Origin of the sequence: Bifidobacterium breve DSM 20213 = JCM 1192 (assembly GCF_001025175.1) — a bacterium.
Classification (GTDB): Bacteria; Actinomycetota; Actinomycetes; order Actinomycetales; family Bifidobacteriaceae; genus Bifidobacterium; species Bifidobacterium breve.
Genome location: NZ_AP012324.1, coordinates 1,265,260 through 1,322,034 on the forward strand (window position 1 = coordinate 1,265,260; position 56,775 = coordinate 1,322,034).

The window sequence follows — 56,775 nt, forward strand, 5'->3', positions numbered from 1 at the left end:
CGTTGACCTTGGCGATGGCGTCGTCCACGCGCAGGCCGTCGAGGGAGAGAGCGTCGCCCTTGGCCGCGGTGGCTTCGACGAAAGAATTGATCACGATGCCGTCATGGGAGACGAACGGCGCTTTGCCCTCATAGTTGGCTAGGTCGTCGCCGGATTCAGGCAGAGGCTTGACGGTGTAGATGACCGGCAGTCCGAACTTCACGGCGAAGTCGTAATCGCGCTGGTCGCCGCCAGGCACGGCCATGATGGCACCGGTGCCGTAGTCCATCAGGACGTAATCAGCGGTGAACAGCGGAAGCTTAGCACCAGTAATCGGATTGGTGGCGTACAGGCCCGTGAACAGACCGGTCTTCTCGCCGGCCTCGTCAACGCGGTCCTTGGCGGTCTTGGCCTCAGCAGCCAAACGATAGGCCTTCACTGCCTCGACCGGGTTGGCATAGCCGCCCTTCCAATCCTCGGGCACATCAGCCGGCCATTCGGCAGGTACGTTCTCCAGCAGGTGGTGTTCCGGGGAAACGACGGCGAACGTGGTGCCGAACAGCGTGTCGGGACGGGTGGTGTAGATTTCCATGTCCTTGCTGCCATCGGCGGTGGCCACGGTGAAGTGCACGGAAGCGCCGTGGGATTCGCCGATCCAGTTGCGCTGCATGAGCTTGACCTTCTCAGGCCAATTGATGCCATCGAGATCCTCGATCAGGCGGTGGCCGTACTTGGTGATGCGCATGGACCACTGGCGCAGCTCACGCTGGAAAACCGGGAAGTTGCCTCGCTCGGACTTGCCTTCGGCGGTGACCTCCTCGTTGGCCAGCACGGTGCCCAGACCCGGGCACCAGTTGACCGGGGACTTGGAGATATAGGCCAGGCGGAAGTCGTTCAAAATGTCCTGCTGTTCGGCCTGGTCGAGGTCGGCCCACTTCTTGCCGTCGGACTCGTGACCTGGAATGGCCTTCTCGCCGGATTCAAACTTGGCAACGAGTTCGGCGATGGGGCGTGCGGAGCCCTTGGAACCAGAGGGGTTGGTGGCGTCCTCGTCATACCAGGAATCGTAGATGCGCGAGAAGATCCATTGGGTCCAGCGCACATAACCGGGGTCGATGGTGGCGAAGGTACGGCGGTTGTCGAAGCTCAGGCCCATGCGGTGCAGCTGGCGGCTCATGTTGGCGATGTTCGCCTCTGTGGTCACGCGCGGGTGCTGGCCGGTCTGGACGGCGTACTGCTCGGCAGGCAGACCGAAAGCGTCATAGCCCATGGCGTGCAGGACGTTCTCGCCCTTCATGCGGTGGTAACGGCTCACCACATCGGAGGCCAGATAGCCCAGCGGATGACCTACGTGCAGGCCCTTGCCGGACGGGTATGGGAACATGTCCATGGCAAAGTAGGCGGTGCGGCCTTCGGCGTTGCGACCTTTACCGTCCTTCAGATCGCCATTGACGTTGGCGGCCCAGAAGGTGCCTTTCTCATCCCAGATCTTCTGCCATCTGTTCTCGATATCCTGCGCCAGCGCGGCGTTGTAGCGGAAGTTGGGCTCTTCGGTTTGCGTGCTCTTCTCGTTGTCACTCATAAATCAGCAAGGTAGCCGCGCAACTGGACACGTCGTCAATCGTTATTCAGCATCCGAGACGATGGCCTGCGGGTCGACTTCCCGTGTGACCGTAAGCCGAGTTTGCCGCTTCAATTCAGCCCGCGCGGACTCCCAGCTGCCATCTGCGATCATGTCCTTGAGCGCTTCCGAGATTTTCTGCGCCAACTGTGGAGTCCCTTGGCTTACGGCGATACCGTATTCGACCGAGCCCTCATCCTGCAGCACGGTCATATATTGCGGGCCATTGGCCTGTCGCAGACCGGACAGCACCGCCATGTCGGAGGCGATGGCATCTGCTGATCCGACCTGCACCGCGGTGACGCATTGCGCGTAGCTGTCCCGTTCCTGGAATTGGGCCTTGGGATGGTTCGCGCGGAACAGGTCGGCGGTATCATCGCCTTTCACTATGCACACCATGCGGTCGGTGATGTCACCGATGCCGTCACCCGCCTGCGCAAAATCAGCTCGGTCGTCAGTCCTGATCAACAGACCCACACCAGTGCGCAAGTAGGGTCCGGCAAAATCCGCTTCTGCCTTGGAACCATCGGTAATCGCCCAGGATGCGACGACCATATCCACTTGCCCGTTGTTCAGCATCGACGCCCGGTTTGCGGGCCGTACCTGCTTGAACACGATTTGCTTGTTCGCATAGCCGAGTTTGGCCGCCACATATTTGGCGACGCTAATGTCAAATCCCTCATAGGTGCCGTCATGCCACGCGCCTATTGCCGGCTCATCCGCAGCAACGCCAATTGCAAGCGTTGGTCCTTCCGGCGAACCGTTGACCGTGGTCACCTGAATCTGACCACATCCAGACAGCATCAGCGCGAAGCCCAAAGCAGCAGCAATCCCCGCAACCAGACGGGTGCGGATGCGGCGGCGCAAACGGAACCAGTTGGTCATGGATGAACCGGCTTATTTGAACATGCGCGAACGGGTGAGGAACCAAGTGACCAGAATCGAGAGCGCCACCGAAATGACGACAATCGTGATGAATCCCCACGGCTTATCGCTGAACGGCATGCCGAGCATGCCTCCTTGGAAGTTCATGCCGTACATCGAGAAAATCAGGGTCGGAATGGACAACGTGATGGAGATGATGGTGAAGATGCGCATCACATTGTTCAGGTTATTGGACACGATCGAGGCGAATGCATCGGTCATGTTCGCAAGAACGCCGCTGTAGATGTTGGCCATCTCGATAGCCTGTTTGTTTTCGGTGATGACGTCGTCAAGCAGATCCTCATCGTCCGGATACTGCTTGATTCGGCTTAACGTGGTGAGCTTCTCCATCACGATTTCATTCGATTTCAGTGACGTGGTGAAGTACACCAAGGTCTTGCTCAGCTCCATGAGCATCACGATTTCACGGTTCTGCATGGAGTGGCGAAGCTTCAATTCGAGCTTGTCGCTTTCGCGGTCGATGATACGCAGGTAACGCAGGTACATGGTGGCGTTGCGGTACAGAATCTGCAGGATGAACCGCGAGCGCATAAAGGTGTTGAAGCCGCGGATGGTGCCTTCCATGAACGGATGAAGCACGGGGGTGTCCTGCATGCAGACGGTGATGATGAGATTCTCGGTCACGATAATCGACAACGGGATGGTCTCATACCAGTCACGGCCACCGCGTTCTTCCACGGTGGGAATATCGACGATGATCATCGTGTATTCGTCTTCGACATCCACACGTGAACGTTCCTCGTCATCCAGGGGGGCGCGCAGGTCAGCCAGATCGATGCCGGTTTGCGAGGCGACGGTGGCAAGTTCCACATCAGTGGGTTCACTGAGACACAGCCAAGAGCCGTTCTCCGGTTTCTCGATCTGCTCCACTTGGCCATTGATTGAGCTGAAGATTCTCAGCATGTCGTCTCACCCGCCTTTCGCGCTTTCCTACTGTTCTATCGCTGTACGGTTCCAAACCGAGAATAGTCTAAACCTACCGTTTGAATTTGCGGCGAACGCGTTCATACTGTGTTCCATGTCCCCACGCCAACAGCCGATATGCGGTTGTGCCATGCGGATATGGCGACTAACGTATCCGCTCACCACACAATCGGCTGCCAGCCTGGCATGTGCGGTCCGCGCAGGTCGGCGGGCCCGTTCTCCCAGTCTGCGCAATCGGCAATGGCGGGCGCCTTGTTGTATTCTTCCAGCTCCCACAGTGGCTGCTCCGTCGATTGGCCATTGACGCTGTGACGCACTTTCAGTCGGCACCAACAGGCGTTGCGCATGGCACCAAGCGCGTTCATACCGTCAGGATCCAGATCAAGCAGATTGGCAATGGTGGCGGTAATCCATGAGCCATGGGTGACCAGCATAAGCGTGGTGGGCGTGTCATCCGCATAAGCCGAATCACAGACCAATGCGCGCACTGCGTCGGCTCCGCGCTTGCCGACTTCGGCGCGACTTTCCACCCCGTGTTTGGTTTCCCCGCCAGTGTGGTGCTTCCAGGAGGCGTAGTCCTCAGCGGCCACGGCTTTGATCTCAGCGCGGGTCAGGCCTTCCCATTCACCAAAGCTGCGTTCGCGAAGACGGCGATCGCAGACCACCGGCAATCCCAGCACATCTGCAAAGGCGTGAGCGGTCTGTTGCGCGCGAAACAGATCGCTGGTCAATACCACCATGCGCCGGCCGGCTGCCGGAGCTTCCTCATATTGATGAATATCGGTACGTTCCGCGGCATCCGGTCCGGGCTGAGCGATGGCTTCGGGATGAGAGGCCAGACGGTTTACCTTGGCCCAGTAATAGCGTGAGGCGAGCGCGAATCCGGTTTGGTCGACCTGCCATTGGCCTACGATGTCGAGCGGCACATCGATTTGGCCTTGCAAACGATGTTCGAGATTGTATTGGGTGCGGCCGTGGCGCAGCATCATCACTTCATCAATCATTGGCCTGTCACCTCGTTTGTTGCGGATGTCTGACGTATTCATCTCACCATGACCCCTAGAATGGCCGCATGGAGATTTCTGAGTCGACCTGGGCGTTTATCGCCAAGCATCGCTGTGAGGATGTGCGCGATGTGGCTTTGCATGCCAAACGTGGCGATGGCATTGATCTGTCGTTTGCCTTGGAGCAAATAGCTGGCTGGCAACGCGCTTCGGTGAAATTGCCTGATTGGGCGGCTTGCGATGGCCTGATTTTCCCTCCGCAAGTGCCTATGGAACAGTGTTCTTCACAGTTCACTGCCCAGTACAAGGCTCGGCTCGCCCAACATTTGCTGGAAAACCAGCTCGCTGATGCTGATGCATCCGACTCGACTTCTCTGGTTGACCTTACCGGTGGGTTCGGCGTTGATTTCTCGTATATGGCTCGGGTGTTCGACCATGCCACCTATGTGGAGCGGCAATCCAATCTTTGCGATATCGCCCGTCATAATTTTCCGCTGCTTGCGCTTGCTCACGCCGAGGTCATCAATGACGATTCCACGGCGGTGTTGAGGCATCTTGCCCCGGTTTCCATGATTTTTCTAGATCCGGCGCGCCGTGACGATCACGGCTCACGCACGTATGCGATTGCCGACTGCACGCCTGATGTACTGGCCTTGCAGGACTTGTTGCTTGTCAAGGCTCCCCTCGTCATGGTCAAGCTCTCCCCCATGCTTGATTGGCATAAGACCGTCAATGATTTTGCGGGCGCGGTGCACGAGGTGCATATCATCTCCACCGGCAACGAATGCAAGGAACTGCTGCTCGTGATGGAGCGCGAACGCTGCGCGGCGCCTCGCGTGGTATGCGTCAACGATGAGCAAATATTGGAATATGAGGCGAACCATGGTAGTACCGAGGATGCCGACGGTATTGCGCATGCCAGCAGTGATGGCGAAGAGCCATTGGCCGGCACTCGCACAGGTGCTATCGGAGCCGACCGTTGGCAGTATCTTTATGAGCCCAATGCCTCCATCATGAAGGCCGGTTGTTTCGCTGTGATCAGCCAACGATTCGACGTTCACCCGATTGGACCGAACAGTCATCTCTTCGTATCAGCAAAACCCGTTGATGGATTCCCCGGACGATCGTTCGCCATCGAATCAATCGCCACGATGAACAAACGGGAGCTGAAGCAGGCTTTGGCCGGACTTACGCATGCGAATATCGCCGTGCGCAACTTCCCGCTTTCCGTGACGCAATTGCGCAACAAACTCAAACTCAAGGACGGCGGCCACACCTATCTGTTTGCCACCACGGATGCGCAAGGCCGGCACCTCGTCCTACGCACCCAGAAACAATAAAGCTCCCTCTGATGAGGGAGCTAGCTCGCGAAGCGAGACTGAGAGAGAACAGGTGTAGTCTGCCCCAGCGGAAGGAACCAATCAGTCCTTGGCGATGGTCTTGCCGGCGGTCGGACCGGAAGCCAGGTTCTGAATTTCGGTGACTTCGAGCACCGGAATCACGGCCGGCTTCTTGGTGCCCTTTTCTTCGGCGACCTTGACCTGCTCGTTGTAGATATCGTCGTCAACGTGCAGCACCACGTTGCCACGGAAGCGGTAGCCCTGCTTCTTCTCGAGGTTGGCGAAGGCGATGACCAGCGGGGAGCCGTTCTTGAGGTTCTCGTAGTGCTGGCCGGCGGTGCGCTCGTGGTAGGCAATGTGGGTGTCGTCCAGCACGAACAGGGACATCTTCGGGCCGAGATCTAGTTCGCCGTCCTTGGAGATGGTGGTGATCCAACCGAGGTTGTTCTTGATGAATTCCTGGATTTCCGGAGTGATAACTGCCATGTCGAATCCTTTCATGGGTATGAGTACGACGTGTTGTTCCACTCTTAAGGATAGTGGTTTTCTTCGCTGCCGGCACGGATGTTCGCTGTGAGCAACCTCACCTTCGCACTGCTTTCATTCGCCGTTCACCGCCGGAGCGCAAGGCTCGCAGAATCCTCTTTTCTGACTGGTAGTTCCCGTAATCTGAGAGTCGAGAGAGCCACAAGTTTTCCGTTTTTCTAAGGTGAGTGTGTGATGGGTTTGGTCGAGCGCTGCAACCGGCTGCGTAGTCGTTGGTCACGTAGTTTTCCGCCGAATCTCGCCCGTCTGATGTTGCTGGCCTGCGCTGCGCTGTGGGGAGGCAGCTATCTGCTCGCCAAATTCGCCATGACGGCGATCCCGGCGCAATGGCTGATGGCCCTTCGCATGTTCGGCGCCTGCATGTGCATGCTGGCTTTATTCCACAAGCACATCGTGCCATACCTGACGCCAAAGATCATCGTGCCGGCGCTGGTGGTCGGGCTGACCTATTGGGGCACGATGATCACGCAGACCATTGGATTGCAGACCATAGAACCGGGTCGCAGCGCTTTTCTGACGGCTGCCTATTGCGTCATTACCCCATTCGCCACATGGATTATCTCCAAAACCAAGCCGAGAGCCATCAATCTGGTCGCCGGCGTGATCTGCCTGACCGGCGTTGGTTTCGTGTCGTTGAAGCCGGGAGGCTCGCTCTCCTTGAGTTCCGGCGACTGGCTTACCATCGCCACGGCGGTTATTTTCTCCTTCAACCTGACCTGTCTGGGCGTCTATACCAAGCGTTTTGATCCGATTGCCGTCACCTTCGTGCAATTTAGCGTGGCCGGAATCCTGTTCTTTATCGGCGCGTTGGCCACCGAACCCGCGCCTGATGCAGGATGGCTGGCACCTCCGGTGGTGGCCAGCGTGTTGTATCTGTTCCTTGGTGCCACGATGAGCGCGCAAATCATGCAAAATATCGGCCTGGCCCACGTGCCGGCATCGCAAGCGTCAATCATCATGTGCACGGAGAGCCTGTTTGCCGTATCGTTCTCCGCACTGTTCTGGGGCGAGCGCATCCTATGGAGTTCGTTGGTCGGTTTTGCGCTGATTTTCGCCGCCGTGCTGATGTCGGTCATCAAACCGACCAAATATTCGCTGCATCGTAACTAATTGCCCAATGCCGTCACTATCATGGTGACGTTTGCGGCGTGTTGTGTCGCCGTCATCATGAGGAGGAAATCAGCATGAATCTGCTTGAGTCCATGCAGAAACGCCATGCCGTGCGCGATTACAACGACGAACCGCTCACCGCGGAACAGGTAAATACCCTTGATGAGGCCATTGCCGCCGCCAACGCCAAGCAAGGACTCGATATTCAACTCATCCATGATGTCGATGACGCATTCGGGGGCTGCCCGACCCACTATGGCCGGTTCAAGAATGTCCACAATCTTATTGCGCTGATTGGTACTGACTCGCCTAGCAATGAGGCCATACTGGACGAGAAGGTCGGGCATGCCGGGCAATTGCTGGCATTGACTGCCGTCTCTCTTGGACTCGACACCTCATGGGTGGTACTGCATGAGACCGCTGATCATGACGGCGCGTGGACGCTCGCCGAAGGGGAACGTATGCCCGCCGCCATTGCGCTCGGGCATGGCAACCGCCCCGGCCGGCCGCATCGCAGCAAACCGGCTAAGGAACTGGGAGCCGTAGAAACCGGCGATTACGCGAATGCACCCGACTGGTTCAAGCGGGGCGTTGAGGCTTCGATGCTCGCGCCCAGCGCGTTGGGCAAGCAGCCGTTCCGTTTCACGCTGCTCGCGGACGGCCGCACGGTAAGGGCCGAAGCATTGGAAGGCGTACAGCCGGAAATCGGACTGGGTATCGCCAAGCTGCATTTCGAATTGGCGGCCGGCACCGATAGCTTCGTGTGGGCATAGTCGTTCAATCGTGTTGTGCCGGTTGAGCCTATGACGAAACCGGCCATATAGCGCCACAATACGCAACGCGTATAGGCTCTATGTGAAGGTTTTGCAGGGCACTTGTAAGCATTTCGTCACTTTCAGAGGGCCTTCAGCAACCTTCAAGCACAGACATCTACCGTCGTATGCGTGAAGAAGTTTTTCGAAGGTCTTTCCATTTCCTCGATCGTGGCCGGAGCCCTTGCTGCCGTCACCTCATTCCTGTTGGCGTCGAAGATCGGCATCGCAGGTTCGGTGATTGGCGCCGCGGCCAGCTACATCGTGTCCGCAGTCGCCACCAACATCTACCAAAACGTGTTGCAGGCTTCTGGGGAAAAGCTTCAGAGCGTCGGTTCCACGGATGATGACGCCGCCGAGCACGGCGAATCGGATGCCGGTAGCAATGATTCCTCACCCACATCTGAAACGAAACTTCCTGCAGCCTCCGGCGATGCGGCGGATGCCCAACAGAGCGACGATATCGATCGACCCGCGCGGGTTGAAGCGGCAGCCAGCGAAAATCCCGAAAACACCATGGTTGCTGCAGCCGCGGCAGGTGAAACTACTACCAGCCTCGGCACCGCTTCCACACCCGCTACACGTGAAGCGACCACCGGCCTCGGCACCGCCTCTGCACCAGCTGCAGGCCGTCGCACACCTCGCGAGGTTGTTTCTCGCCCGACTGCACAGCGTTCGCGCCACACGTATTCCGTCAAGGAACTGCGCGCATCACGCCGCAATCCCAAGCGCACAGCTGTTATCGTAACCGCGGTATCCGGCCTGTTGGCCGTTGCCGTAACAGCCGGCATCGTGCTGCTCATCACCCAAGGCAACGGCACGGACAGCGTGGTGCGCGACTGGATCTCCCCCACAGTCACCACGCCTTCGCCCGAGCAAACCGAGTCCCCATCGACTCCCCAGCACACGCCAACGGACAACACCAATACACCGAAGAGCAACGGCACCACGACCGAGAACGACTCCGCTCCCTCAGGGTCGTCCAACTCCGATAGTTCGTCTGGTTCCACCGATTCGTCCGGCTCCACCGGTACTGGCTCCGGCAACACGAATACCGAATCCGGCACCAACAGCGGCACGGAGACCAACGGCAACACCAATTCAGGAACCGGCGGAAACTCCGGCTCGAACTCGACCGGCTCAGATGCCTCCCACGGATCGGGGTCTTCAACGAATTCGGGCACTACCGGTTCCAGCTCAACGGGTTCCGGCAACAGTTCGACAGGCTCCAACAGCTCATCCGGCAACAGCACCGGCAGTTCCAAGTCCAAATCCTCCAGCTCGAGCACAAGCAGCAGCGCCGGCACTGATATCAACGCCATCGGCGAATGACGTGGGGCAATGCGAAACTTGGACGTATGACTACAGTTATCATGCGCACCTCCGAAGGTGACATGCGCATGATGCTTCTTCTTTGGGATGTGACATCAGGAAACAGATCACTGAAGATTGTTGAAATTCCAGTCAAAACCACTCCAAGAGCCCTGAACAATCCCGATTTTCCCGAAAGATAGAATCCCCGCGGCCGAAGGATAGCACCTTATTCAAAATCTCCGGCATAAGTAATCATGCTTTCTTCTAATGGTTTTCAAGAAATAGAGAAAGACAAAATGACCGATGGCCAATGGAGACAGGAAAAGACGGGAATGGGGATGCGTCGTCGCCTGCAAGGACGCGGACGGAAGCATCGTCTCCTGGTGCACTCAGAACCACGCTCTTCACATCCTTTCGCGTGTCTTCAACTAAAGCGGTTTAGAATAATGCTGTTCCCTTGATATGTATACCCCTCAAACAAAGAAGTTGAATTATGACGACCACCGCGATACCGAAGTCGGTCTCGGATTTCATGCAGCACATCACGGACCTGTGCGGCACCGAACACGCCGCCTGGGCCGAGAACTTCAACGCCTGCTTTGCCAACACCCTGACCACCACGGTCAAACGGCATGACGACGGCACCACATTCCTGCTCACCGGCGATATCCCGGCCATGTGGCTGCGTGATTCGACCGCACAATTGCGCCCATATCTGGCCCTTGCCGCCGAAGACGGCGACATTGCGAGCCTGATCGCCGGTCTGGTGCGGCAGCAGTTCCGCTACATCACCATCGACCCGTATGCGAACGCCTTCAACGAGGAGCCGAACGGCGCTTCCTGGGACAAGGATGATCAGTCCGACTTCTCCAGTCCCTGGCTTTGGGAGCGCAAGTACGAGGTGGACTCGCTGTGCTACCCCATTCAGCTGGCTTGGATGCTGTATGCGAACACCGGCAACACCGATCATTTCAATGACGAATTCATTGCCGGCGTCAAGAAGATTCTTGACGTCTTCGAGACCGAACAGCATCACGAGAACTCCCCGTATTTCTTCATCCGCGACACGGACATTCCCACCGAATCGTTGAGCAACGATGGCAAGGGGTTGCCGGTGGCGTACACTGGCATGACCTGGTCCGGCTTCCGCCCCAGCGACGACGCCTGCACCTACCACTATTTGGTGCCCTCGAACATGTTCGCCGCCGTGGTGATGGGCTATCTGGAACGCATCTTCGGCGGTGAGATTCTGGATGATGCCGATATCGCCGCACGCGCCGGCGAGCTGCGCCGCACCATCACCGAAGGCATCGAAAACCACGCCAAGACGACGAACCGCAATGGAGAGACGATTTACGCGTTCGAGACCGACGGCCTGGGTCACGTCAATGTCATGGACGACAGCAATGTGCCCTCCTTGATGGCGGCCCCTTACTTGGGATACTGTGCACCGGACGATCCGACCTATCTGGCGACCCGACGCACGCTGCTCAGCGACGAAAACCCGTACTATTACGAGGGCGAGTATCTCAAGGGCATCGGCTCACCGCACACCCCGCCGCACTATGTGTGGCCCATCGCCCTGTCTATCGAGGCGATGACCAGTGACAACAAGGACTTCAAGGCGCATATCCTCGACCGTCTTGTAACCACCGACGCCGGTACACATCTCATGCACGAAGGCATCGACGTGGACGATCCGACCAAGTACACGCGCGAATGGTTCAGCTGGTCGAATATGATGTTCTGCGAACTGGTCATGGACTATTTCGACATTCACGTGAAGCACTAAGACGTGTCCGCCGCATGCTCATCGCGCACCCACCGCATGTTCTCATTAAGGAAAGGAACAATCATTATGACCAATAACCCACGTTATACGCTCGGCACCGAAGCCAACCGCATTTTCATGGCTTCCGAAACCTACGAGCTGCTGAAGTTCGGCAAAGGCTTCCCAGCGCCGGATGGCGGTTCCGGCTGGCTGAACGCCGACGGCACCCTCGACCCCTCACACGGCGTCGAAACGTGGATCACCAGCCGTATGGCCCATGTGTACTCGATTGGCGCCATGCTCGGATACCCGGGTGCGGGCGAGCTGGCCGACGCGGCGCTCAGGGGATTGACCGGCATTCTGCACGATGACGAGCACGGCGGCTGGTATCCGCAGGTGTTCGCGGACGGCACCCATGCTCCGGGCAAGGTCTGCTATGCGCATGCCTTCGTGATACTCGCCGCATCCTCTGCCCTGCTGGCCGGACGTCCGGGTGCCAAGGAACTGCTTGACGAGGCGCTTGCCACGTATGACAAGCATTTCTGGGATGACGAAATCGGTTTGGCCGTCGATACCTGGAACACGGCATTCACCGCACTCGACCCCTATCGGGGCCTGAACGCCAACATGCACACCACCGAGGCGTTCCTGGCCGTGGCCGACGCCACCGGGAACAACACCTATCGCGTCCGCGCCGGCCGCATCATCGACCACGTCATCGAATGGGCGGCACACAACCGGTGGCGCATCCCCGAGCATTTCAAATCCGACTGGTCGTTGGACCTCGAATGCAACGCCGACAAGAAGGACGACCAGTTCAAACCGTATGGCGCCACGCCGGGCCATGGCATCGAATGGGCGCGCCTCATCGTGCAGTGGGCGCTGAGCTCCTTCGCCAACCGAGACGGCGCGCGGCCCTACATCGACGCCGCCGAGCACCTGTTTGCGCGGGCGGTGGACGATGCGTGGAATGCGGACGGCGCGGAGGGGCTCGTCTATACGACCGACTGGAACGGCACACCGGTGGTCACCGACCGCATGCATTGGACGGCCGCCGAATCGTTGAACACCGCCGCCACGCTGCACGCTGCCACCGGCGAGGAACGATACGCCGACTGGTACGCCACATTCGCCCGCTACGTCGACGAGCACGTCATCGACCACGAAGGCGGATCATGGTTCCACCAGCTTGACGGCGACAATCGCGTGATCGGCACGGTCTGGCCGGGCAAGTCCGATCTCTACCATGCGTTCCAGTCCACGTTGATTCCGTTCCTTGACCCGGCTGTGTCCATTGCGACGGCCGTGAAGAACGCAGAATAATCGGCGATAAGTGATAAGGGGCTGCGGACATTTTCTTGGAGATAATCACGCAGCCATTCCTTGGCTTTGACGGTATTGTACCGGGCTCATCCAACCAAGCGACTGTTTGATGCGCTCGTGGTTGTACCAGCGTATGTACTCATCGACCAAGGCGAGCACCTCGTTGCGGGTGTGTTCCTCCCACTTCTCGGGGTAGACCGCCTCGGTCTTCATCCTGCCGAAGAATCCCTCCGCGGCCGCGTTGTCCGGCGAACAGCCCTTCGCGCTCATGGAGCGCGTCAGCCCGAAGCGTTCCATGAGCCCGAGCCATCCGGGCCACCGGTAATGGCATCCACGGTCGGAATGCACCAGGGGACGCGCGTTCCCTGGCAGCGTCGAGGCCGCTTTCTCCAGCATCCGGTTGGCCAGCTCCGCGTTGGGGCTGAAGCCGGCGGTGTATGCGACGATCTTGCCATCGAAGCAGTCGATCATCGGCGAGAGGTACACCTTCCCGTCCCTGGCCTTGATCTCGCTGATGTCCGTCAGCCACTTCTCGTTCGGACGCTCGGCCGTGAAGTCCCGGTCGACGAGATTGGCGGGAGCCGGCGTCGTCTCGCCCTCGTAGGAACTATACCTGCGTCGCTTGGGCGCGTGCGCCACGAGCCCTTCCTCCGCCATGATCCTGCGGACCACCTTCTCCGATACGCCGGTCTTGAGCACCGCCTTGATCCTGCGGTACCCGTACCTGCCCTTGGAATCGGCGAACGCCCCGGCCACCTCTGCCCTGAGTCCGGCGTACTTGTCAACGCCGAGCCGGGCGTGGTGGTAGTGGTAGCTGCTGGGCGCGATGGCGAGCAAGCATGTCATCGAGCCGGGCGAATACGCCGGCCTCAACCGGTCGATCAACAGGGTCTTCTCCCTGTTCGACAGGCGCCGCAGGTCGGCGCCGGGGTCTTTTTCTGCGAGCCTCCACCACCTCCCGCATCAACGCGTTCTCCAGCTCCGGTTCCTCGACCCTGCGGCGCAAAGCCTCCGCGTCATCATCATCGGCTGCGGACGGCCAGCGACGGGAGTCCGCGGGCTTATTGCCCTGCGCGGAGTTCCTGTTTTTGGGCTGCAACGCGGCCATGCCGCCCTTGCGGTACGCCCTGACCCAGCCATGCACCGCGCCGACGCTCACGCCGAGCTGTTTGGCGGCCTGCTTCTGCTGCATGCCGCCCAGCACCAGCTCGACTGCCCTTCGCCTGGTCTCCAGTGGGATGATGGGTTTGGCCATATGGCCAGCATACCGGGAATCCATCGCCAGCCAACGCTCCAGACACTGCCTGGTCGGATAACCCAGATGCTCCACCACCTGGGCCGTCGTCATCGGCGTGGTGAAATACAACTCCACCGCACGCTCTCGTTCCTCAAGACCGGACATACGAAAATCTTTCCGTTCGGTCTCCAAGAAAACGTCCGCAGCCCCTTATCCATCATCTCGGATAGTCGAATATGATGCAACACCTCGCCTGTGAAACTCATCTTTCAGCTGGGCAACGATGATATTGCGGCGTGACTCGGTGCACAACATAGAGCAATCTCGACCTCATGCAATCGCAGTACACGACCTTCCATCGCATCCAACCTAATTGGGGTCGGAATAATTGTCAGACCATGCTGTCCTGGAATATCGTAAATTTCGTTTCCGGGCATGCGAACGCACCTTAATGATTACGCTGATTGACGGATTGGACAAGTCAAACGTCCTTCGTCCCACTCAACAGGACGAAGGACATAGCCGGCTCACGCCAAACTGGTGCTGTCACGTACAATCAATTTCGGGGTAAGTATCTTACGATTTCCGCTCACCGGCTCCCCAGCAAGCACCTTGAGCAGCAGGTTAGCCACTTTAGTGCCATATACGCCAGCATCACGATGCACGGATGTAATCGAGGGGTAAACCGCCTCGCATACAAAACTGTCTTCGAAACTCACGATTGCGGGAATACTATATGGATATAGACGTTTATCTCCATCACTACCTTTACGATCGCGGTTCAAACAGTCCGCAGCAAGCGCATGTAGACTGGCGGCCGCAAGAATTTCATTCTCGTAGATGAACGCTGTGGGCGCAGCAAGCTCCCCCAACAATCGCAATGTCTCGCCCACCGCCGCATTCGGATCAAAATTCGTGAACGACACGGATGAGAATTCAAGGTTGTTAATCTCGGCAAATTTCCGAAATGACATTTCTCGATCACGAGAATAATCCAACATCGGATCGCCGGATATATATGCGATTCGCCTATATCCCCGTGACAACAGATGATCAAGAATCGTTCCCATGGTCTTCGAATCATCAATCGACAAAGACGGTACCAGATTGCTTGGGTCGGGACCGCCAGCGAGTACAGCAGGCAAGCCTAATTCAGCAAGCAATTTCGGTCTAGGATCATCAGCCTTGAGATCCACCAGAATTACGCCATCCACCCGTTTCCGAGACGCCCAATCACGGTATACATCCAGCTCCTCTTTAGTGGAAGAGCAAGGACGATACAGCAAGCCATACCGTTGGCGACTTAATGACTCATGAGCGCCTGCCATGAAATGCAGCATGAACGTCTCTTCTTTAAGCCCCTGCACAGAACGAGATGGAGCGAATCCCACAGTCATGGTTTTCGAGGAGCCCAATGCCTGCGCTGCATATATCGGACGCCACCCCATTTTCGCCGCAGCCTCCTTGACCCTGCGCTTGGTCTCAGCGGATACTCCGGGACGATCATTGATTGCAAAGGAAACAGCAGTCTGGGAAATTCCCAACTCATCGGCTATATCTTTGAGACTGACCCGCTGCATACTGGAAGTTGCTCCACTAGAGGTGGATTTCATGACATTCCTCCATTCTGTGAAGCTTGACATCGAACATCGGACATCCGGTATGGCTTATTCGTATAATTCTGTCACATCAATGAACTGATAACATACATTTCATCATATTGCGACAGCGAAATGGACGCCAACTGTTGGCACACTCATCCGGCCAACAAAAATGAACCAACGACCGATTTAGTCTACAGACTCGAATGCAGGGTCGGAGACAGCGGAATAGAAACGCGCTGCATGAGGAGACGTATCCCAATGCAATTCGGTAATTCCCCGTCGTCTGAGTTCACCGTTATCGGCTGCAACAGTCGACGTGACAACAGTCGGTCGCTTGCCTGCGATTTCCAGCTTCATCCACAGGTCACAGACCGACCCTCCCGGCCCCAGCGTGCTACGGTTAATCGGGTTACCGGTTCCATTCACGTCCACTACAATAGCCACCGATTTCGCCTCGGCAGGCCTTGCATCACGGTATTGTGTCGCGAGCTCACCATATACGCGGCCAATCGGCTTGACTTTACCGTTCTCATCGAACAAACCCAATGAATATTCAAGGGACGGAAAATCGGCCAAATATGATGGCACATCATGCGAGCACCACCAAGTGATGCCCCACAGATTCGGGCAATCAAGAGCTTTGGTAACCACACGGCGACAGAACTCCGGTGTGTCTTCAGCGGACAATACATTCTCCGGTGCACCAATCTCCTGCAGCCAAACTGGACGGTTGACCGGCCCGAAGGCTTTGGCGAGTTCAGCCAAGTACAATGCGTACGCGTAGCATTCTTCACTCCGCGCCCCATATCCTTGTCCAACACCATTGAATACCCACGAGTGAATGGTGGTCAAATCACCTTTTGTGGCAGACTGTACCGGTGTGAACGGATGCCCGTCCAGGAACCAAACGCCATCGTTGACGCTGTACAAAGAAAGCACGCCATCCCGTTTGGCAGCCGATAGCAACTCATCGAGCCACGTATCAATCTGCTCGGATGAGGCAGACATCTTGGCCGGATGAGGCCGGTCGGACAACTGGTTGACTTCATTGCCGAGCGTCAATCCCTTGAAGGCATCCTCTTCGGACAGTTCATCGGTCATAATCGAGACCAACTCACGTTCCGATTCCACAGCACTCGGATCAGTGAACATATTCCCTTTATGCCATGTGACGAGCCAACTGGGAATGAAGTCAAAGCTCGACAAATGCCCCTGGAACACATCCACATAGGCATCGAGCCCATGCTCACCGGCTATATGTACCATGCGGCGCACGTCAGCCACACCCTTACGATTAATCCATGTCCGGTTCGGCTGCAGGTACGGCCACACAGGAAAGATGCGCACGTGATCCATACCTAAATCCTTGATCTGCCGTAGATCGTTGTCGATACTGGTCCAGTCGGGATCAAGCCACGAATGAAACCATCCATGGGACGGAGTGTAATCTACTCCAAACTTCATAAGAATACCTTTCGGTCAGCCCTTGATGCCGCCCTCTTCTACACCACGGAAGAAGTAGCGTTGGAAAATTAGGAAGAATACGATAATGGGAACAAGTGCGATAACCGTGCCGGCCGCAATCAAACGGGGATCAGAAACAAACTGGTTCTTGAGCCTGTTAAGGCCTACAGTCAACGTATAAACCGAATCATCACCAAGGATGATCAATGGCCACAGGAAATCGTTCCATGCACCGACGAACGCAAAAATAATGACGACGGTCATAGTGCCTTTCACCTGAGGCAGACATACATTAAAGAAACGCTGCCAGATGCTGGCACCATCGACTTTGGCGGCTTCCTCCAACTCAACTGGAATACCAGAGAACGCATTCATCATAAGCAGCACATTCATAGCACTGCAAAGGCCAGGAAGAGCTGCACCCAAAAGGGTATTCTGCAAACCTACGGTCTTGACAATGAGGAACTGGGAAATCAATAGGGTCTCTCCAGGAATCAACATTGCGCTGAAAATCAGCAGTACGACGATCGTCTTGCCCTTGAACTTCAGGCGAGCCAGTGAATAGCCAGCGAGTGTGGCTCCGATGACATTGCCACACACCGAAATGGCGGCGACAATCAAAGAATTCTTGAAATAGGACAACACCGGAATCGTGTTGAACGCCTGGATAAAGTTGTCGATAGTCGGATCCTTGGGCACCAGATACGGAGGGATGGCATAGATATCATCACCTTTCCCCTTAAACGCTAGAGTCAGTTGCCATAGCAGAGGCCCGATCAGAATGAGAAAGAACAGGGTCAACAGCACATATTGCACGACCTTGTTGAACTTTTTACCTCTCATCGCTATCGACCTTTCGCTGCACGAAGAACTCAACAGCCACCAGACTGCCGACGATTATGAATACCAACATGCTGACCGCGCCGGCATAACCGTACTTGGCATTCAAACCAGTGCCATAGTTCTTAATCAGCATCGTCATGGTCACGTCCTTACCGCCGACGCCGCCAGTGCCTCCTGTCAAGACATAAATCTCATTGAACACTCGGAACGCGGCAGCGGAAGACAGCAACATGATCAACACCATGGTGGAGCGCACTCCCGGAACGGTGACATGCAGGAAACGACGAACCACGCCAGCTCCATCCAATTCGGCAGCCTCATACAGACTGGGATCGATATTGGCCAATGCAGACAAGTAGATAATCATGTAATAGCCGAGACCTGTCCAGACCGTGATAAGCATGGCGCTAAATAACAGCAGCCAACGATCCGTGAGGAACGGGACAGCGGCTTTGATGAAGCCGGCACCTTGTAGCAAAGCATTCACCAAGCCTTTCTGACTCAGAAGGTTGGTCCAGACCAGGCCGACGATGACGGTGGACACTACGACCGGCAAGTAGAAGGATGCACGGAAAAAGGCAAGAATCTTGGAATTCCCGGAAACCAGTGCTGCAAGAATCAATGGCAGTATCACCATGCATGGAACCACGCACACCACATACAGAGAGGAATTCAGCAAGCCTATATGCACAGACTCATCCGAAAACATCTTCTGGTATTGTTCCAGCCCGACAAAATGACCGGGATTGGAGAAAGTAGCATCGGTGAACGACAGACGGACCGTATTGATAAAGGGGGCAATGACAAACGTCAACGCGATGAGCAACGCAGGAACCACAAACAGCCAGCCCGCTATGCCATTGCCTTCTTTGATACGATGAGCGTCATCCACCTCCCATGCCGTTTCATGGGAAGCGCCGCCACGGCGGCCGGCCTTGCCGGCCGCCAGCGACTTCTTGCCGGTAATCGACAAAGTCATTACTTCAAATCCTCATTGGCAACCTTGACTGCGGCATCAAGAGCTTCCTGCGCAGTCTGCTCTCCTTGGATGGCACGGGCAATCTGCTCACGAAGAACAGTCTTGGCATTCTCGGAGAACGGCCCAGGAGCAATGAACCAGTTATCGTCTTTCACCGCCTTGGAGGCAAGGGCAACCGCCTGATCCTGCAAGGAATCACCAGTTGGGCTGAATGCTTCGTCGTCGATAGCACCCGCAACAGACGGGAAAGTGTGGGACTTAGTGCAGAATTCGGTCTGATTCTCCTTATTGGTAACGAACTTAGCGAATTTCATGGCCATTCCCTTGTTCTTAGTGGTCTTACTGACCACCAGCGTTTCCATGGCAACATTCATCTTGCCGCCTTCACCAAGCAATCGCTCGGTAACGCCAAGATTCTTATACAGCTCCGGGGCATTAGCCTCAAAATCTGCAACCGAATAGGCGGAACCCGCCAGAGATGCCACGCTGCCCTGCTTAAATGCGTCGCCCTCACCAGTCCAAGTATTATTCAGCGCTTCGGCGGACAGTGCTTTCTGGTTGTACATATCGATAAAGTGCTGAACAAGTTCAACACCCTTTTTGTCGTTAAAAGTGAACTCGGTTTGGTCATCATTCATCAATTGCACGCCATACTGTCCAAAAGACTCCAATGTGGGCACAGAAGCCACCATGCTCACGGAACCGTTGCAGTTCTCGCCCATGGTCTTGGCCGAATCGAACCATTCATCCATGTCAGTAGGCAGATCAGCAACTCCACACCGCTCAAGAACGGCTTTGTTGTAGTACTGAACACCAGAATTGAGATACCAAGGATAGGCATAAGCGCCTTCCTCGATATTATCGCCCTCAAAAGTCACATTACCCCACGATGAAGCAGTGAACTGGGATTCTGCATCTGGATCCTCCCGCGACAGGTTCAGAGTCACTCCAGCTTTGGCCAGGCTATAGGCACCAGTCGGGCTCATATCCACAACGTCAGGCAGCGTTCCAGCGGCTGCGTCAGCATTGATTTTATCGGTATAGCCGTCGGCAGGCTGATCAATCCACTTGACCGTGACGCCTGGATTCTCTTTCTGGAAAGCGGCAATAAGATCGTTGAAGTACGGGGTATATGTATCATTTTTCAGATTCCAAGTCTGAAAAGAAATTTCATTGCTATTGGAGGAAGTCGAATTACCGCAAGCAGCCACTGCGAACAGCATAGAACCTGCTCCAACGACAGCAATAGTCTTTCTCATGGAAAACATACCGTTTCCTTCTTTCTTTTCGTAGAAAACCCTTCGCCCTTTTGCGAACGAGAGGCCCTTGCACGCCATGCCTCAACAAATCAACATGAAGCTAGTCTGTTGAGAGTCACAATTATTGAGGTCTCATCGCTGAGACTAAACCGTTTTAGTTTCCAGCCAACCGCATATCTGTTAACTAAATCGGTTTAGTGAAACTATAACACAATCGAAACATGCACGCAACGAATTCATCCGCGCGTGTCGCATTGATATCTGCCCAACGGGATCACCCCCCTCTTCTCATACAACAATGGGCCACGCCCAACCGTATGGCAGAGCCGGACTGCTCCGGTTCCGTTACGGTTGGGCGCGACCCAAAATATCGAGCCTAGGCCCAATATCCCTTATCAGCGAATACGCAGCGTGGCGAGCTGGAACGGCGCCAACGAGACGACCGCACCGTCGGCAGGCATCGGCTCGTCGCCGGCGAGCGCGCGCGGCAATTCGGTGTCCAGTTCCGGCTCCTCCATGAGATTCACCTCCTGCACGCTGGCCTTGGCATCGGCGAGAGCGGCGTCAAGGCGTAGTGCGGCCGCGGCATTGCCACCGGCGGCCTCGTACAGGCGCACAATCAGATCGTCGGAACCGTCATCGGCGAGCTTGACCCAGTCCAATACGATGGCGCCGGTGACGTCGGCGAGCGAGACCAGCGGGGCCAAGTCAGGCAACTCCCCTATTACAGGGCTGTTGAGTCGCGCCGCCTCGTCCAGCACTGCGTTCATATCGGCGTCAGCGACCAGAGACCATGCGAAGGAGTGCGTGCCTTGGTCGGTGTGTGGATCGGGGTACAGCGGTGCGGACAGCAGCGACAGTCGCACCATGGTGCCGCGGCCGGCGCCGTGCGCCGCGTCGGCGTGGGTGGGGCTGACATCGGAGCCGTAGGTGGAGGCGTTGACCACAGCGGCGGCATAGTCGGCATCGGCGATACGTACGAAGCGGTGTGTGCAGCTTTCGAATTTGGCATCATCGCTGCGCGTGTTCTTATTGATCGGGCGTTCGACCAGGCCGTACTGGCATTCATATTGCGCGTTCACCGCTTGCACGGTGACCGGCATATCCACTTTGAGGAACTGTTCGACGGCATGCCAGTCCACATCGGCGGTGAAGTCCAGTGTAGCGGAGCCCGGCCTTAAGGCAATGCCCGTACGAATTTCAACGCCCTTCGCGCGAGTGACAGCATGCACGACGGCCCCACCGTTGGCGGTTTCATCCACGCTTGTAATCGATGCCTCGCTGAGCGCGTTGGCGGTGAGGAACGCATCGCGTTGAATATCCCAGGCGTCCCAGTGGAAGGGTTCGTCTTTGAGCATTTCGTAGCGGCCCAGTCGGGTGCCGGCTGGCACCAGTTCACGATTGGCTCGCTGATCGACGATTGACGAAACGGTGCCGTCGGCTTCAATGCGCACGTGCAGTTGGCCGTTGTCGAGCACAATCGCATCGCCGTCATGGGTAACGGCGACCCGAGCCATGGATGCGGTTCCCGCTTCGGCTCGGCTCGAAGCCGGGCGTACCACCCACGCCTCACAGGCTTGGCGGGAATATGGGGCGATTACGGCGTCGGTTATGGTTGCGTCATCGGGTTCCACGGCTGCGATCGCGCGCCCGGCTTCAAGGGCGATCTCGTTCAGCCGAGCGACGTCACGCGCGTATTCGACCCGCGCCTGACGGTGTACCCATGCGATGGCCGAACCGGGCAGAATGTCGTGGAACTGGTTCAGGAGCAGCGTTTTCCAAATACGGTCCAGCTCTTCGCGCGGATAGACATAGTCCGGGTTCTTGATGCGGGCCGCGGCGCACAGGTATTCAGCGACGCGCAGCATCGACTCCTCCTGGCGGCAGCCACGCTTCATGTCCTGCTGGGCGGTGAGGGTGGCACGGTGCAGTTCAAGGTACAGTTCGCCCTTGAACACCGGGGTCTCTCCTTGCGCATCGTCGACGATATCCTTACGCACGCGGTCGAACAGTTGGTCGGGAGTACCGAATTCGATCTTCGGCACGCCGGCGAGATCATGGTCGCGGCGGATGCGCGCGGTCATCTCACGGGTGGGACCGCCACCGCCATCGCCGAAGCCGTACAGCAGAATCGCGTTACGGGAGAGGTCCTTGTCCAGGAAGTTGCGCTGCGAATACATCAGCTCATGCATGCTCATCCACGAGCAGTAGGTATCCGAGGGCGGGAAGTGCGTGAGAATACGCGTGCCATCGATGCCCTCCCACATGAACGAATGGTGCGGGAACTTGGTGGTGTCGTTCCACGAGATCTTCTGCGTGAGGAACCAGTCGAATCCTGCACGACGGGCGATCTGCGGCCAAGAGCCGGTGTAGCCGAAACTGTCCGGTAGCCAGATGCCACGCGGCGTGACGCCGAGATGCTCCTTGAAATATCGGCGGCCGAACGTGATCTGCCGCACCAATGATTCGCCGGAAGGAATCATGTTGTCAGATTCCACCCACATGCCGCCGACCGGGATGAACCGGCCTTCTTCGATGCGCCGCTTCATTCGTGCGAACAGGTCGGGATGTTCCTCTTCCAGCCATGCGTACTGTTGGGCGGAACTCATCGCATACGTGAAGTCCGGGTCTTCGTCCATTAAAGCCAGCACGTTGGATACGGTACGGGCCACTTTGCGGCGGGTCTCGCGCACCGGCCATAGCCATGCGGAGTCGATATGCGCATGGCCGATGGCAATGTGGTTGATTGCGCTGGATGCAGCCGGTTCGGCGAGCACGCCGGCGAGCGCCGCACGGGCTGCCGGCACGGTTTCCAAGTCGCGTTCATCGTAGATGTTCAAGGAGCGTTGCAGCGCTTTGGCGAGCTGCCAGTAGCGCGGGTCGTCGTCTTTGAGTTCGCGAATCAGGGAAGATACGGTTTCCAAGTCCATGTCATAGGCGAACACGTCTTCGTTGAAGATGGTGATATCCATGCGACTCAGTGTGTATGGGAAGTCACAGGTGCCGGTGGCCTCTTCGCCGAGTTCGGTGGGTGAGAACGGGGTGGGGCCTTCGACGAATGGGTTGGAGGCGGCTTCGATATAGACGGTGAAGTCGCCATGTTCATCGAGTTCTACGGTGCTGCTGCCGTCCGCGTAGACGAGTGGAATCCAGTGGTTGCGTGGGTTCGCGGATTTGATGGCGGTGCCGTCGGCACGATAGACAAGTCCCTCGGATTGGAATCCGGGGCCGCGGTGATCGAGCCAGCCGAAGTCTACCATGAGTTCGACTTTTCGTCCTTTGACCGCCGCCATGTCGATGTGGCCGTTCACCTCGAACCATGTGGTGCCCCATGTGGTGCCCCAGACGCCGGGAACGCGGAAAGGTTCGAAGGGCACTTGGCCGTTGCGCACTTTGGCTAGAAATTCGCTGGAGGGCACCGGTTCACCAGGATTGTGGAACGAACGCAAGGTGCATGCGGCAAGTGTGGTGTGGATATGCGGTTTGACGCGCTGCTGCATGACGCGGTCGCAGCGCTCCAACTGCTGATTGGGCAGAAGAAACATGGAGGGTTCTCCTTTGCTGTGTCTGGTGGGAATGATGGAAATGATGGGTGTGGTGGTAATTTGGAAAACCGTAATACGACATGTTTCTGCCTCCTCATGGTTCGAGGAGGCAGAAGCATCAGATGGGAATTCAGCGCGTGATGCGCAGGGTGGCGAGCTGGAACGGGCCAAAGTGCAGCGTGGCACCTTCGGCGTTCTGCCTACCGTCTTGCAGCGCGACTGGAAGGTCGGCGGCCAAATCGTCGCCTTCCAGCACATTGGTCTCATGCACCGAAGCGCCTGCAAGCGCCGGGCAGACGTGCAGCATGGCATCGGCCTGGCCGCCGGCCGCCTCATAGGCACGTACGATCAGGTCGCCGGAACCATCATCGGCCAGCTTCATCCAGTCCAGCACCACGGTACCATTGACGGACTCGATCGAGGCGAGCGGCGTGATATCGGGCACATCATGGAGTACCGGTGCGTTGAGCACACCGGCGGCGTCAAGCGCACGGTCCACCGTGGCGTCGGCCACCACGGACCAGTCGAACTCGTGCGAGCCGATATCGGTGCGCGGGTCGGGGAAGGTCGGTGCGGAGAGCAATGACAGTCGGAACATAGTGCCCGAGTCACGACCTTCGGCAACGTTCCCGGCGATCGGTGAGGCATCGGACCCGTATACCGATCCGTTGATGACGGCCACGGCGTAACCGGCATCACCGATAATGGCGAAACGGTTCGTGCTGCTCTCATACTTGGCTTCGTCGGATGCGGTGTTTTTGACAATTGGGCGGCGGACCAGACCATACTGGCAGTCGTAGGTCGCCTGATCGGCCACAATGCCCAGAGGCAGATCGACCTTGAGGAAGCGCTCGCGTTCGTGCCAATCGATATCGGCATGGAAGTCGAGCGTGTGCGAGCCGGGGCGTAGCGTGATGGTGGTGGTAATGACGGTGTCACCGTCGGCGGTATGCATGTGGACCTGTGCCGCACCGTTTTCGGTATTCACCGACTCGATTGATCCGGTCACGGCATTCGCCATGAGCAGGGATTCGCGTTCGATCTCCCACGCATCCCAAACGGCGGGCTCGTCCTTCAACAGCTCGTATCGGCCCAGTCGGGTGCCGGCCGGGACCAGTTCATGGTTATGCTCCTCATCAAACAGCGAAGAAATCGTACCGTCGGCCTCGATGGTGACGGACAGTACGCCGTTGGCCAGAAGTACACGGCCGTTGTCCAGCGTCTGAGTCAGCACGGAAAGCGCGTCGGTCGGTTCGTTGATGCGGTTGGCACGCCAAGACGCGCCGTCATTGCGGAACTGGCTGATGCGGGCCTCGGCGAGCAAGTCGGCCTGCGGGTTGGCCTTGCGCAGCACGGCGCACATGTCTTGGGCAATTTCAGCGAGACGCTTCAGGTCACGGCGATAGTCCTCGCGGGCTTCGCGGTGCACCCATGCGATGGATGACCCCGGCAGCACGTCATGGAACTGGTTAAGCATCAGGGTCTTCCAGATACGGTCCAGTTCTTCGCGCGGATAGTCATAGTTCGGGTCGGCCAACGTGGCGGCCGCGCCCAGGTATTCGACCGTGCGCAACAGCGATTCCTCTTGGCGGCAGCCGCGTTTCATGTCCTGTTGCGAGGTCAAGGTGCCACGGTGCAGTTCGAGGTACAGCTCGCCCTTCCAGACGGGCATTTCCGGGCCGGCGTTCTTTGCAAGCTGCCGATGCGCCTTGTCGAAGAAGTCGTTCGGCTCTTCGATGCTCACCTTGGAGACGCCTTCGAGGTTCTCGTAGCGGTGCAGGTGCTCCATCATGTTGCGCGTGGGGCCGCCACCGCCATCACCGAAACCGAAGAGCAGAAGCGAGCGGTCGGCGAGATCCTTGTCTTGGAAGTTCTTCTCGGCGTAGTCGAGTTCCTGAACCTTGCACCAAGCAGCATAAGTATCCGCCGGCGGGAAGTGGGTGAAGATGCGCGAGCCGTCGATGCCTTCCCACATGAACGAGTGGTGCGGGAACTTGGTGGTATCGTTCCACGAGATCTTCTGCGTGAGGAACCATTCGTACCCGGCCCGGCGGGCGATCTGCGGCCATGCGCCGGTGTAGCCGAAGCTGTCCGGCAGCCATACGCCCTTGGGCTCCACACCGAGATGTTCCTTGAAGTATTTGCGGCCATATGCAATCTGGCGAATCAGCGATTCGCCGGCGGGCAGCATGCCATCGGCTTCCACCCACATGCCGCCGACCGGGATGAACCGACCTCCTTCGATGCGCTGTTTCATGCGATTGAAGATGTCCGGATGATCCTCTTCCAGCCAGACGTACTGCTGGGCGGAGCTCATCGCGTATTTGAAGTCGGGGTCGGCGTCCATCAGAGCCAATGCGTTGGATACGGTGCGGGCCACCTTGCGGCGTGTCTCGCGCACCGGCCACAGCCATGCGGAGTCGATATGTGCGTGGCCGATGGCGCTGACGTTCATGGCCGAGGCGTTGGCCGGCTTGGCCAGTACGCCGGCGAGTGCTGCGCGCGCGGCTTCCACGGATTCGGGGTTGCGCTCGTCGTAGGCGTTGAGCGAACGCTGCAACGCCTTCGCGAGCTGCCAGTAGCGCGGCGACTGCTTGTCGGCGAGTTCCATCAGGGAGCTGACCACGTCAAGATCCACGGAGTAGTTCTCGTAGCGTTCATCGAATTCGGTCAGATCGGCGGACTTGAATACGTACGGCTCATCCGGCTTGCCGGTGGCATGGTCGCCCAGTTCAGTCTCAACGAACGGAGGTACACCGAGCAGGAGCGGGTTGCTGGCGGCTTCGAGGTACAGGGTGAAGCTGCCGTCTTCGGCGACCGACACTTGCGCGTTGCCTTCAGCATCCATGAACGGCACCCAATAGTTGAGCGGGTGTACAGCTTTGATGGCGGTGCCGTCGGCACGGTAGACGAGGCCCTCGATATGGCCGCCGCAGGAGTGCGGGTACCAGCCAAGGTCGAGGATGAGCTCCAGCGGTTTGCCTTTCGGGTAGCCGGCCGGCACAGTACCGGTCAGGCGGAACCAGACCGTGCCCCATGTGGTGCCCCATTCGCTGCCGAGCGTAAACGGCTTGAAGTCGATGTCCCCTCGATTGAGCTTCGCGAAGAACTCGTCAGTGGGCATTGGCTCTCCGGGAATGTCAAAGGACTCCACCGCAAGCTGTGCGATCGATGGGTGGATATGAGGGTCCACGCGCTGACGCACTATGCGCTTGCACCGCTCCAGTTGCTGTTCAGGTTTCAGGAACATCTGCTGTTCACTCCCCTTATCTCTGCCGCTTGTGCGGCCACATCATTGTGCTGCCCGTTCATGGGAAACATATCGACATGCGCCATCGCCCGCAGAAGACTAAAGCGCTTTAGTAACATATTGGAAGGAACAGGATATGATGTCAAATCATTATCGCAATTCAGCGTGTTCCGTCAGGCATGTCATGCTCGGTATCGATGATGATGGTCACCGGCCCGTCATTGACCAGTCCGACCCGCATATGCGCGCCGAAACGACCTTCCTTCACCGGCACTCCCCCGGAGCGCAACGCCTCGTTGAACTTGATCCACATGAGATCGGCATGCTCGGGCTTGCCGGCCTTGATGAAGCTCGGGCGATTGCCCTTGTGCACGTCGGCGAACAGCGTGAACTGCGAGATGGAGAGAATCTCGCCGCCGATGTCCTGAATCGAACGGTTCATCTTGCCCTGCGCATCCTCGAACACCCTGAGATTCAGAATCTTATGAGCCAACCAGGCGATCTGCTTGTCGCCGTCCTCATCGGTGACGCCCACCAGAATCAGGAATCCCGGGGCAATCTGCTGCGGCTCGAACGTGGGATCCAGCGCGCCCAATTCATTGACCACGCCCACGGACGCTTCGGATACTCGTTGCAATACGACTTTCATGGTTCCCTACAGTACAACGTGTACAGTCACCAGCCGATAACGTACGCAACCGACTGGTGACTGGCAATACCTGCACTGCAGTTCATCGTTTACCACTTCATTCGACGACGAGACCGATAGTCATCACGAACACCACCAAGAAAGTCCGGCGCGTTGAGGTCATCAAAGGTCAGCACCTCCGCACGCGGCGGTCGCGGCACAGGCAACGGCCTCAAACGAGGCTTTGATTCCCTGTCCAACGGCATGAAAATCAGTAGCGCATCGCGGTGAGATACCAAAATCACCAGCCGTCTGTTCGGCGTCGATGTTCGCGCCCAGAAACACAAACTCCCAATGATAGCGTTCACGCTCATGGGTAATCATCTGCTTGATCTGATGCAACGAATATCGACGACTCGCATTCTCATACCCGTCAGTAATGATGACAAACAGCACATGTTGAGCACGGTACGCTGCCGCAGTATGTCGTTGCGTCACGATCATGCGGCCAATGGCCAGCCCAATCGCATCCAACAACGCAGTGCTACCGCGCACCCAGTAATCCCGGCTCGTCAAATCGTTCACTTCGCGGATGTTGAGGTGCTTATGCAAGGTTTCGATTCGATGATCGAACAGTAGGGTCGTTACCCTGCACTCGCCGGCAATTGTTCGCTGCTTGGACAGCATGCTGTTGAAGCCACCGATGGTGTCTGATTCCAGACCTCCCATCGATCCGCTTCTGTCGACGACGAACACCAGTTCCGTACGGCCGTTATTGCCATTGTCGTTCTTGCCCATGATGGATCCTTTCGCTCATTCGCCAGCCGGATTGCCGGCGATATCAATGAGCTTCGCATCATGGGACCAGTCCTAGGTCGCTTGACAAGCGACAATACACCACGTATCGGCAGCAAGTCAGGAGACAAGCGTACCGCTCCGCATCATCGCCCAAGCAACGGCTGCTCGTATCGGAACAACATCTCGTTAATAGTGAATACATCAAACATCTCGTGGACGATGAAGAATTCCACGATCACATCGAATTTCACGCTGTGCGACAGCGCATACCCGGCGCACGCCAATATATCTTGCGTCTCGTCAATATTCAGCCGTAAGGCAATGGCCAGCGCCAGAACCGTTTTCTTGCTGGGCATATAGCCATCGCCACAGCGAATTTTAGAGAACAGTTTGCGATTGATATTCGCTCGTTTATATACGTCCACGTCGGAATATCCTTTGGCGTCGATAAGCCTCAAGAGAATGATGTTAAAAGGTTCATCCAGATCGGAGAGCACCGCATCATCCACGTGCCCGGCGGATTTCGGCGATGGAGCTGCCGACGGTGCCGAGTAGACAGGCGTTTCATCCATATCGCCCCAGGAAATCCGGCATGTCCAAGATGAATTGGCTACAATGTATTAGACAGTCCGATGGGGGACGATTGACGTGGGATTGGAGGCCGGCGATGGCCGGCCCGAGGCATCCCCGCCACTACGAGGAGTCGTTCAAACGGCAGATCGTGCAGTTGTATGAGAACGGCAAGCCCTCCCGGGAGATCAGGGCCGAGTACGACATCTCGCATTCCACGCCGCACCGTTGGGTCCAGGGCATCCGCGACAGCGGCTCCACCCGGGCCACGGACAACCGCACGCCCGGGCGGAACGAGCCGGTCGGGCCGGGGAGGCGCAACAGGCAGTTGGAGATGGAGGTGGACGTTTCAGAACGAGCGGCGCCGGCATTCGCACGAAAGCAGGCGTGATACGGGCCAACGCCGCCCGTTATCCGATATCGGCGCGATGCGGGATGCCGGGCGTTCCCCGCTCCGCCTGCTACTGGATGATCGAACATCCCGAAGCCGAGCGGGTGGGCCCGATCGCCGGCGGCGTGCGCGCGGTCCGGCGCGACGGCCATGAGCGCTGCGGCGCCGGGAAGATCAAGGCCGCGCTGGAGCGGAGGGGCGTCACCGCGTCCGGGAGACGCGTCGGCAACATCATGCGCGAACGGGGCATGCGGGCGCGTATGCGCGCAGACGGTCCGAACCGCACAGGACGCGGGCCGACGAGGCCGGGCTCGCGAACATCCTCGGCCGCGGGTTCGACGGCTACGAGCCGCGCACCCGCCTGGCCGGTGGCCTGACGTACGTGCGCGTCGGCGGCGAGTGGGCGTACGTGTGCCTGCTGGCCGGCCTGGCGAACAGGGGCATTACCGGCCACAGCGCCGGCACGGGCCGCACCGCCGACCTGGTCATGGCCGCGTTCGCCACGCTCGGCTTCCCCCTGACCGAGGTGGAGGTGTTCCACACGGACCGGGGCGGCGGGTTCGACGACGCGAGAATCGACGGGCCGCTCGACGTGTTCGACATCGGAGGATCGCCGTCAGGGAAGGGCGACCCGTACGACAACGCCGTGGTCGAATCCACCAACAGGCTCCTGAAGAAGGGGCTCATATACCGGAACCACCACACCGGCCTGGAACAACCACGCTCCGACCTCAACGACTATGTGTGGTGGTCCGACGACCAAAGACTCCACTCCACCCCCGGATACCGGAGCCCCAACGAATTCACACAACAAGGACTCGTCCTCTAAAGAATTGCCCAACACACCGTTGCCAATCCAGATGCCGAACGTCCCGACGGGACGGCGGCCGTGTCATCAAAGCGACCGCACGAACTCTCCGCCCGGAAGCGGACGGCGCTGATTTTGGAGGACCCATCGGCCGTGGCATTCCCGGGCCCGGAACATGCCATGGGGTTTGCGGACCCCGGGCGACGCCGCATGGCCTTCCCGTTCCCGCGCCACGGGCGGCGGCATGGTTCATGGCGCCGACGGTGAGTCCGTCCGCACGCGGAGCGCTTCCATGCCTCGCTGACGGATGGTGGCGATCCCCCCCCCCACGGAGAGGAGTATTGTTTCATTTGTAGATAACATTGTTACACGGTAGGAGAACATTGATATGCAATCTGAACGTTCGTTGATTCCCACCCCCATGCCGGTCCGGAGACACGCACGGTCCGGGAACAGGGGGCTGGTCCTCACCGCCCTGTGTCTGGCGGTACTGCTGGTCGTGATGGACAACACCATCGTCAACGTCGCGATTCCCACGATGAGCGATGCGTTGAACGCCTCGTCCACGGACCTGCAATGGGTGGTGGACGCCTACACGCTGTCCTTTGCGGCGCTGCTCCTGCCCGCCGGCAAACTCAGCGACCGATGGGGAAGAAGACGGATGCTGCTCGTCGGATTGGCGGGATTCGCCGTGGTCTCCGCAGCCACGGCCTTCTCTTGGGCCCTGTGGCAGCTGGTGACGCTGCGCGTGGTGTTGGGGGTCTGCGCCGCGCTGATCTATCCGGCGACGCTGTCGTCAATCATCGTCATCTTCGAAGGCTCCAGGTACCGTAGCCTGGCCGTTGGCCTGTGGGCGGCGACATCAGGGGTCGGCATCGCCCTGGGCCCTATCATCGGCGGCGTCCTGCTGGAGCACTATGCGTGGAATTCCATTTTCTGGGTGTGCTCCGTCATCGGCGTGGTGGCGCTGGCCTGCATCGCGGTGGCGGTGCCCGAGGTACGGGCGTACCGTTCCGAGAGGTTCGATTTCCCCGGCACCGTGTTATCGGTGGCCGGCGTGGGCCTGCTGGTGTGGGGGATCATCGAACGCCCGACTTACGGCTGGCTCTCCTGGCAGGTCATAGGCGGCATCTGCGCGGCCCTGATCATACTTGCGGTGTTCGCGGCGGTCGAGGGGCATACGCACGCCCCGCTCATCGATGTCGGCCTGTTCCGAAGGGCCACGTTCACGAGCAGCACCTGCGCGATCTGCGTCGCGTTCTTCTGCCTGTTCGGCTTCATCTTCATCACCACCCAATGGTTCCAGGCATTGCGTGGATACACCGCATTGCAGACGGCGGTCGCGACGCTGCCCTTCGCGGTGGTCATGGCGGCGGTCGCCCCGTTCGCCACGCAATTGGCGAAACGTTTCGGATACCGGTCGGTCGTCTCGACGGGACTGCTGTTCCTGTCGGCGAGCATGTTCGTGGTCACGCGTGTCGACGCCCATTGCAGCTACTGGTTCGTGGTCGTACCCACCATGGCCCTGATGGCGGCCGGCATCGCCCTGATCCAAGGGCCCGCCACGGACGCCCTGATGAGCACCGTTCCGGAAAGCTCGACCGGCGCCGCATCGGCCGTCAACGACACGATCCGTGAGATCGGCGGCACGCTGGGCGTCGCCGTCATGGGGTCCGCGATCTCCTCCGTCTACCCCGACGAGCTCTCGGACTCGTTGTCCGGACTGCAGATCCCGTCTTCCATCGCGAAAGCCGCGGAGGATTCGGTGATGGCCGCGAAATCGATCCTTCCGCACCTGCCGGCAGGCATCCGACAGACCGTGGAGCAGTCCGTCTCGACCAGTTTCATGAGCGCCACGCATGCGGCATGCTGGATCGCCTGCGCCCTCGCATTGGCGTTCGCGCTGCTCTGCTGGATCACACTTCCCAAACACGATTCAGGCAATCTCCCCCAATAGAAAGGAACATCCATCATGAAAGACGACGGACGGATCCCACGGATCAAGGACACGGATATGACGGACCGTCTCCTGACGGCCGGCGCGATAGCGGAGGACACACGCAACCCCATCGGTGACATCGCGGCATGCTTCCCCTTCCGCCCAGGCGTGCGGTTGTCCGTGGCCCGGGTGGAGCCGCTGTCGCGGATGCCCTGGACCCAGCGCCGCGGGGTCGACCGCGCTATGTCGTACTCGGCCCTGATCTCCCGGGAGGGCTTGCCGTTCTCATACAACTGCACGATCTGCCGTTTGAACGACTCCTCGTAGTGGCGGGGATGCCTCGGGCCGGCCATCGCCGGCCTCCAATCCCACGTCAATCGTCCCTCATCGGACTGTCTAATACATTGTAGCCAATCCACGCTGGTCGAGGTGATGGACCCTGACGCCATGCCATCCGAACGCATCGGACACCGACCGGACGGGCTTCGGGCGGATCCCGGAACGGATGCGGGCCACGGGCCGTCCGATGGCGTCACGGTACATGACACTTGGATCGGCGTACGGGGCGCCACCATTCCCGACTGCTTGGACACGCTGCTCGACGGGACGGAGCCCGTCCAACCGGACGGGCAGGCCACGCCCATCCGCATCATCATCCCCTTCGACTCCCCTGCGGAGAAGGAGAATACGATGCGGGAGCTCCGCATTCTGAAGCATGCCCTGCGGCACCACCGGTAGCCGACGGCATCATATGCGCGATGCCCCGGCATGGCACGCGGCGGGAGGACGGCACGCCCGCGCCGGCCAGCGTTCCCCGACATGTCTTGGCTCGGTGGCAATCTCAATGCGGTGGGACCAGCCATCACACCCATCGAGGCGCGGTCCAAGAGCGTGGCTGGACCTTCGACCCCACCCATCATGGGACGGTGCAGGGACCTACGGGCCGGATGGCGTTTTTCATCCGTAACGGCGGGATGATGCGGAGAAGCATATGAGGACTATTCGGAAAACGACAAAAAGCCAGCGGACGCCCACCACCGAGATCAGGGGCCTCATACTCGACGCCTCGAAACGAATCATCGAAGAGGACGGCTATGACGCCTTCACCATCCGGCTTCTCTCGGAAAAGGCGGATGTGTCCCCCGCGAGCATCTACCGGCATATCGGCGACAAGCAGGCCGTCATCAACGCTCTCATCGACGACAGTTTCCAGACGTTACGGGAGAAGCTCCTGCGCGTCACCACCGAGGATCCCCTGCAAAGACTCTACGATGCGGGAGTCGTATACCGCGGGCACGCCAAGGCGTCGCCCGGCATCTACGCCCTGTTGTGGCGATGGCATGCGGGCGAGGCTTCGGAGGCATGCCTCGCCGCCATGACCGAGCTGGTGCGCTACGGGCAGGCCGCGGGAAAGATCCGGAGGGATGACCCGCACCTCATCGCATGGTCCATATGGTCCGCCGTGCACGGATTCGTCCAATTCGAGACACGACCCGAACATGATACGCCCGTCGACGATGACGATGCGGCCTATTCCTTTCTGCTCCGGCTGCTCATTCGAGGGGTCCGCGCCCCTCAGACGGTCTCCGAGGGAACGGCGACCATCGCGGATACCAGCCGATCGTAGAATCGCCATTGGCCGCGCAACGCCACATCCCGTCTCACAGCGGCGAACGTTCCATCCGCCTTCAGGCTCACGGATACCTTACGGAAGTCCCCCGTCCCGTCCAATGCGTACAACGCCTTCGAGGCGGCCTCCTTCGCGCAGAAGGCCGCCCTACGTTCCACCGAGGAGGCCATACGCAATGATGCGAGCTCTTCGGAAGAGAACACGAACCGCATGATCCCGTCGGACAATCCGTCCGAATCGTCCACGTCCACTCCCACGGCACGGATTCTTTCCGCCGACGCCACGGCGGCGACGCACAGCGACGGACAATGCGACAGCGATCCCACGATGCCGGATGGCCAGAGCGGTTCACCATCCGAACCTTTGAGTATGGGCCCGTCATGGCCGATACGTCGTAAGGCCTCGTGGGCCAAAAGACGCGTCTCCGTGAATTCCCTTCTTCGTTTGGCCGTGGCGTTCCCGACCAAGGCCCGCTCACCGTCGAACAATCGCACGCGGCGCGTCCCCTCCCCCGAGATCAGCACCTTGGATTGGCAACGGTGTGTTGGGCAATTCTTTAGAGGACGAGTCCTTGTTGTGTGAATTCGTTGGGGCTCCGGTATCCGGGGGTGGAGTGGAGTCTTTGGTCGTCGGACCACCACACATAGTCGTTGAGGTCGGAGCGTGGTTGTTCCAGGCCGGTGTGGTGGTTCCGGTATATGAGCCCCTTCTTCAGGAGCCTGTTGGTGGATTCGACCACGGCGTTGTCGTACGGGTCGCCCTTCCCTGACGGCGATCCTCCGATGTCGAACACGTCGAGCGGCCCGTCGATTCTCGCGTCGTCGAACCCGCCGCCCCGGTCCGTGTGGAACACCTCCACCTCGGTCAGGGGGAAGCCGAGCGTGGCGAACGCGGCCATGACCAGGTCGGCGGTGCGGCCCGTGCCGGCGCTGTGGCCGGTAATGCCCCTGTTCGCCAGGCCGGCCAGCAGGCACACGTACGCCCACTCGCCGCCGACGCGCACGTACGTCAGGCCACCGGCCAGGCGGGTGCGCGGCTCGTAGCCGTCGAACCCGCGGCCGAGGATGTTCGCGAGCCCGGCCTCGTCGGCCCGCGTCCTGTGCGGTTCGGACCGTCTGCGCGCATACGCGCCCGCATGCCCCGTTCGCGCATGATGTTGCCGACGCGTCTCCCGGACGCGGTGACGCCCCTCCGCTCCAGCGCGGCCTTGATCTTCCCGGCGCCGCAGCGCTCATGGCCGTCGCGCCGGACCGCGCGCACGCCGCCGGCGATCGGGCCCACCCGCTCGGCTTCGGGATGTTCGATCATCCAGTAGCAGGCGGAGCGGGGAACGCCCGGCATCCCGCATCGCGCCGATATCGGATAACGGGCGGCGTTGGCCCGTATCACGCCTGCTTTCGTGCGAATGCCGGCGCCGCTCGTTCTGAAACGTCCACCTCCATCTCCAACTGCCTGTTGCGCCTCCCCGGCCCGACCGGCTCGTTCCGCCCGGGCGTGCGGTTGTCCGTGGCCCGGGTGGAGCCGCTGTCGCGGATGCCCTGGACCCAACGGTGCGGCGTGGAATGCGAGATGTCGTACTCGGCCCTGATCTCGCGCGCCGGCTCGCCGTTCTCATACAACTGCACGATCTGCCGTTTGAACGACTCCTCGTAGTGGCGGGGATGCCTCGGGCCGGCCATCGCCGGCCTCCAATCCCACGTCAATCGTCCCCCATCGGACTGTCTAATACATTGTAGCCAATCCACGCACACGAAAGAAGCATGCGAGTGTTCCTGCGACCTATCTCAGATGGCGAAGCCGCTCGATCAGATCGACGAGCGTCTGTTCCTCCTGTTCCACGCAGTCTAGGAAAATGGAGCAGAACGAATCCGGCTTGCCGTCCACCTGCCATGCCTCCAGGCCTCGCGCGTATGACCGACCCGCATCGTATTTGATGGCCACGGGACGGTATCCGTTCCGCAGCAGCACGAAGTTGAGCAGCTGGCGGCCGGTCCGCCCGTTGCCGTCCATGAATGGATGGATGTTCTCGAACATCGCGTGGAAACCGGCGGCCCTGAGCAGCGGATGCGCTGCGCAGCCATCCAACCCGTCGATCAAGGATCGCAGGTCGTCGCGGATCTCCAGCGGGTCCGCGGTCTTGACTCGGGTGGCGGTGATCCGCGCCAAATAGCCATAAGGACGGAACGTGCCGCGGGCGAACGGCTGGAGATCCAATGCGGTCACCTCGTGTAGACGACGGATCAGCTCCTCGTTCAGCTTCCGCCCCTCCTTGGCATATTCGCGCACGTAGGCCATGCCGTCAGCGACCCCTCGCGCTGCGAACACGTATCTGGCCGGCGAGTCCGATGGGACGAACTCGCCCTCCAACACCAGCGACGTGTCCTCCAGGGTCAGCGTGGATCCCTCGATGGCGTTCGAATTGTAGGTGTAGCGCACCAGCCAGTCGCGGTCGTAATCCGCCAACGCCATGTCCTCGACACCGTCCAACGGCTCCAGCGAGCGGGCCCGGTCCTTCAGCGCGTCGATCCTCCGCAGGCGTTCGGAAATCTCCCGTCCCCCTTCAAGGGCGTTCAGCTCGTCGGGAAGGGCCTGGATGTGCCGCGACAGCTCGGGATTGGCCATCATGCTCCTCTTTTCGTGTTCCGGTTGCAAAGTCCATTATTCCAGTAGTGATTCGTTGCGCTAGCGGTTCAGATGACGGCTCAACGCATCCGGTCCGGTTCCGACGCTTCTGGCATCCCCGTCCCGTTGTCCAAGGTTCTTCCGCAACGTCTCGCCGAACCTGCCCATCAAATCCGTTTTATTGCGAATCGGGCCAGAAACACGAAGGACCTCACCTTCCCTGATCCTGCGGAGCATCCCGATACGCTTTACCAACTGTACCCGGATGGCATCGAGGCGTTCGGGCGCGAACATGCGCATGCGCGACAGTTCGTGCGCCGCCTCGTCGGGCCAGTCCGACAGGGCGTCCAGGTCGAACCGGCTCCAATCCTCCACCAGTCTGAGCTGCCGCAAAGCCGAGGGCTCGCCGGTCGCGGTGTAGAACGGCTTGGCGAACCAGTCCCGGCCGTCCACATCGAGCTCGCCGCTCCACAGGCTCGCTCCCGTGTCGTAGATCGGGGCCGGACGGACCTCAAGGGTCTCGATGTCGCGGATCAGACCGAAGTTGTTGTAATGCCTATCTGTATTGCGCATGAGGTAGTCGACCACGAGCCAATCGTCCGTGGCGTCACGAACCGCCCGTTCGTCTGCGCCGAAGCCGACGGCGGCGCGGATCCACTGGTCATGCGAGTTGAGGCCGTTGACGGCCTTGACGGATTGGAGCACCTGCCAGGCGGAGACCAGCTCCTCATGATTGGAGAGCATGTCCGCGCATGTGGACACCAGACGGTTGCCGTTGCGTGCCAGGGAATACCGGACGGCCGGAACGCCCAATCGCATGCAGAGCCTCGAGGCGATGACCTCGTTCATGGGCTCCTGGCCAGTACGGCCCGACTTGACGAGCAGTCTCCTGCCGGTGGCCCTGTCGATCGTCCAGCGTTTGGGAAGATCGCCGCCAGTGGACACGTCGGGGACGTTGAGGCTGATGTCACGGGACGACGAGTACGAGGTGAGCAGGATCTCGCCCAGCGCCTCGTCGAAGGGATTGTCGAAGAAGTTGACGTCCTTCCATTCGGCCGGGTCGTCCTCGCGTCTGACCCAGTACTGGTCCGACAGGCTCAAACCGTAGGTCCTGTCGAGCAGTTCGTCGGTCGATGCCGCGCCAAGCGATTCGAGCACGCGGCAGATGCCGTCGCGGGTGGAGGGGATGGCGCGGGACCTCCACCATTCGTCGATCCTCTTGGCATACAGCGCGCTCTTGCCGTGCGTGGTGAACTCCAGGGGCAGACGATCATGGTCAAGGACCTCGCCAGAGGAGCACGCGCGACCGGACTCGGGATCGTATTCGAACGCAAGGACCGGATGGTCCCCGCACATGATCAGCTTGCGTGGCATGATTCCGCTCCCTCAAAACTTGGTCTTTAAAGATTCTACAGGCACGAATTACGCGCGAGACGGCGTCCCGTTTCATGACGCGGTGCATGGATATGGACCACTTCCGCAAATCGCAAGCCTCGGCGATGATGCCGACAACTGATACGGTAGTCATATTGGTTTCCCAAAGGTAAAGAGGCATGACCATGGGATTGTTCGACTTCGCTAAGAACTCTTTGGGTGACGTGCCGTCCGGCTTCGGCGGTCGGGGCGATATCGCCAACCATCTTTTCAACGACCGATGAAAAGGCTCCGGTTGAAGGCTATGGCATGATGACACGAGCGCGGGGACATTTATGACCGAAGGATACTCACATAAAGCGGCACACATCGTTGAGCATATCATTCTCGCAATCGCGCTGATCTGGGCTGGAGGCTGCACTCTCATATGGATGCAAACGGATATGTCGCATCGCATCGTGAACGCGAAATCCGCTGACGGCACCTGTGAAGTGACCATCAGCGAACTCGGCTCGCCCATATTCTTCGGCCCAAGCAGCATCACGGTCAAAGTCTCTTGGGACACCGATCCCGGTGTTATCGGTTCCGAGAACGTCACGGAAATCAAAACGGATCTGCACAACGACGGCAAATCATTAGGCTCGGGCAACTTCACCGTCACCTGGCACGGCAACATCCCGACCGTCACCACCCATGGCGAGGAACAGCCGGACCAAAGCTACACATTCAACTGGAAATAACCGCTCCGAACATCATGTCTCTCCCGAGAGTAGTCCTCACAACCGGGCAGGTCCCACAAGGGGCATAGCTCATGCACCCACCGTCCGGTCTCAAGCCCATGAGACACTTAAGACCATGACTACCGTAATCATGCGCACCTCCGAAGGTGACATGCGCATGATACTTCTTCTTTGGGATGTGACATCAGGAAACAGATCACTGAAGATTGTTGAAATTCCAGTCAAAACCACTCCAAGAGCCCTGAACAATCCCGATTCCCCCGAAAGATAGAATCCCCGCGGCCGAAGGATAGCACCTTATTCAAAATCACCGGCGTAGGCAATTACTCTTTCTTCTAATGGTTTTTCAAGAAGCAGAGAAAGACAAAACAACCGATGTCCAACGGAGACAGGAAAAGACGAAAATGGGGATGCGTCGTCGCCTGCAAGGACGCAGATGGAAGGATCGTCTCCTGGCAGGCCCGTTACCAGAGTCCCGTCAATCCCAGGCAAAGAATCTACCGCCGATTCGGATTGGAATTCCAGACCGAGGCGTACCGCTGGCTCGACGAGGAGCACGCGCTCGTCATCGACCATAAAAAGGGAATCCGCAAGTGGACGCACCCGTCGGCGAGGACGATGCACGGCAGGGTCCTGTTCTCCTCATACGCGACACGTTTCGTCGCCGACCTGCGGAAGAAGGACGGATCGGAGCTGAGCGGCAGAAGCAAGCGGATCCAGAAGGCGGCGTTGGACAAACTGCTCCCCTGGTTCGGCGAGACGCCCATGTGCGACATCACGGAGGAATTCGTCAACGAATGGTATGCGAAGGCGTGCGACGAGGTGCGTCCCTCCGCGCTTGAGCACGCGGTCTGGCTGCTCAAGCGCGTGATGAGGGCCGCGACCGAGCGGCAACCGGACGGAGGTCCGCCGCTGCTGCCCTCGAATCCATGCAACCTCGTCACGAGGAAGAGACCGTCCAAAAGACGCGAGCAGGCGCCGATGACCAGGCAGGAGATCGACACGCTGGTCGAGGGCTTCCCGGAATACTACCGCCTGTCGATCCATCTCGCGCTGCTGGTGGGCGGGCTGCGCATCGGAGAGGTCTGCGGACTGCAACTCAGGGACATCGACCTCGACCACAGGCTGCTGTACGTGCGGCATTCCGTGACGCAGGGTCCGGACGATCTGGGCGAATACCGGCTCGACGAGACGAAGACCCCGGAAAGCCACCGAGTCGTACCCATCCCCGCACCGGTCTGCCGTCTCATCAGGGAACATATCGACAGGTTCTGTCCCGACAGGGATCCCGACACGATGCTCTTCCACGCGATCAGGCACCCGGAACGGGTCCTGAACCCGACGACGATCCAACGGCAGTTCCGCACCGCGAGGAAAAGAATCAACCGCGAGGACGTGACGTTCCACTCCCTGCGCGCGACGCACGCGACGATGTTCATGATCCAGGGCGGCACGCTGCGCGAGACCATGGACGAGCTCGGCCATGTGGACGTCGACGTGGCCGTCCGATGCTACCAACGCGTGGTGCCGAGACACAGGCGCGACGTCGCCGAGAGGCTGGCGCTCGAATACCTCCCCGCCGAGGACCCGGCCGGCATCAAGGCGCAGATAACCCAGAAGGAGGAGGAAATCGACCAGCTGCGGCAGACCGTCGCCGGACTCCGGAGAAGACTGGAAGAGCTCGAAGACGACGGAAGGGAACGGAACCAGGCCGGATAGGCATACCCACAAAACCGAAAAACCGAAATATTGAAAAACCGAAACCGGTAAAGACCGGCATCAAACGGAACAAGCCCGCACGTCTAAGTGTTGCGGCATCTGCCACCGCAACACTTAGACGCGTGAGGCAACCCACGGCTGGCCGCGAGCCAATGCCCTCACCCGACCGGATACCGGAAACGGTGAATACCGAAAAAACGAAATACCGAAAACCAGATACCAAGGTAATGGATCCTGGTCCGACGCATCCGAAAGTCATCTTGCCTTGTGCCCGCGTTCCGGCTTTCCTTGCCCTGGGGAGACGACGGTGCGTTGGTAGGAGTAATGCTCGTACACGTGACGGCGCTGCGCGAGAGACATGTCGTATGCCGTGTTCGCCGGTTGCGCATATTCACCAAGATGGGCCAGGTCATTCGACATGGTCAACGGTTCGGACAACGGCTTGACGATTCTCCTGAACATATCCTCGAGAGGACGCAGGTCGTTTCGTTGCATCCCCGCGATCGAGGCTTGATCGTTCGTCCTTTTGTCGATGAGTCCCCAGTCGAAATGCCAGCCGGCCTCGCGCGCGATGATCTCCCAGAAAATGCGTTGCGTCCGTCCGTTGCCCTCACGGAACGGGTGAAGGATGTTGAAGTTGTTGTAGCTGACGCTCAGACGCTTTACGAATTCGTCATGGCCGAGACCTTTGAGAAGATCGTCGGCGCGAAGCACCTCCTCGGAGTAGTGCACCCCTATGCTGAACAGCTCCAATGGCTGGAAGGGAAGCCCCTCGCCCTTGCCCATGTCGATGGTTCGCACCTCCCCCGCCCAGTCGTACACGTCCCGGAAGAGGAACCGGTGTATGCGGCGAAGCTGTTCCAGCGTCCCTTCCGCAGGAGGGAGGTTCTCTCTCAGAATGGCGGCGCGGGCGGAGCAGAGATCGTTCTCCGCAGCCGCCAACGCATCCTCGTCCGTGACGCCCACAAGGTTCCGCAGCACGTTCGTTCCCGGAATCAGGTAGGGGTCGAAGACACGCGCCATCATCACTCCAGTCCGTAACGGCGACGGGTGCGGGCAAGAAGTTCGGTGCCATCGATTGTTCCCCGCGCATATTCTCCGGCATCGCGCATGAAGGCCCTCGTCACGTCGCCGCCTTCCAACCGCACGGACTGCACCGACAGCCCGACATTCTCCGTGCGGCGGCGCATCTCGGATTTAGATATCGTTCCGAACATCGTGCCTCCCTTTCTTCTTAAATCCTAGCAAAACCGACAGCCCTTAGACAGAGCCGCGCCTGATTCCGCCCCTCACGCATGTCGTGTCAGGCGTCATGCCGTTCGTTCCGGTCCGCGTCAAGGGCCATAGCCACCTCTTCCGATACCGGCATGTACATCGTCGTTCCGCCGGAGAACTGCACGGCGGTCCGTTTCGCAGCGCGGTGTTCGGCCCTGGTGGGCCGTTCGAGAATCCACTCGGCGAACGCGCGGATGATGATGGAGGCGACGATCACGCCGATGGATCCCAAGAAGCACGGGATGAAGTCCGGCTTGGCGTGATCGGTCCAGAACCAGGCGATCAGCGCGAGGATCAGCGCCAGGCCGCCCGACAGGGCGGCGAGCTTGTGGAATACGAGGGCGATCGTGCGGATGGGATGCGTGACCAGTCCCACCGCCAGCGCGACGACGACGAGCAGCATGATGAAGCCGGCGGCGATGATGGCGACACCCAGGTATATCGCGAGCATGTAGAGTCCGAACATGATCGGTCTTCCTTCCCTCTCCTATTTCGTTTCTTCGGGCATGTAGGTGTAGGTGATGGCGACGCCCTCCGCTTCGAGCAGCACGGCGGCCTCGCGTACGGCGGCGGCGTGCCGTTTCACGGATGACTCAGACTTGATCCAGTCGGGCATGTCGTCGGGCAGGTCGGAGACGCGCGAGAACGAGAGCGTGACCCTCGTCTCTCCCCTGTGCCGTTCCACGATGGCCGCGACGGCGCGCCTGTGTTCGGCGAGATAGTGTTCGAGCATCTCCCGCATCCTATCCGAAGGTTGGATCCGGTATTTCTCCGACTCGTATTTCTTGACCATGTCCACGGTGAGGTTCGCGAGCACGGCCACGTCGTGCTGGGTCATGCCGATGCGTTCGCGCGTCGCGCGCATCCACGCCTTGGCCTCGCTCCAATCCTCTTCTGCCATGATCCCTCCTGGATATAAGAAACCCGGGTCCGCCTACGCGAACCGTGATTATACCTTTAGTATAATCGAGGTTTTAGGCAGGGCGGACCCGGTGTTTTCCTCGGCACGGCACTCTGACTTGCCCGCGCCGAGTTGCTTCACTCGGTCTGGGCCGGCGACGGATCGACATCGGCGGCGGTCTTGCGCTGCTGGTCGAGCATCTGCTGCTGGATCAGAACGCTGTTGGTCTGTGCCGTGTACTGCTTCTGGGCCATGTCCATGCTTTCCTGATGGCGCAGTCCCTCGACGTCGGCGAAGACGAGCTGCTGGATGTTCTGCGCGAGCTGCATGAGCTTGTCCTTCTCGAGGATGGACACCTTGACGCTGTTCCTGCCGCCGGCCTGGTTGACGAAGTCGAGCTGCGCGCTCATCGTGTTCGCCAGGTTCACGGCCGCGAGCAGGAGGAACAGGATCCCCACAAGCGCGCTGCTCGAAAGGAACGAGAGTCCGGCGACGAGGAAGACGGCGCCCCAGACGAAGCTACCGAGGTTGAACTTCGTGTTCGTGTCCACGGACGCGATGTTGCGCAGCGGGATCGTCTGCGTGGACGAGCCGAGCGGGATCACGCCCAGCAAGGTGTTCGGGCTCTTGTACATTACGCGCATGTCGCTCGCGGCGACACTGGTCCTGAGCCAGAACAGGACCACGGACGGGCTGAACCGGTCGCCGATGACGTCGGTCTCCCCCGTCGCGTAGGTGAATTCTGTCATGGTCTGCTGTGTTTCGGCCATTGTCCGTTCTCTCCTTGTTTTTCTGTGTTGTTGGTTGGTTTCTACTCGTCGGTTGACGGGAAGTTTGCGTGTCCGCCCAGTTTGAGGGCTTGTTCGATGCGGCGCAGCCGTAGGTCGAGTTCGTTCTGGCGTCGTGCGATAGCGAGGGTGATGCGCATGGTGCATGCGTGGTCGAGCATCGGATCGTCCGGACGCTGGCCCGTGGTTTCGGATTTGTCCTCGTTCATGGGACTGTCGGCCTTTCTATGGGTGGGATGGTTCCACGAGCGTGAGTTCGGTGATGAGCCGGTTGACGGCGATGCCGGCCTCCCCCGTCGCGCAGGTGGATTCTGTCATGGTCTGCTGTGATTCGGTCATTTCCTTTTCCTTTCCTTGTTGTCGTTGAAGTCGAATGCGATGCCCTTGTCCTTGTCGATGACGAGCGAGGCGTCGAACCCGCTGCCCTTCCTCGAGGTGAAGCCCTTCAGGCCGACCTTCCGGCCGGCGAGCAGGCCACGCATGGTCGTGTCGGTGATGGTCTTGCCGGCTACGGTCGTCCAGGCGCGCCAGCCGCATCCCTCCGTGGTCCTCCATGTACCGTCGGATTGTTTCTCGCGCCGGTTGGTGGAACATTGGAACACCTTGCCCGTTTTGATGACGGGCTTGCCGCAGCGTGGGCATGGGCCGAACGATTCCGTGTTCCGCGTCTTCGCCTGCACACGGTCCTGCCGGACGGTGGTCTGCGCGTCGGCCGGTATGCGCGCGGCGAGGTCGCGGAACTCCGTTTCGACCTGCGAGGCGTCCGCCTGTCCGTGTTCGACCTCCGAGAGGCGTCGTTCCATGTCGGCGGTCAATGCCACGTCCTTGAGCTTCGGGGCGACCACGTCGATCAGGGAACGGCCCTGGTCCGTGGAGCGCAGCTGCTTGCCCTTGCGGTCCACGTATCCGGTGCGGATCAGCTTCTCGATCACGTCGGCGCGCGTGGCCGGGGTGCCGATGCCTCCCGAGTGGGATTCGTCGTCGTCCAATGCGACCTTGAGGTCCTTGTCCTCCACCCAGCGGCTGGCGTGTTCCATCGCGGCGAGCAGCGTCGCCTCGGTGAACGGCTTCGGCGGTTTCGTCTTTCCCTCGGACAATGTCGCGCCGCATTGCGGGACGAGTGCGATGGAGACTCCGTCGACGAGGTTCGCGGGGATGATGTTGCCCGCGGTCTCGTCGGCGGCATCGTGATCCTCCTGCGGCACGTCGTGTTCGATGGCGTGCCAGCCGAGGGAGACGGGCTGGTCGGAACGGCTGGTGAACCTGGTCCGTGATTCGTCGAGCGGCGCACCGTCCATCGGGTGCCGTTCGGCCCAGGCGGGGTCGATGTTCGCGACGACGTTCGTCACGTCGTGCACGTAGTCGTCGCCCACGGCCTCCCACATGCGACGCGCCACGCGCGTCAGCACGAGACGTTCGTCGTCGCCGAGCTCGTCGAGCGTCGCCTTGTCGGCCTGCATGGTGGGAAGGATGGCGGTGTGGCCGGCCACCTTCGCGTCGTTCACGGTCAGTTCGAGTCGCGGCCGTTTCGGTTTCGCGGACGGTTCGATGAAGCCGGTAACGAGGCGGTCGCCTTTGGTGAGGCCGCGCAGCGTGTCCAGGTCGTCGTGCGTGACGTACTGCGAGTCGGTGCGTGGATACGTCGCCAGTTTTTGCTCATACAGGGATTGCAAGGCGGCCAGGGTGCGGGCGGCGGTCAGGCCGTGCAGCCGGCTCATATCCTTCTGCAATCCGGTCAGGTCGTACAGGCGGGGCGGCGCGTCGTGCTGCTGTTTGCGGTCGGCCTTGAGGATCTTGAAGGTGAAGTCGTCCGAGTTGACGATCCGCAGCAGGGTCTCGGCGTCCTCCCGCTTGTCCAGGCGTTCGCCGGCCAGTTTCCATCCGCCCATCGGGGCGACGACCTTCCAGTACGGTTGGGTCACATGGCTGGCGATTCGCCGGTCACGGTCCACGATCATGGCGAGCGTGGGCGTCTGCACGCGGCCGACGGTGAACCGCGCGTTGTAGACGAGCGAATAGGCGCGTGAAGCGTTCATGCCGATGAGCCAGTCGGCCTTCGCGCGGATCATCGCCGAATCGGCGAGTCCCTGGTATTCCGTCTCGTCTTTCATGGACGCGAGGGCGTCGCGGATGGCGTCTTCTTCCAAGCTCGCGACCCACAGGCGTCGCATCGGCTTGGAGACGCCGGCATGCTTCACGATCCGACGGAAGATGGCCTCGCCCTCACGGTCGGGGTCGCATGCGTCGACAAGCATGTCGACTTCGCCGCGGCGCATCAGTCCCGCGACGACCTTGTACTGGCGGTCCGCGCCCTTGTCCCGGCCGACCTTCCATTGCCAGTCGGGTGTCGGGTCGATGGGCAGCGTGTCGAGGCTCCACCTGCCCCAGTCGTGGTCCTTGTATTCGTCGGGCGCGGCCAGGTCGACGAGGTGGCCCTGCGCCCAGGTGACCAGGTCGTCGCCGACCTCGATGTAGCCGTCGTGTTTTTCCGCGTGCCCGCCGAGCGCCTGGGCGATAGCCTGACCGACCGAATGCTTCTCGGCGATGATCAATCGCATCTCGCATCACTTCCGATCATCAGTAGTTGCCGGACGCCCATGCGGGCCGTCCATCGTCCGAGGTGTCGGGTTCGGCTGCGGGCTCCTGCGGGGCGGTCTCGTCGTCCGCCGCCTGGACATCGGATCCGGTCGTCTCCGGATCCGGTTCGGCGACGGTTTCCGGCTCGGGTTCGGCGGGCGGGGTTTTCCTTCCGGCCGGCGCGGCGACGAGTTCGCCCTTCGCATCGAACGCGATGTTCTTCTCCGTTCCGGTCATCGCCAGCTTGTCCGCGATCATCGTCCGGCTCATGCCGGGGAACGCCTCCTCGAATTGCCTCGCCGCGTCGCGCAGCGCCTGCGCGCTTTTGCGGAAGTTGTCGAGGCGGTTGTCGAACTTCTTCGCCGCCGTCTCCTTGCGTTTGAACGACTCGCGTTCGTCGCGCAGGAAGTCGTCCACGTAATCGGATGCCATGGTCCGTTTCCTTTCCAGTCTTGTTTTCATCGGTTCCCGGTTTTGATCCGGCTGGAACCATGGTCGCGCGATTGGACACATGCCGGTTTGGACAGTCGGGCTCCGCCAGGATCACACGCTTGTGATCCTGGCTTCGCCGGAAACGGAGCGCGGCCCTGGGCCGCGCGCTATCTTCGCCGACCCTTCCGGGATTTCCAGGCGTCGACGCCTGGAAGGGAACGGTCGGCCGGCCATGGTTCATCATCACAGCCCCGCGCCCGCGTCTTCGGAACTGCGTGTTCCATGCTCCGCTCCGGGAGGGCTTCGCCCGATTATCCCGAAGCGGGCACGGCCCACGCGTCCTCCACCGCGCGGCGGGACCGCGAGGCTGCCCCCTGTCCGGCGAAAGGAAAACAGGAACGCCGGCGGGACACTAAGGAGTGGAACCATGCGGATGGAACCGATGGAATTGCAGCACGCCGTCTTCGAGACCGACGGGGGACGAATCGACGCGATGTGGAGCGACGTGCGTCTCCACGCGGGCGACATTCCCGACGGATGGCACTGCTACGCCGTCAGGGGCGGCGACGGTGGATGGCCGCCATGCAGCATCGAGAAAACAGTATGGGTCAACCACGCGGGCGACATCATCACGCCCGACGACCTCGACCCGCTGCTCGAAAGGAACGGGTGGATGCTCGTCATCAGGGACTGGTGGTTCACCGACGAACCGTTCGGGTGCGCGGAATGAAAGGAGACATGGACATGAAGGAGAAGAACAGGGCCGAGGAATGGTTCCGGGCCAAACACGACGAGCTCGCCGGGACGGCGCGTGCCAACCTCGCCGCACACGACTTGGAACCCGGACAGGAGGCCTACCATCTGGACAGCCTCCACTATGCGACCGCCGAACAGATGGAGGCCATATGCCCGACGGGCATCGACTTCGACCGGTACGCGACTCTGGCGAACGGCAGCGTCAGATACGACGAGGCCGACGCGCATTGGGCCGACGCGGCATGGTGGGACGAACAGGCGCGAGCCATGTGGGACGAGGTCGACGACATCCCTGACGACGGCCTCTACTGGACAAGCGTCGAAGACTAAAACGTCATCGCCGTTCCCGGCCAAGCGACGCCCCGGGACCGATGCCGCCCGCATGACGCGGGCGGCGCTTTCGGCGGCCAGAGGACGATTACCGTCCTCTGGACTCCACGCGCCGGGAACCGTTCCCGGACCCGACAGGGCGTCGCCGTGGCACGGAGGCCACGTCTCGCCGACGGGAAACGGAGCGCGGCACCAATGCCGCGCGCATCCCGAGGATTTTCTTTTGACCGGCCGGCTGACGCCTTGATCATAGCGGCACGCGGAACCTGTCAACGCCCACGCAGCGAAACCCGTAGTTTCGACGCGTTCTCATGACGGAACCCGCTACCACCGCTAGCGCTTTCGCTTGACCATCCGGTCAAAAGAAAAATATCCTAGAATGGAAGACAACGAAAACAAGGAGGCGGACATGCCGGTCATCAGCATGTTCTTCGGAATCATCATCACCATGAACGCGGACGACCATGTTCCGCCGCACATCCACGCCAGATACCAAGGACATGAAGCGTCCTTCACCTTCGATGGCAATCTGCTCAAGGGAGACCTACCGCGCAAGCAGCGCAAACTGGTCGAGGCATGGGTGCTGCTGCATGCCGAAGAGCTGGAAGCCGACTGGGAGCTGGCCTTCAACCTCGAGCACCCGTTCAGAATCGACCCGCTACGCTGACAAGGAGGCAACGGACATGACCATCGACTATTCAATCAAAGTGACCCAATGCGAGCCCATGCCCGGCTACAAGCTCAAGGTCACCTGCTCCGACGGCGCGACCGGAATCTTCGACATGTCCCGATACGTCGACCGCGGCATGTTCAGACCGCTCAAGGACCCGCAGACGTTCGACCGCGTGCGACTCGCGTTCGGCGTGCCCTCATGGCCCGGAGACATCGACATCGCCGCGGAACGCGTCCGCTCCGACATGCAAATCATCTAGGAACCCGCGCGCCCCTGCCCCGACCGTCATCAAGACTGCCGGGGCTTTTTCATGCCCGTATGTATGACGATATGACGCGCCACCGACCCCGCGTTTTTTCGCGAGGCCTTTTCATTTCCCGCGCTCCAAGTGTCCAAACCCATCGCCGTTTCCACGAGGGACGATTGGCGTAAGACACCGGCCTTCCCCTCAAGGCCATGAGTGAAAGGAGCGAGGAGTGAACGCGATCATCCTTCACGGCATTCCGCAATCATGCCGTGCGAAATCGCTCCCAATCAATGAAATTGATATGGGAGTAGCAAGCGACGTGATTGGATATCCAATCACTCGATTCGCGATGCGAATCGGCTTGCCGGGAAGACCCATGCCCCATGGTCGGCGGAGCCTCCAGACCGCTCGCGCGGCATCACAGAAAACCCGTCCCCACACCTCACACGGAGGCGTGGAATGAGCCGGGCCGAGAACAGGACGCACTGCGTCGAGAAGATCATCAGGTTCACGCCGGACGAGTGGGAGCGGGTGCGGAAGCTGTATGAGGAGCTGACCAGGTACGCGCCGGAGCACCGGTCGTTCAGCTCCTACGCGCGCAGGATGCTGTCCGAACGGCGCATCCACGTCACCGAGATCAGGCCGCTGACGGACCCCGAGCCGATCGCGCGCGAGATCGACCGCATCGGCGTGAACGTCAACCAGATAGCCCACTGGGCCAACGCGAACGAGCACATCACGCCCGCCCAGGTGGAGGAGATCCGCGCGTCGTTCGACCGCATCGAGCGTCTACTCGGCGACCTGTTCGCCGACAGGCGCGAAGCCGAGCAGGACGTGTGAGCATGGCGGTGGTCAAGCTCGGCAAACCCGTGAAATCGAATCTCGGTGGACCCGACGGGGCGATGGCGTACATCATCGATCCCGCCAAGACCGACGGCGGAAGACTGGTCAGTTCCAACTACGAGCGGACCAGGACGGACTACGACGCGCTGGCCGAAGGCATGCTCGACGACAACCGCAGGTCGCCGAAAGGCATCCGGAAGGACAGCCGGCTGGCCTATCACATCAAGCTCAGCTTCAGTCCCAAGGACCCCGTGACGCCCGAGCGGGTGCACGAGCTCGGTGTGGAGTTCGCGCGCCGGATCACGGGCGGCGAATACAAGTTCGTGGTCGCCACGCACACCGACCGGCACCACCTGCACGACCACATCATGGTGTGCGCCGCGTCCCGGGGCGAGCAGCATCTGAAGGCCGAGCTGCCCAAGGACATCATCGACCAGTGGCGCGCGGTCAGCGACGAGATATGCCGCCGCGAGGGGCTGAGCGTCGTGTTCAACCCCGTCGTGGAGGAACAGACGCGCAAGATGCGTGGCGGCGAGACAGCCGCCGGCGACGCCGGAACGTCGCCGGCGCGCGATCCCGAACACGACGATGAAGCATCCGCGCGGAGCGCGAACGAACCAGAGGCGAAGGCGCGGAAAACCACGGTCGGGGAGCCGTTGGAGCGCCGGTACGGCATGTCGATGGAGGAGATCTACGCGTCCGCGAAGGGTCTGGGAACCAAGGACCGGATCCGCATGCTGATCGACCTGACCTCGTCCACGGCGGAGAACTTCGAGGACTGGAAGGACATGCTCGACATCCGAGGCGTCGGTGTCGAGGTCCGCGGCCGGCACCTCACATACACGCTCAAGGACACCGGCTTCAAGGTCCGCGACGCGAAACTCGGCCAGGCATACGACATGACGAACATCATGGCCGGACTGCAAAGCACGCCCGTCATCCCCATCACGTTCAACCGCCGGCTCGTCGCCAAACAGACCAGGAAGACGGTCACCGTGTGGCTGCCCGGCACCCACCGGAAGAAGAAGATCACTTTCGACGCGAAGCGCCTCATCGACGACGGCGGCTCCACGCTGCGCGCGTTCCTGCCCCGCGACCGCGACCAGATCATCCTCGACCCGTCCAACCGGTACGCCGGCAAGACCCCGACGCCCGGCCTCTACCAGTGGTTCGGCGAGCCCACGAGCCGTCTTGAACCGCAGACCACACCCGAACGACTGCCCCTCAGATACGGGGTCAGTCCCGCACAGCAGCGCTACTACCAGGCGCAGGCGCGCCGCCTCGACCGCCTCGCCGGCGAGGCGAAGGCGCTGAACGCGGCGATCCGCTGGACCAGGCTCGCGGACGGCGACAGCGCCAAGGGACTCAGGCTGCTGCGCGGGAGGGTCCGCGAATCGCACGACGAACTCCAGGCCGCCGTCATCGCGTTGCACGACGCGATCCAACAGGGAGACCCCGACCTCGTGGCCGAGACGCGCGGCGAGATGGAACGCCGCGAGGCCCTGTGCGGCCGGTACGAGGACGAGCTGTCCGCCATCGAACGCGAGATCCACACGACCCGCGACCGCGAGCAAACGGAGACCGAGCAGCGCGAACAGCAGCACAAGCGCGGACGGTTCATCTGAACCGTCCCAGGAAACACCAACCGACAACAGAAAGGAAACCGCAATGCCAATCGAGGAACAGGCTGAGGAGAAGATCCAGAACGTCGTCCAGACCGTCATCACCGGAGGCGCGAAGCTCATGCTCAGAATCCCCAAGGGCGTGGCCATGGCGCTGCTCCGCTCCGGCATGAAACTCGCAAAGACCGGCGTGCACGCCGCGGGCGCGGCCGTGAAAGACGGGATCGACAGCGGCGAGATGTCCGAGAAACGATTGCAGAGGAAGAAGGACGGTGACCTGCACGAGCTGCAACTCGACGACTCGACCATGCGCGAGGTGCAGCACAGCCTCAAGCAAGCCGGCATCGACTACCACCTCGAACGCACCGACCAGGGCCAATTCATCCTGCACTTCGCCGGCAGGGACGAGGACCACGTCCGCCACGCCGTGCAACGCGCGTTCAAGAACATGGGCCTGGACATCGCCGACGAAGACTTCACCGTCGAGCAGACGGAACAGCAGGAACGGACGACGGAACAGACCCGCAACGAACCGGAAACCCCGACGCGGGAGACGACCGTCGAACCGGCCGCGAAGCCCCTGCCGACACAGCGCATCGCCTGGGACTTCGTGGATCCGGAGGTCATGGAGATGGCCGCGAACAGCCTCGCCGCCCGGCATCCCGAACTCTCATGGGACAAGCTCATGGGCGACACGACATGCGACGAGCAGACCGGCCGCGATTTCGCGGACCGGATCATCGGCAAGGCCGCCGCCGACCCGAGCCTGCGCGACGAGCTCGACGCCATCCTGCGCGACGACTACGGGCAGGGCGCGCAAACCCAGGAGCAGAACCGTGCGCAGACGCCCGAGCCAAGCCGGGAGACGCCGGCAACGGAGCCGGAAAACCAACCGGAACCCACGCCGGCCGAGGCCCGGGCGCAGGCCGAGCAACAGCAGACACAGGCCAGAGCAGACAATCCCAGGCCGGCCGGCAAGGAGCGGAAGCCGAAGCCGATCCGGTCGAAGAAGGCACTGCTCGAACGGTTCAAGACCCGGCTCAACGAGAACCTCACCGAGCAGAAGAACCACATGCCACCCACCCAGAACAGGGACCGCACGCCCCGCAAGGGCCGCTGAAAGGAAACCACAATGAACCAGCAGGAACAGGCGACGAAAAGCGCCGCGATCTTCCAGGACACCATCAACGGAACCAACGACCCGACACCATGGCCGGTGACCATGTGGGCCTCGTCCGGCGACACGATCTGGACGGCCGGCACGGCAAGGACTGTCGGCGAGGACTCGGTGGGCATGATCTACGGTCCTGGCGACACCATCGTTCACCGGAACACAATCGCCGGCGACACCACCCGCGCCACCGAATCCTTCGCCATCCGACCGGCGGACGGGCAAAGCCCGATGGACGCGATGCTCGCGGGCATCGAACAATGGAACCACCGCCATCCCGACCGGTGGGACACCGTGACAACGCCGGGCCAGTACCGCATGACGGATCCGACGACGGGACGGCCTCTCCCGATGGGATGGAGCGCCAGCCTCGCCGCAGCCGCGTCCGCAGCGGGCCGGCTCGACCCCGACCTGCTCCAGGCCAGCCTCATGCAGAACGCGGTCGAGCACGAGCCGCGCCCCTGCGTATTCTTCCTGGAGGACAACGGATACGACCTCATGGTCTTCTCCTGGCATCGAAACCAGCAGGGACTGTTCGACGCGATGAGCTTCAAGCACCTGCAATACGACGACCTGAGCATGCAGGTCACCACCATCAACCACAGCGAGGACATGAGCGAGTCCTTCCCCGCCAAAACCATGAGCGACGGCGAACTGCTCACCCAAAGCCGCATCTACCGGGATGAATACCAGCACTGGCGCGAACAGGACGGCGGACCAGTCGCCCACGGCATGACCGGCCGCGCCATGCGCAGCGGACTGCTCAAACCAGGACTGGAACAGAAGCCACTGCTGAACCTGAACGACGGTCGACGCGCCCCGGACTGGGACGAGTTCACCGACCAGGCCGCCATGGCCATCCTCCAGGGCCGACCCATCTCACCGACGCCAGCGCTCCCCCAACAGGAACAACCAGCGCAGGCCACCGACCCCGCCGCCGCGACACAGACACCGGCTCGGACGGCCGCGACGACAAAACAGGTCTGGCCGAACGCGTGGGTGACGAACAGGCTCGCGCACACCTATATATTGCGCGCGAAGGACGGACGCGACTGGCCGAAGATGATCGTCGGACTCCCCCGCGGCACCGCCATCGACGGACAGGACCTGACCGGCTGGGCCACCGACATGTTCATGAGCGGAAAGAACCAAAAGCAGAAGAACGAGGGACGGGCCGTCAACCTCAGATTCAAACCAGACACCCCGGTCGAACTGTTCACCGGCCGCGGCACGGAACGCCGCACCATGCATGTCGACCCGCAGACGCTCGTCCAGGCGATCATCGACGCGCAGAAACGCAACCGCGACGTCGAGGAGACGCTCGACACGGCATCGGTGGAACTCGCCTCGAAAACCGTAGAGGAATCCTGGCCGCAAATCAGTCGCATGCAGGGCCGGTTCACGGAATACCAGCGCGCTGGCACGTACAAGCCGGCCGTCGCAATGAAATGGGCGCGCCGACTCGTCGACCGGACCGCCGAAACGGACGAAGGACTGTGGACCAACCGCCAACGCCGCCAGGCCGCCGGACTGCTCATCCAGGAACTCGCCGGCACACAGGAACCGACGCAGGACAGAGACAAAACGGCGAGCCGGCCAACCGTCGAACAGGACGCGGAGGCGACGGACACGCCACGGAAAACGGAGCCGACCACGTCGACGGAACAGGGACGGGACCACGACGAAGCCGGCTCGCCGGCCCTGGCCGCCGTCACGGAGACGAAAGCCGAATCACTGGAGACGACGAGGCACGACAAACCGGAACGACGGCACACGGACCTGAAGTCAACGCTTGACCGGTTCCGGACCAGGCTCAGGGAGAACCTCGACGGATTCAACACAGCCATGCCCGCACCCGGCCTCAACCAGCTGGACGAGCCCACGCCGGAACAAGGCCGCGACCTCGACCGGTCGGAACCGGAACGCCCGGCGCCCGAGCGGGAGCAGCCCGCGTCCAAGTGCCACGGACTGGGACTGTAGGCCCCACACCCACTGTAGGGGCGGCGCGCTTCCGCGCCGCCCTGCATTCATTCCACACGAAGGAACAGAGGACACGCATGACAACAGAAGCAAACGACCGGCCGGAACCCGTCATCTGGTTCGAGGGCACTCTCATCAGGGATCCGCAGCCGCACGGAGGGCAGGACGACTGGCTGCTCGAGACACTGGCCGATGCCGACGGGCCGAAGATCACCATCCATGCCAGCGGCGAGGATCACTCGGCGAACATCCGCGACAACGCGCACAGGGGATCTCGCCTCATAGTCAAAGGCACCGCGGGAGACGAGGGTTCCGGCGTCGATATCGAGGCCACGAGCCTCGCGGTCGATCCCAGCCACGACGAGCCGGACGGGGAGCAATGACACGGACCACCGTCAGCGGGATCAGACCGGACAAGACCGGCACCGGCGAATGGATCGACATCAACAGTCACGTCGGCCGGCTCATGTCCACGATCATGGCCGGCGGCCGGCCGTTCAGCATCGACGTCACGCCGGCCGGCATGACCATCGTCACGCCCCTCCTATCCCCGGCAGTCGGCCCGGACACGGAAGCGGCCGGCGGGGACGACTCCAAGATCGGAACGGACCCGCACGGAGAGCGGATCACCAGCAGGAAGACGCTGTACGAGCGGTTCAAAACCAAACTCAAAGCAAACCTCGACGAAAGAAAACAATAGAAAGGAACAACCATGGAACGAATAAGAGGAATCGTCATCAAGACGCTGACCGTCCTAGCGGGATTCTGGCTCGCCGACCTCGCAGCCGCACGCATCCAGGACGGCATCGCGACCGGCGAAAGCGTGGAACGGATCATGGACGGCATGACGACCATGCTCCAGCATCCGACCGCCCTGGGATTCGATCGGGCCAGCCTCCTGTGCGGACTGGGCGGCGCGTGCGCTGTCGGCCTGTTCCACCTTTACCGGTGGAGCATGAGACGCAACTGGAGGGACGGCGAGGAGTACGGGTCCGCACGCTGGTCCACCAGCCGGGAGATGGCCCCGTATACCGACGGCGATACCAGGCAGAACCTCCAGATGACAGCCACCGAGGGCCTAAGCCTTGACGCGCAGGCCACGCGACGCAACCTCAACACCACCGTGATTGGCGGATCCGGTTCAGGCAAGACCGCCACGCACGTCATCCCCAACATCCTCAAGGGCAGCATGAACTACACATGCACCGATCCGAAGGGCGAACTCTACGCGAAGACCGGCGGAAAACTGGAGAAGATGGGCTACACGGTCAAACAGCTCGACCTGGTGGACCTGACCAGCGAGACGAAATTCAACCCGATGCGATACATCGACCCCGACAAGCCCGACGTGGCGATCATGCGCCTGGTCACCAACATCATGGACAACACCAACGGCTCCACACCCAAGGAGCACCAGACCGACGACTTCTGGACCAAATCCGAACGCAGCCTGCTGACCGCGCTCACCGCGTTCGTCTATTACCTGCCCGACGACATCCTCGAGGACTGCCTGCACATCGACGCCGGACAGACCCTCAACGCGGTCGCCGACATGCGCGATCTGCTCGAGGCCAGCGAACAGGACGAGACCAAGGAAAGCCAGGTCGACGCCGTCGCCCGGACCGCCACGGAGATCTATGAGGAGACCCGCGCCGAATGGAATCGCGATGGCGCGGACCACAACGATCCGGACCTGCGCGAGGCATGGCGTCTCGCCCAGGGCCTGAAGTTCGCGGCCCGCCAGTACAGGCCCTTCACCCAGGGCGCGGGAGAGACCAAGAAGGGCATCATCATCAGCCTCGGCGTGCGTCTCGCCCCATTGACAGTCGGCCCGGTCCGGGAGATCCTCTCCGACGACAACCTCTGTATCGACCGGATCGGCGGATACGCGGACGAGCACAAGGGCGGATACAGGCATCCCAACGGGAAGACGGCCATCTTCCTCGCCCTGCCCGACGAGGACCCGACATTCAACTTTTTGGCCGCGATCTTCTACCAATGCCTGTTCGACAGCATCATCCGCCGCTGCCGCACCTACCCCGGCGAATGCCTCGCCACGCCATTGCACTGCTTCCTCGATGAGTTCGCCAACGTGGGACGCATCCCCAACTTCGACAAGCTCATCGCCACGATCCGCTCGCGCAAGGTCAGCGTCAGTATCATCCTCCAGACCATCGCCCAGCTCAAGACGATGTACAAGGACTCGTGGGAGACCATCGTAGGCAACTGTGACTCGGTGCTGTTCCTCGGCGGCAACGAGCAGTCCACCACCGAATGGCTCAGCAAGCTGCTCGGCAAGGAGACCATCGACATCCGCACCACCAGCGACTCCAAGGGCGTGTCCGGCAGCCACACCACCAACTACCAGCGCACCGGCCGCGAACTCCTCACGCCAGACGAGCTCGCGCAATTGGACAACGACAAATGCATCTACAACCTGCGAGGACTGCACCCGTTCCTCAGCCGCAAAGCATGGCCCAACACCAGCATCCCCAAACCCAAATCAAAACTCAAGCACTCCAAAGGATGGAGGAAAGCAGCATGAGGAAACCCGACACCGACGAAACCATAGGGAACAACGTCCACGGCATAAGGATCGCACGGCGCATATCAATGCAAGAGGCTGTGAACGGCATGAGGGAACTCGGACACAGCTGGAGCAAAACCACTTTGTTCAGCATCGAGCACAACACCCGCCGCCTACTGGCATCAGAAGCATTTGATTTTCTCATCTGCCTTGGATATGACCCCGAAAAAGACCTCATGCTGATCTTTGGTGAGCCGCCGTCCCCAGCTGACTATTCCATACAACGCTGCGGCCGATGCGCCACCAAGGTAGAAGACGCCTGGAACGTTTATCTCGGAGCTCTGGAAGTCGCCGAAAAGTCGCTCACAGCAGAAACAGAAAAAGGCGAAATCACCAAAGAATATGCCGATGCACAACAGAAGAAGCTGCGGACTTGGGAAAGGTCGATGAGCGAGGCAATCAAAAAAAAAGACGCTCTGAACACGGCACAGGCACGATATCGCTCAAAACAAGTTAATCATTTATATGTTTCTCTCATATCATGCGACGGATACGAGTTAGATG

Annotated in this window: 59 protein-coding genes and 1 pseudogene (2 of these 60 cut by a window edge); 28 read left to right on the forward strand and 32 right to left on the reverse strand. The window is 60.3% G+C overall.

The genetic code is table 11. The features are described from left to right. The 4 genes from leuS to BBBR_RS05490 form a co-directional block, all read right to left on the reverse strand. Positions 1-1,561: the 5' portion of a leucine--tRNA ligase gene (gene leuS / locus BBBR_RS05475; RefSeq protein ID WP_003829537.1), read on the reverse strand. The gene continues 1,403 nt to the left of window position 1, outside the view; 1,561 of the gene's 2,964 nt are visible here — the first part of the coding sequence; it begins with the start codon at positions 1,559-1,561; the stop codon falls past the left edge of the window. 42 nt (positions 1,562-1,603) lie between these two features. Then, complete coding sequence (locus BBBR_RS05480; RefSeq protein ID WP_003829539.1) at positions 1,604-2,485, reverse strand: transporter substrate-binding domain-containing protein; 882 nt, start codon at positions 2,483-2,485, stop codon at positions 1,604-1,606. Positions 2,486-2,497: 12 nt separating this feature from the next. Beyond that, positions 2,498-3,448 (reverse strand): magnesium transporter CorA family protein, encoded by a 951-nt coding sequence (locus BBBR_RS05485; protein ID WP_003829540.1) that lies wholly within the window; start codon positions 3,446-3,448, stop codon positions 2,498-2,500. A 179-nt stretch (positions 3,449-3,627) separates the two neighbouring features. Continuing rightward, positions 3,628-4,473, reverse strand: coding sequence for a histidine phosphatase family protein (locus tag BBBR_RS05490; RefSeq protein ID WP_003829541.1), 846 nt, complete (start codon positions 4,471-4,473; stop codon positions 3,628-3,630). 68 nt (positions 4,474-4,541) lie between these two features. Here BBBR_RS05490 and BBBR_RS05495 point away from each other — a divergent pair, with 68 nt between their 5' ends. Continuing rightward, complete coding sequence (locus tag BBBR_RS05495) at positions 4,542-5,813, forward strand: THUMP-like domain-containing protein (protein WP_003829542.1); 1,272 nt, start codon at positions 4,542-4,544, stop codon at positions 5,811-5,813. 81 nt (positions 5,814-5,894) lie between these two features. On the opposite strand, the gene BBBR_RS05500 is transcribed toward BBBR_RS05495, so the two are convergent. After that, positions 5,895-6,299: a pyridoxamine 5'-phosphate oxidase family protein gene (locus BBBR_RS05500; RefSeq protein ID WP_029575532.1), complete on the reverse strand. Its 405-nt coding sequence runs from the start codon at positions 6,297-6,299 to the stop codon at positions 5,895-5,897. A 234-nt stretch (positions 6,300-6,533) separates the two neighbouring features. Here BBBR_RS05500 and BBBR_RS05505 point away from each other — a divergent pair, with 234 nt between their 5' ends. The 6 genes from BBBR_RS05505 (at position 6,534) to BBBR_RS05525 (ending at position 12,689) form a co-directional block, all read left to right on the forward strand. Further along, complete coding sequence (locus tag BBBR_RS05505; protein ID WP_032738195.1) at positions 6,534-7,469, forward strand: DMT family transporter; 936 nt, start codon at positions 6,534-6,536, stop codon at positions 7,467-7,469. Between the two features lie 74 nt (positions 7,470-7,543). Further along, positions 7,544-8,242 carry a nitroreductase family protein gene (locus BBBR_RS05510; protein WP_015438880.1) on the forward strand — a complete coding sequence of 233 codons (699 nt, stop codon included), beginning with the start codon at positions 7,544-7,546 and terminating at the stop codon, positions 8,240-8,242. Between the two features lie 171 nt (positions 8,243-8,413). Further along, positions 8,414-9,613 carry a hypothetical protein gene (locus BBBR_RS05515; RefSeq protein WP_003829547.1) on the forward strand — a complete coding sequence of 400 codons (1,200 nt, stop codon included), beginning with the start codon at positions 8,414-8,416 and terminating at the stop codon, positions 9,611-9,613. A 26-nt stretch (positions 9,614-9,639) separates the two neighbouring features. Continuing rightward, positions 9,640-9,795, forward strand: a complete 156-nt coding sequence (locus tag BBBR_RS10900) for a hypothetical protein (protein WP_003829548.1) — start codon at positions 9,640-9,642, stop codon at positions 9,793-9,795. Between the two features lie 293 nt (positions 9,796-10,088). Next, positions 10,089-11,387, forward strand: a complete 1,299-nt coding sequence (locus BBBR_RS05520) for a glycoside hydrolase family 125 protein (protein ID WP_003829550.1) — start codon at positions 10,089-10,091, stop codon at positions 11,385-11,387. Between the two features lie 66 nt (positions 11,388-11,453). After that, positions 11,454-12,689, forward strand: coding sequence for an AGE family epimerase/isomerase (locus tag BBBR_RS05525; protein WP_032738196.1), 1,236 nt, complete (start codon positions 11,454-11,456; stop codon positions 12,687-12,689). A 45-nt stretch (positions 12,690-12,734) separates the two neighbouring features. Here the strand turns inward: BBBR_RS05525 and BBBR_RS11115 are convergent, their stop codons facing one another. From BBBR_RS11115 to BBBR_RS05585, 12 genes are all read right to left on the reverse strand, one after another. Next, on the reverse strand, positions 12,735-13,574 hold the full coding sequence (locus BBBR_RS11115; RefSeq protein WP_308755220.1) for an IS3 family transposase: 840 nt from the start codon (positions 13,572-13,574) through the stop codon (positions 12,735-12,737). Beyond that, entirely contained in the window at positions 13,471-14,091 is a 621-nt protein-coding gene (locus tag BBBR_RS11120) for a helix-turn-helix domain-containing protein (RefSeq protein ID WP_003829553.1), read from the reverse strand. Before BBBR_RS11120 ends, BBBR_RS11115 begins: the two co-directional genes overlap by 104 nt. A gap of 362 nt (positions 14,092-14,453) precedes the next feature. Beyond that, positions 14,454-15,506, reverse strand: coding sequence for a LacI family DNA-binding transcriptional regulator (locus BBBR_RS05540; RefSeq protein WP_003829554.1), 1,053 nt, complete (start codon positions 15,504-15,506; stop codon positions 14,454-14,456). 210 nt (positions 15,507-15,716) lie between these two features. Next, positions 15,717-16,994 (reverse strand): glycoside hydrolase 5 family protein, encoded by a 1,278-nt coding sequence (locus BBBR_RS05545; protein ID WP_003829555.1) that lies wholly within the window; start codon positions 16,992-16,994, stop codon positions 15,717-15,719. 15 nt (positions 16,995-17,009) lie between these two features. Next, on the reverse strand, positions 17,010-17,837 hold the full coding sequence (locus BBBR_RS05550; protein WP_003829556.1) for a carbohydrate ABC transporter permease: 828 nt from the start codon (positions 17,835-17,837) through the stop codon (positions 17,010-17,012). Further along, on the reverse strand, positions 17,827-18,816 hold the full coding sequence (locus tag BBBR_RS05555; RefSeq protein WP_003829557.1) for a carbohydrate ABC transporter permease: 990 nt from the start codon (positions 18,814-18,816) through the stop codon (positions 17,827-17,829). The genes BBBR_RS05550 and BBBR_RS05555 overlap by 11 nt, the downstream gene beginning before the upstream one ends. Then, a complete protein-coding gene (locus tag BBBR_RS05560) occupies positions 18,816-20,075 on the reverse strand; it encodes an ABC transporter substrate-binding protein (RefSeq protein WP_225851457.1) in 1,260 nt (419 codons plus the stop codon). Before BBBR_RS05560 ends, BBBR_RS05555 begins: the two co-directional genes overlap by 1 nt. Before the next feature lie 395 nt (positions 20,076-20,470). Beyond that, a complete protein-coding gene (locus BBBR_RS05565) occupies positions 20,471-23,620 on the reverse strand; it encodes an alpha-mannosidase (RefSeq protein WP_003829559.1) in 3,150 nt (1,049 codons plus the stop codon). Positions 23,621-23,750: 130 nt separating this feature from the next. After that, positions 23,751-26,870, reverse strand: coding sequence for an alpha-mannosidase (locus tag BBBR_RS05570; RefSeq protein WP_003829560.1), 3,120 nt, complete (start codon positions 26,868-26,870; stop codon positions 23,751-23,753). A 160-nt stretch (positions 26,871-27,030) separates the two neighbouring features. Beyond that, entirely contained in the window at positions 27,031-27,519 is a 489-nt protein-coding gene (gene dtd / locus BBBR_RS05575) for a D-aminoacyl-tRNA deacylase (RefSeq protein WP_003829561.1), read from the reverse strand. 162 nt (positions 27,520-27,681) lie between these two features. Further along, the gene (locus BBBR_RS05580; RefSeq protein ID WP_003829562.1) at positions 27,682-28,296 is read right to left on the reverse strand and encodes a vWA domain-containing protein; all 615 of its coding nucleotides are present in this window, start codon (positions 28,294-28,296) and stop codon (positions 27,682-27,684) included. A 143-nt stretch (positions 28,297-28,439) separates the two neighbouring features. Continuing rightward, positions 28,440-28,868, reverse strand: coding sequence for a transcriptional regulator (locus BBBR_RS05585; RefSeq protein ID WP_003829563.1), 429 nt, complete (start codon positions 28,866-28,868; stop codon positions 28,440-28,442). A 95-nt stretch (positions 28,869-28,963) separates the two neighbouring features. On the opposite strand from BBBR_RS05585, the gene BBBR_RS10695 reads away from it, so the two are divergent. From BBBR_RS10695 to BBBR_RS05605, 4 genes are all read left to right on the forward strand, one after another. Next, positions 28,964-29,257 carry an IS3 family transposase gene (locus BBBR_RS10695; RefSeq protein ID WP_032738269.1) on the forward strand — a complete coding sequence of 98 codons (294 nt, stop codon included), beginning with the start codon at positions 28,964-28,966 and terminating at the stop codon, positions 29,255-29,257. A gap of 77 nt (positions 29,258-29,334) precedes the next feature. Beyond that, positions 29,335-29,634 (forward strand): IS3 family transposase, encoded by a 300-nt coding sequence (locus BBBR_RS11125; RefSeq protein WP_003830737.1) that lies wholly within the window; start codon positions 29,335-29,337, stop codon positions 29,632-29,634. A 5-nt stretch (positions 29,635-29,639) separates the two neighbouring features. Further along, a complete protein-coding gene (locus BBBR_RS10700; protein ID WP_003830738.1) occupies positions 29,640-30,086 on the forward strand; it encodes an integrase core domain-containing protein in 447 nt (148 codons plus the stop codon). 367 nt (positions 30,087-30,453) lie between these two features. Further along, a complete protein-coding gene (locus BBBR_RS05605) occupies positions 30,454-32,022 on the forward strand; it encodes an MFS transporter (RefSeq protein ID WP_014483356.1) in 1,569 nt (522 codons plus the stop codon). Positions 32,023-32,168: 146 nt separating this feature from the next. Here BBBR_RS05605 and BBBR_RS10710 read toward each other — a convergent pair. Then, positions 32,169-32,357 (reverse strand): annotated as a pseudogene (locus BBBR_RS10710) (transposase); the annotation flags it as partial. A 94-nt stretch (positions 32,358-32,451) separates the two neighbouring features. Here BBBR_RS10710 and BBBR_RS05615 point away from each other — a divergent pair. Together BBBR_RS05615 and BBBR_RS05620 are read left to right on the forward strand one after the other, a co-directional pair. Beyond that, on the forward strand, positions 32,452-32,742 hold the full coding sequence (locus tag BBBR_RS05615; protein ID WP_032738328.1) for a hypothetical protein: 291 nt from the start codon (positions 32,452-32,454) through the stop codon (positions 32,740-32,742). A gap of 253 nt (positions 32,743-32,995) precedes the next feature. Further along, on the forward strand, positions 32,996-33,631 hold the full coding sequence (locus BBBR_RS05620; protein WP_003830742.1) for a TetR/AcrR family transcriptional regulator: 636 nt from the start codon (positions 32,996-32,998) through the stop codon (positions 33,629-33,631). On the opposite strand, the gene BBBR_RS10715 is transcribed toward BBBR_RS05620, so the two are convergent. From BBBR_RS10715 to BBBR_RS05650, 6 genes are all read right to left on the reverse strand, one after another. Next, complete coding sequence (locus BBBR_RS10715) at positions 33,580-34,128, reverse strand: 4'-phosphopantetheinyl transferase family protein (protein ID WP_003830743.1); 549 nt, start codon at positions 34,126-34,128, stop codon at positions 33,580-33,582. The two genes, BBBR_RS05620 and BBBR_RS10715, sit on opposite strands and share 52 nt — an antisense overlap. A 62-nt stretch (positions 34,129-34,190) precedes the next feature. Continuing rightward, positions 34,191-34,637: an integrase core domain-containing protein gene (locus BBBR_RS10720; RefSeq protein ID WP_003830738.1), complete on the reverse strand. Its 447-nt coding sequence runs from the start codon at positions 34,635-34,637 to the stop codon at positions 34,191-34,193. Positions 34,638-34,642: 5 nt separating this feature from the next. Next, positions 34,643-34,975: an IS3 family transposase gene (locus tag BBBR_RS11130; protein ID WP_047928229.1), complete on the reverse strand. Its 333-nt coding sequence runs from the start codon at positions 34,973-34,975 to the stop codon at positions 34,643-34,645. Positions 34,976-35,019: 44 nt separating this feature from the next. Further along, positions 35,020-35,313 carry a transposase gene (locus tag BBBR_RS10725; protein WP_003830736.1) on the reverse strand — a complete coding sequence of 98 codons (294 nt, stop codon included), beginning with the start codon at positions 35,311-35,313 and terminating at the stop codon, positions 35,020-35,022. A 100-nt stretch (positions 35,314-35,413) separates the two neighbouring features. Next, the gene (locus BBBR_RS05645; RefSeq protein WP_106620608.1) at positions 35,414-36,256 is read right to left on the reverse strand and encodes a Fic family protein; all 843 of its coding nucleotides are present in this window, start codon (positions 36,254-36,256) and stop codon (positions 35,414-35,416) included. Between the two features lie 60 nt (positions 36,257-36,316). Next, positions 36,317-37,630 carry a HipA domain-containing protein gene (locus BBBR_RS05650; protein WP_003830734.1) on the reverse strand — a complete coding sequence of 438 codons (1,314 nt, stop codon included), beginning with the start codon at positions 37,628-37,630 and terminating at the stop codon, positions 36,317-36,319. 443 nt (positions 37,631-38,073) lie between these two features. Between BBBR_RS05650 and BBBR_RS05655 the strand changes: the two genes are divergently transcribed. The 3 genes from BBBR_RS05655 (at position 38,074) to BBBR_RS05660 (ending at position 40,089) form a co-directional block, all read left to right on the forward strand. After that, entirely contained in the window at positions 38,074-38,370 is a 297-nt protein-coding gene (locus tag BBBR_RS05655; protein ID WP_014483669.1) for a hypothetical protein, read from the forward strand. A gap of 115 nt (positions 38,371-38,485) precedes the next feature. Next, entirely contained in the window at positions 38,486-38,641 is a 156-nt protein-coding gene (locus BBBR_RS10905) for a hypothetical protein (protein WP_003830732.1), read from the forward strand. 104 nt (positions 38,642-38,745) lie between these two features. Beyond that, on the forward strand, positions 38,746-40,089 hold the full coding sequence (locus BBBR_RS05660; RefSeq protein WP_003830731.1) for a tyrosine-type recombinase/integrase: 1,344 nt from the start codon (positions 38,746-38,748) through the stop codon (positions 40,087-40,089). 255 nt (positions 40,090-40,344) lie between these two features. On the opposite strand, the gene BBBR_RS05665 is transcribed toward BBBR_RS05660, so the two are convergent. The 8 genes from BBBR_RS05665 to BBBR_RS05700 all read right to left on the reverse strand — a co-directional run bounded on the left by BBBR_RS05665 (position 40,345) and on the right by BBBR_RS05700 (position 46,062). Then, positions 40,345-41,112 (reverse strand): Fic/DOC family protein, encoded by a 768-nt coding sequence (locus BBBR_RS05665; RefSeq protein ID WP_025299870.1) that lies wholly within the window; start codon positions 41,110-41,112, stop codon positions 40,345-40,347. Positions 41,113-41,114: 2 nt separating this feature from the next. Then, positions 41,115-41,306, reverse strand: a complete 192-nt coding sequence (locus tag BBBR_RS05670; RefSeq protein ID WP_003830729.1) for an antitoxin VbhA family protein — start codon at positions 41,304-41,306, stop codon at positions 41,115-41,117. A gap of 86 nt (positions 41,307-41,392) precedes the next feature. After that, positions 41,393-41,830: a hypothetical protein gene (locus tag BBBR_RS05675; protein ID WP_003830728.1), complete on the reverse strand. Its 438-nt coding sequence runs from the start codon at positions 41,828-41,830 to the stop codon at positions 41,393-41,395. A 21-nt stretch (positions 41,831-41,851) separates the two neighbouring features. Then, on the reverse strand, positions 41,852-42,265 hold the full coding sequence (locus BBBR_RS05680; RefSeq protein WP_003830727.1) for a helix-turn-helix domain-containing protein: 414 nt from the start codon (positions 42,263-42,265) through the stop codon (positions 41,852-41,854). 137 nt (positions 42,266-42,402) lie between these two features. Beyond that, positions 42,403-42,951 (reverse strand): hypothetical protein, encoded by a 549-nt coding sequence (locus BBBR_RS05685; RefSeq protein ID WP_050755806.1) that lies wholly within the window; start codon positions 42,949-42,951, stop codon positions 42,403-42,405. Between the two features lie 125 nt (positions 42,952-43,076). Beyond that, positions 43,077-43,262 (reverse strand): hypothetical protein, encoded by a 186-nt coding sequence (locus BBBR_RS05690; RefSeq protein WP_003830725.1) that lies wholly within the window; start codon positions 43,260-43,262, stop codon positions 43,077-43,079. Between the two features lie 126 nt (positions 43,263-43,388). Further along, a complete protein-coding gene (locus BBBR_RS05695) occupies positions 43,389-45,611 on the reverse strand; it encodes a type IA DNA topoisomerase (protein WP_003830724.1) in 2,223 nt (740 codons plus the stop codon). A 19-nt stretch (positions 45,612-45,630) separates the two neighbouring features. Next, the gene (locus tag BBBR_RS05700; RefSeq protein ID WP_019727516.1) at positions 45,631-46,062 is read right to left on the reverse strand and encodes a hypothetical protein; all 432 of its coding nucleotides are present in this window, start codon (positions 46,060-46,062) and stop codon (positions 45,631-45,633) included. A gap of 427 nt (positions 46,063-46,489) precedes the next feature. Here BBBR_RS05700 and BBBR_RS05705 point away from each other — a divergent pair, with 427 nt between their 5' ends. The 12 genes from BBBR_RS05705 to BBBR_RS05760 form a co-directional block, all read left to right on the forward strand. After that, complete coding sequence (locus BBBR_RS05705; RefSeq protein WP_003830722.1) at positions 46,490-46,792, forward strand: LPD28 domain-containing protein; 303 nt, start codon at positions 46,490-46,492, stop codon at positions 46,790-46,792. Next, complete coding sequence (locus BBBR_RS05710; RefSeq protein WP_003830720.1) at positions 46,789-47,148, forward strand: hypothetical protein; 360 nt, start codon at positions 46,789-46,791, stop codon at positions 47,146-47,148. The genes BBBR_RS05705 and BBBR_RS05710 overlap by 4 nt, the downstream gene beginning before the upstream one ends. A 379-nt stretch (positions 47,149-47,527) precedes the next feature. Next, positions 47,528-47,815, forward strand: a complete 288-nt coding sequence (locus BBBR_RS05715) for a DUF4160 domain-containing protein (protein WP_003830718.1) — start codon at positions 47,528-47,530, stop codon at positions 47,813-47,815. Positions 47,816-47,831: 16 nt separating this feature from the next. Then, positions 47,832-48,080 (forward strand): DUF2442 domain-containing protein, encoded by a 249-nt coding sequence (locus BBBR_RS05720; protein WP_003830717.1) that lies wholly within the window; start codon positions 47,832-47,834, stop codon positions 48,078-48,080. 447 nt (positions 48,081-48,527) lie between these two features. After that, a complete protein-coding gene (locus BBBR_RS05725) occupies positions 48,528-48,908 on the forward strand; it encodes a MobC family plasmid mobilization relaxosome protein (protein ID WP_003830715.1) in 381 nt (126 codons plus the stop codon). A gap of 2 nt (positions 48,909-48,910) precedes the next feature. Then, positions 48,911-50,536, forward strand: a complete 1,626-nt coding sequence (locus BBBR_RS05730) for a relaxase/mobilization nuclease domain-containing protein (protein ID WP_003830714.1) — start codon at positions 48,911-48,913, stop codon at positions 50,534-50,536. 43 nt (positions 50,537-50,579) lie between these two features. Further along, positions 50,580-51,653, forward strand: a complete 1,074-nt coding sequence (locus BBBR_RS05735) for a PcfB family protein (protein WP_003830713.1) — start codon at positions 50,580-50,582, stop codon at positions 51,651-51,653. A 12-nt stretch (positions 51,654-51,665) separates the two neighbouring features. Next, a complete protein-coding gene (locus BBBR_RS05740; protein ID WP_003830712.1) occupies positions 51,666-53,684 on the forward strand; it encodes a hypothetical protein in 2,019 nt (672 codons plus the stop codon). Between the two features lie 77 nt (positions 53,685-53,761). Next, a complete protein-coding gene (locus tag BBBR_RS05745) occupies positions 53,762-54,067 on the forward strand; it encodes a hypothetical protein (RefSeq protein WP_003830711.1) in 306 nt (101 codons plus the stop codon). Further along, positions 54,064-54,384, forward strand: coding sequence for a hypothetical protein (locus tag BBBR_RS05750; RefSeq protein ID WP_003830710.1), 321 nt, complete (start codon positions 54,064-54,066; stop codon positions 54,382-54,384). Before BBBR_RS05745 ends, BBBR_RS05750 begins: the two co-directional genes overlap by 4 nt. A gap of 12 nt (positions 54,385-54,396) precedes the next feature. After that, positions 54,397-56,229, forward strand: coding sequence for a VirD4-like conjugal transfer protein, CD1115 family (locus BBBR_RS05755; protein ID WP_003830709.1), 1,833 nt, complete (start codon positions 54,397-54,399; stop codon positions 56,227-56,229). Then, on the forward strand, positions 56,226-56,775 hold the 5' portion of the coding sequence (locus BBBR_RS05760) for a hypothetical protein (RefSeq protein ID WP_019727511.1). Its footprint extends 74 nt past the window's final position; only the first 550 of its 624 coding nucleotides appear in the window; its start codon is at positions 56,226-56,228; the stop codon falls past the right edge of the window. Before BBBR_RS05755 ends, BBBR_RS05760 begins: the two co-directional genes overlap by 4 nt.

What these genes read in the sequence shown, in the direction of transcription:
- BBBR_RS05480 (WP_003829539.1), bottom strand. Translation starts at nt 2,485, where the DNA reads ATGACCAACTGGTTCCGTTTGCGCCGCCGCATCCGCACCCGTCTGGTT.
- BBBR_RS05485 (WP_003829540.1), bottom strand. Translation starts at nt 3,448, where the DNA reads ATGCTGAGAATCTTCAGCTCAATCAATGGCCAAGTGGAGCAGATCGAG.
- BBBR_RS05490 (WP_003829541.1), bottom strand. Translation starts at nt 4,473, where the DNA reads ATGATTGATGAAGTGATGATGCTGCGCCACGGCCGCACCCAATACAAT.
- BBBR_RS05495 (WP_003829542.1), top strand. Translation starts at nt 4,542, where the DNA reads ATGGAGATTTCTGAGTCGACCTGGGCGTTTATCGCCAAGCATCGCTGT.
- BBBR_RS05500 (WP_029575532.1), bottom strand. Translation starts at nt 6,299, where the DNA reads ATGGCAGTTATCACTCCGGAAATCCAGGAATTCATCAAGAACAACCTC.
- BBBR_RS05505 (WP_032738195.1), top strand. Translation starts at nt 6,534, where the DNA reads ATGGGTTTGGTCGAGCGCTGCAACCGGCTGCGTAGTCGTTGGTCACGT.
- BBBR_RS05510 (WP_015438880.1), top strand. Translation starts at nt 7,544, where the DNA reads ATGAATCTGCTTGAGTCCATGCAGAAACGCCATGCCGTGCGCGATTAC.
- BBBR_RS10900 (WP_003829548.1), top strand. Translation starts at nt 9,640, where the DNA reads ATGACTACAGTTATCATGCGCACCTCCGAAGGTGACATGCGCATGATG.
- BBBR_RS05520 (WP_003829550.1), top strand. Translation starts at nt 10,089, where the DNA reads ATGACGACCACCGCGATACCGAAGTCGGTCTCGGATTTCATGCAGCAC.
- BBBR_RS05525 (WP_032738196.1), top strand. Translation starts at nt 11,454, where the DNA reads ATGACCAATAACCCACGTTATACGCTCGGCACCGAAGCCAACCGCATT.
- BBBR_RS11120 (WP_003829553.1), bottom strand. Translation starts at nt 14,091, where the DNA reads ATGTCCGGTCTTGAGGAACGAGAGCGTGCGGTGGAGTTGTATTTCACC.
- BBBR_RS05540 (WP_003829554.1), bottom strand. Translation starts at nt 15,506, where the DNA reads ATGCAGCGGGTCAGTCTCAAAGATATAGCCGATGAGTTGGGAATTTCC.
- BBBR_RS05545 (WP_003829555.1), bottom strand. Translation starts at nt 16,994, where the DNA reads ATGAAGTTTGGAGTAGATTACACTCCGTCCCATGGATGGTTTCATTCG.
- BBBR_RS05550 (WP_003829556.1), bottom strand. Translation starts at nt 17,837, where the DNA reads ATGAGAGGTAAAAAGTTCAACAAGGTCGTGCAATATGTGCTGTTGACC.
- BBBR_RS05555 (WP_003829557.1), bottom strand. Translation starts at nt 18,816, where the DNA reads ATGACTTTGTCGATTACCGGCAAGAAGTCGCTGGCGGCCGGCAAGGCC.
- BBBR_RS05560 (WP_225851457.1), bottom strand. Translation starts at nt 20,075, where the DNA reads ATGAGAAAGACTATTGCTGTCGTTGGAGCAGGTTCTATGCTGTTCGCA.
- BBBR_RS05565 (WP_003829559.1), bottom strand. Translation starts at nt 23,620, where the DNA reads ATGTTTCTTCTGCCCAATCAGCAGTTGGAGCGCTGCGACCGCGTCATG.
- BBBR_RS05570 (WP_003829560.1), bottom strand. Translation starts at nt 26,870, where the DNA reads ATGTTCCTGAAACCTGAACAGCAACTGGAGCGGTGCAAGCGCATAGTG.
- dtd (WP_003829561.1), bottom strand. Translation starts at nt 27,519, where the DNA reads ATGAAAGTCGTATTGCAACGAGTATCCGAAGCGTCCGTGGGCGTGGTC.
- BBBR_RS05580 (WP_003829562.1), bottom strand. Translation starts at nt 28,296, where the DNA reads ATGGGCAAGAACGACAATGGCAATAACGGCCGTACGGAACTGGTGTTC.
- BBBR_RS05585 (WP_003829563.1), bottom strand. Translation starts at nt 28,868, where the DNA reads ATGGATGAAACGCCTGTCTACTCGGCACCGTCGGCAGCTCCATCGCCG.
- BBBR_RS10695 (WP_032738269.1), top strand. Translation starts at nt 28,964, where the DNA reads ATGGCCGGCCCGAGGCATCCCCGCCACTACGAGGAGTCGTTCAAACGG.
- BBBR_RS11125 (WP_003830737.1), top strand. Translation starts at nt 29,335, where the DNA reads ATGATCGAACATCCCGAAGCCGAGCGGGTGGGCCCGATCGCCGGCGGC.
- BBBR_RS05605 (WP_014483356.1), top strand. Translation starts at nt 30,454, where the DNA reads ATGCAATCTGAACGTTCGTTGATTCCCACCCCCATGCCGGTCCGGAGA.
- BBBR_RS05615 (WP_032738328.1), top strand. Translation starts at nt 32,452, where the DNA reads ATGCCATCCGAACGCATCGGACACCGACCGGACGGGCTTCGGGCGGAT.
- BBBR_RS05620 (WP_003830742.1), top strand. Translation starts at nt 32,996, where the DNA reads ATGAGGACTATTCGGAAAACGACAAAAAGCCAGCGGACGCCCACCACC.
- BBBR_RS11130 (WP_047928229.1), bottom strand. Translation starts at nt 34,975, where the DNA reads ATGCCGGGCGTTCCCCGCTCCGCCTGCTACTGGATGATCGAACATCCC.
- BBBR_RS10725 (WP_003830736.1), bottom strand. Translation starts at nt 35,313, where the DNA reads ATGGCCGGCCCGAGGCATCCCCGCCACTACGAGGAGTCGTTCAAACGG.
- BBBR_RS05645 (WP_106620608.1), bottom strand. Translation starts at nt 36,256, where the DNA reads ATGGCCAATCCCGAGCTGTCGCGGCACATCCAGGCCCTTCCCGACGAG.
- BBBR_RS05650 (WP_003830734.1), bottom strand. Translation starts at nt 37,630, where the DNA reads ATGCCACGCAAGCTGATCATGTGCGGGGACCATCCGGTCCTTGCGTTC.
- BBBR_RS05655 (WP_014483669.1), top strand. Translation starts at nt 38,074, where the DNA reads ATGTCGCATCGCATCGTGAACGCGAAATCCGCTGACGGCACCTGTGAA.
- BBBR_RS10905 (WP_003830732.1), top strand. Translation starts at nt 38,486, where the DNA reads ATGACTACCGTAATCATGCGCACCTCCGAAGGTGACATGCGCATGATA.
- BBBR_RS05660 (WP_003830731.1), top strand. Translation starts at nt 38,746, where the DNA reads ATGTCCAACGGAGACAGGAAAAGACGAAAATGGGGATGCGTCGTCGCC.
- BBBR_RS05665 (WP_025299870.1), bottom strand. Translation starts at nt 41,112, where the DNA reads ATGGCGCGTGTCTTCGACCCCTACCTGATTCCGGGAACGAACGTGCTG.
- BBBR_RS05670 (WP_003830729.1), bottom strand. Translation starts at nt 41,306, where the DNA reads ATGTTCGGAACGATATCTAAATCCGAGATGCGCCGCCGCACGGAGAAT.
- BBBR_RS05675 (WP_003830728.1), bottom strand. Translation starts at nt 41,830, where the DNA reads ATGTTCGGACTCTACATGCTCGCGATATACCTGGGTGTCGCCATCATC.
- BBBR_RS05680 (WP_003830727.1), bottom strand. Translation starts at nt 42,265, where the DNA reads ATGGCAGAAGAGGATTGGAGCGAGGCCAAGGCGTGGATGCGCGCGACG.
- BBBR_RS05690 (WP_003830725.1), bottom strand. Translation starts at nt 43,262, where the DNA reads ATGAACGAGGACAAATCCGAAACCACGGGCCAGCGTCCGGACGATCCG.
- BBBR_RS05695 (WP_003830724.1), bottom strand. Translation starts at nt 45,611, where the DNA reads ATGCGATTGATCATCGCCGAGAAGCATTCGGTCGGTCAGGCTATCGCC.
- BBBR_RS05700 (WP_019727516.1), bottom strand. Translation starts at nt 46,062, where the DNA reads ATGGCATCCGATTACGTGGACGACTTCCTGCGCGACGAACGCGAGTCG.
- BBBR_RS05705 (WP_003830722.1), top strand. Translation starts at nt 46,490, where the DNA reads ATGCGGATGGAACCGATGGAATTGCAGCACGCCGTCTTCGAGACCGAC.
- BBBR_RS05710 (WP_003830720.1), top strand. Translation starts at nt 46,789, where the DNA reads ATGAAAGGAGACATGGACATGAAGGAGAAGAACAGGGCCGAGGAATGG.
- BBBR_RS05715 (WP_003830718.1), top strand. Translation starts at nt 47,528, where the DNA reads ATGGAAGACAACGAAAACAAGGAGGCGGACATGCCGGTCATCAGCATG.
- BBBR_RS05720 (WP_003830717.1), top strand. Translation starts at nt 47,832, where the DNA reads ATGACCATCGACTATTCAATCAAAGTGACCCAATGCGAGCCCATGCCC.
- BBBR_RS05725 (WP_003830715.1), top strand. Translation starts at nt 48,528, where the DNA reads ATGAGCCGGGCCGAGAACAGGACGCACTGCGTCGAGAAGATCATCAGG.
- BBBR_RS05730 (WP_003830714.1), top strand. Translation starts at nt 48,911, where the DNA reads ATGGCGGTGGTCAAGCTCGGCAAACCCGTGAAATCGAATCTCGGTGGA.
- BBBR_RS05735 (WP_003830713.1), top strand. Translation starts at nt 50,580, where the DNA reads ATGCCAATCGAGGAACAGGCTGAGGAGAAGATCCAGAACGTCGTCCAG.
- BBBR_RS05740 (WP_003830712.1), top strand. Translation starts at nt 51,666, where the DNA reads ATGAACCAGCAGGAACAGGCGACGAAAAGCGCCGCGATCTTCCAGGAC.
- BBBR_RS05745 (WP_003830711.1), top strand. Translation starts at nt 53,762, where the DNA reads ATGACAACAGAAGCAAACGACCGGCCGGAACCCGTCATCTGGTTCGAG.
- BBBR_RS05750 (WP_003830710.1), top strand. Translation starts at nt 54,064, where the DNA reads ATGACACGGACCACCGTCAGCGGGATCAGACCGGACAAGACCGGCACC.
- BBBR_RS05755 (WP_003830709.1), top strand. Translation starts at nt 54,397, where the DNA reads ATGGAACGAATAAGAGGAATCGTCATCAAGACGCTGACCGTCCTAGCG.